The organism is Bordetella muralis (genome assembly GCF_054781015.1).
The window spans coordinates 743,767-794,178 of the sequence record NZ_BAAGVF010000003.1; the positions used below are offsets into that span (position 1 = coordinate 743,767).

The window sequence follows — 50,412 nt, forward strand, 5'->3', positions numbered from 1 at the left end:
TGGCGTTGTGGATTTTTGCGTTGAACTCGTAATAGCCGGGCAGATCCTCCCGCTCATAACAAGCCAGCATTTCGTAATGCAGGGCGCGTAGTTCGGCGAGCTCTTCCTTCGAGATGCGTCGCGCGGCCAATTCACCGGACGTGGCTTCGAGCATTCCCAGCATTTCAAAGGTATGCAGGACGTCGGCCTCGGTCAACCGTACGGCCACGGCCCCACGATTAGGGATCAGATCCACCAATCCCTCGGCGGCCAGCAGTTTGATCGCTTCGCGTAATGGCGTACGCGATACGCGCAACTGTTCGCACAGCTCACGTTCATTCAGCTTGGCACCCGGGGCAATGCGGCCCTCGATCAGCAGGGTGCGCAACCGGGTGATAACTTGATCGTGGAGTGCCTGGCGAGAGATTTCGAGAACTTCGGCCATAGGGTGGTCCGGACGGCGGTCCAGCTGAATTGCGTCGATTGTCGAATTATAAATACAAAAATTCTGGGGATTTTAGAACGGTATAGGGTAAACCATGACGCAAAAATGTATTTTGAATGCAAAAATGCATGAAAGCGGCTAGTCTCTGCCGACGTTCTTGCTATTCACCACCTTGATCATTCGGAGGGGCGCCCCATGATCCCACTCGATTTCCATCCTACAGGCCGTCATTTTTTGCAGATCCCCGGCCCCAGTCCGGTGCCGGATCGTATCCTGCGCGCGATGAGCTTGCCGACAATTGACCATCGTGGTCCGGAATTCGGGGCGTTGGGCCTGAAGGTGCTCAACGGCATCAAAGATGTCTTCAAGACCAAGCACCCCGTCATCATCTATCCCGCCTCGGGCACGGGGGCCTGGGAGGCGGCGTTGTCCAATACCCTGAGTCCCGGCGATCAGGTCTTGATGTATGAGACCGGCCATTTTGCGACGTTGTGGAACCGGGTGGCGACGCGCTTAGGCTTGTCTGTTGAGTATTTGACCTGGCAGGGCGATGATGCCGAACTGCCGAACGCGGCGGGGTGGCGGCACGGTGTGCAGGCTGATCTGATCGAAGAACGCTTGCGCCAGGACACGCAGCACCAGATCAAGGCTGTCTGTGTCGTGCACAACGAGACCTCCACTGGCGTGACCTCGGATATTCCTGCCGTGCGTCGCGCGATTGATGCGGCCAAACATCCTGCGTTGTTGATGGTTGACTCTATCTCAGGCCTGGGCTGTGCGGAATTTCGTCATGATGAGTGGGGCGTGGATATCACCGTCAGCGGCTCGCAAAAAGGCCTGATGCTGCCGCCAGGAATCAGCTTTAACGCCATCTCTCCACGCGCCTTGCAGGCCGCACAACAAGCGAAACTGCCGCGCTCGTTCTTTGCGTGGGACGAGATCATTGACATGAACGCTACTGGCTATTGGCCCTATACGCCCAATACGAATCTGCTGTATGGCTTGTCTGAGGCTCTGGATATGTTGCAGGACGAGGGGCTGGATAACGTATTTGCCCGTCACCAGCGCTGGGGCGAGGGGGTACGCGCCGCCGTCAATGCCTGGAGATTGCCGATCCAGTGTGCCGACGCAGAGGTGTATTCGCCCGTATTGACCGGCGTGATCATGCCCGAGGGCATCAACGCTGATGATGTGCGCCGATTGATTTATGAGCGCTTTGATCTGTCATTGGGAACGGGGCTGGGCAAAGTCAAGGGCCGCATGTTCCGCATGGGGCATTTGGGCGATAGTAACGACCTGACGTTGCTGGCCATGGTCGCCGGTGTGGAAATGGGGCTGAAGCTCTCCGGCGTCAAGTTGCAGCAAAGCGGCATTCATGCCGCCATGGATTATTTCGCGGCGCATCCGGTCCAGCGTAGCCTGAACCAGGCAGCCTGATCTCTGGTACCACGGGGGAACGTCAATCGAAAGGCTAATTGCGCAGCTCTCTGCGCAGGCTATGCAGGCGCAGCGCCACATGCAGTTCCAGAAAACGCCCTTCACGACGCCATCCTGTGAGCAGGTCGTCGACGATTTCCAGGCGCTGCCGTAGTGTGTTCACGTGTATCTGCAGGGCATCGGCGGTTGATTTGGCGTTTTGCGCGTGCTCTAGGTAAACCAACAGCGTGCCGGCGAGATGAGTGTTGCGACGCTCGTCGTGAGACACGAGTTTGCCAATCGTCGCATCTATGAAATCCGAGATGTCTTCAGCTTGCCGTTGTTCGAACAGCAGCGAGTACATGGATAACGTCGCCTCTGGCACCATTTCCCGCGAGCGGCCGAGCGCACTGAGGATGTTGATGCCGCGTTTAAGTGATCGAAAACGACTGGGCAGAACCTCTACGTTGGAAAGTGAATCTGAGACAACCCCTAGCGTTGTCAGGCGCTCGTCTGTCAGCAGCGTCCTTTGAAGTACGCGCTCCAGAGAGGCAAACTGATCTGCGTCACCAATGGCGACGATGAATCCATCGACGGTTTCCAACAGGATTCCACGAGCGATCTCGGTGCGTACCCGGCGTAGCGCATATTCGATGTCTCGTTCCTCGACACGTAGAACGGCCAGGCGCAGGGGGCGGGATAAATCAATGCCGAATGGCTTGGCCCTGGTTTGCAGGGCCGCGATACTTTCCTGCTGCCAACTCACCAACGCACGGATGGTGGCGGCGGATTCGTTGCTGACGACCAGTTCGCTGCGCTCTTGCGACAGCAGTACGACACCGGCCACCAGGGCGCCGCGTTCGAACGTTCGGATTTTGGTGGGGCTCATGGGCTGATCAGACGCGATTAGCATGGCCCCCAGCAGACGGTCCGCACCCATCAGTGCTGCGATGCGGACGTGGAGGCCTTTATCGCTTTCCACTGCTTGCGATCGGCCTGTCTTGCGGCATGCTGACAGGGCGAGGTGGACAGCGTCCTGCATCTTTGTATGTTGCAGCCTGTCCGCCAATTGACGGCCAACGCTCAGGACGGCCTCATGTGCGTGCGCTTGTTGGACGATTTGTTCTGCCTCGTTCAACAGCATGACGTGTCCGTCGACCAACGATGCCACCATGCTCAGAAAATCCCGCATAGTGCAGCCGCGAGCGACCAGCTTGGTCATCTGCTCCTGGGCTTGCGCTGCCACCTCGATTTCCTCGGCTTGGCGATGTAAGGAGGCGTTGGCTTCGCTGGCGCGCTGCAGCGCGACTTGAGCTTCCTGGAACAGGCGGGCGTTTTCGATAGCGATGGCCGCTTGCGCGGCCAGGGTGGAGAGCATCGCGATTTCCCACGGTGCATGGTGTCGCGGATGCCTGTCGCAGATACACAGCACGCCAATGCAATGATTGCCCACCATGAGTGGCGCACCCAGCAGGGATTGGACACCTTCGTCCCTGATTGCCAAGTCGATCCCGCGATCATGGACGAAGCCATGGTCGGTCTGGTAATCCGTGCAGTGATAGGGCGTTTTGTGCTTGAGGACGTAACCGCAGATACCATGATCGATTGGCACTCGCACGTTTTTGAATCGCTCGGAGATCGCTCCGTCTGTCGCACGAATATAAAAGTCGTTTCTTACGCGGTCGAAGTGGGTCAGATATCCAATGTCTGAGGCGAATATCTGTTTGGCACGGCGAACGATAGCCCCGAGCACGAGTTCCAGGTCGCGGATGGCGGTCAGGTCGTTGGCGCTTTCGAGCACAACGAGCAGGTTTTTCTCCCGGCGTTGCTGTTGTGCATGTTCCTCGGAGATGGCGATAGCGGCGCGGATACTGCCGACAAGTAACGCGCGCACGCTGGCATCCTGCACGGTGGACTCGACGCGGACCAGCATCTGGTAGTAGTCCGGAGTCGTGGCATTGCGCTGCAGCATGGTCAGCAGTTCGGATTGCAGCTCGCCAGGGTCCAAGAGGTTTGTCTTGGCATCAGTATGCTTTTCCGGCTCGGCGATCATCGTCTCTTGTCTTTTCGGCATGGGGTGGCGCTTTCGTTCAGTCTGCAAGACGGCTTCAGTGAAAACCCTGGATGGAGGTGCTGCACAGTCTGGGTAATGTAGTTTGATCACATAAATAAAGTCTATTTATGTTTGCATGATCCATGGAATCCTCGCCAGTTAACACGCATCATGCGGTCACTACAACATGATCAGTCACTCGGCTGAGGAGACAACAGATGAAATTGCTGGCCAGAATACTGGGCACAGGCTTGCTGGCCGCTTCGGCGGCTTCGATGGCGCAGTCGGACCGTCCTGCGGAAATCAAGCTGGGCATGAGCACCTTCATGACAGGCGCGGCCTCGGTGCTGGGGGCGCCCGCGAAAGTGGCTGCCGAGATGTGGATAGAGGAGTTCAACGCCGCAGGCGGCATTGACGGCGTCAAGCTCAAACCAACGTGGATCGACGAGGGGCAGGGCGCGGAAAAGTTTCTGTCCGAATACCGGCGTCTGGCCTCCGAGCCGGGCGAAAAGTTGATGCTCTCGGCGATCTCCAGCGGCTATTGCAACGCCTTGGCGCCTGTCGCCGAGGAAATGAAGGTCATCAATATTCTGTGGGAGTGCTCCAGCGAAAAGGTCCTGGAAGCCCAACGCTATCGTTATGTATTTCGCACGGGGCCGAACGGCACCATGGAAATGGTGGCCGCCGTCTTGCACCTGTTGCGCACCAAGCCTGATTTCAAGACCCTGGCCGTGGTCAATCAGGACTATGCCTGGGGACGGGACTCATGGGAGATATTCCGCAATACCCTGCTGGCGTTGAAGCCGGACGTCAAAATTGTGGCCGAACTCTTTCCCAAGTTCGGCGCGGCGGATTTTTCCAGCGAGGTGACACGCTTACAGGCATTGCATCCCGATGTGGTGCTGTCGACAGCGTGGGGCGGGGATCTGGACACCTTCTTGAGACAGGCCTCGCAGCGCGGGTTATTCAAGCGGTCGCAATTCATCCTGCCGTTGGCGGATTCGTCGTTGGAACGCTTGGGTAATGCTGTGCCGCCTGGCGTCATTATCGGTTTTGTCGGTGATGGTTATTTCGCTGATCCGGCGTTCGCCAACGATCCCGAAGTACGGGATTTCGTACAGGCGTTCAAACAGCGCACGGGGGCTTATCCCAATTTCGCCGTCTACCACATGATCCAGGCGCTGAAGGCCGCGACCGGAACCTACAAGAAAGCCAGCGCGGACAACGGAAGGAAGTGGCCGACGACCGAGCAATTGGTAGATACCTTGCATCAGTTTGAATATCGAGGCCTGTCGCGCCCCATTCGCATGCGCGAGGATGGGCAAGCGTTGCAGGGGCAGCTCTTGGGAGTGACCCGTCACGACAGTTCACAATCGTTTCCTATCGTAGGCGATCTGACGTTTTATCCTGCGGATATTGTCGCGCCGCCGGTGGGCCAGATATCGGCCGAATGGGTCAAGACGCTCAAGCCTGAGCTGTTGCAAAGCAAGCAGATTCAGCACGTAGGCGGGGCAAGCCAATGACGCACGATGTGATGCCGTTGCCGTTAGGTGAAGGTCCCTTGCGGGGGCTGGTGGTAATCGATGTGACAAGAGTTGTTGCGGGCCCGTATTGCACGATGATGCTCGCAGATCTGGGCGCGACGGTGATCAAGATCGAGAATCCGGCTGAACCCGATTATGTGAGGAGTTTTCCGCCGTTCGTACAGGGATCCAATGGCCAGGCCAGCGCATTTTTCGCGCAATACAACCGGCACAAATTGGGGGTGAGCCTGGATTTGAAATCTGAACAGGGACGGGCACTACTGCGGGATCTGGTCGGCAAGGCCGATCTGCTGGTGGAAAATTTTCGTCCAGGCACCATGGCAAAAATGGGGCTGGACTACGACACGCTGAAAGACACCAATCCGCGCTTGATCTATGTGTCGATCAGCGGGTTCGGTCAAACGGGTCCCAATGCACGCCGCCCTGCGTATGACAACAGCGCACAGGCGACAGGAGGCTTATGGTCCATGAATGGCGACAAGGGAAAGCCCCCGCTGCGCGTGGGTACCATCATCGGAGACCTCTCGGCGTCGTTTTATGCCGCAATCGCCGCATTGGCGGCAGTTATCGACATGAAGCAGACCGGTAAAGGGCAATGGGTGGACGTGGCTCAGCAGGATTCTGTGGTGACGTTGACCGAGCACGCCGTGGTGAACTACACCGTCGACGGCGTTATCGCAGCGCCGCTGGGCAATGATCATCCTTTCGTGCGGCCTTATGGCCAATACGCGTGCAAAGACGGTTTTGTCTTTTTCGGCGCGTATACCGACAAGTTCTGGACCGAGGCATGCCGGCTCTTTGGCGAGCCGCAGTGGCTCACCGATCCCGAAATCGATACGATGGCCAAGCGTTTCGATCCTGAAATCTATGCCAGGCGCGTTCAGCCTATCGTGCAGCGTTGGTGCGCGACGAGAACGAAGGCAGAGCTGGAGGCCTTGGCCAGTGACCTGATTCCCATGACACCCATCAAGACGATGGCCGAGGTGGTCGATGATCCCCATCTGCAGGCTCGGGACATGTTTGTGCCGGTGCAAGTAGACGGCGTCGAGGTAAAGGCCTTTGGCAGTCCGATGAAGCTGTCTCGCACTCCCGTTCATGTCCAGGGGGCGGCGCCGAATTTCGGCGAGCACAACGAGGTCGTGCTCAAAGGGTGGCTCGGTATCGACGAGACTGACTACCAGCGTTATGTGGGGGAGGGCGTTGTCTGATGAGTATCGCTTACGAAGTCAAGGATGCCATAGCCCATATTCGTTTCAATCGGCCCGAGAAACTCAACGCGCTCACTTTGGCGATGTACGAGGACCTGGGTGTTGCATTTCGCCGTGCAAACGAGGACTCGGAAGTGCGGGTCATCTTGTTGGGCGGCAATGGTGATCGTGCCTTTTGTGTCGGCGCCGATCTGGAAGAATCGATTCCCGCGTTGGCAGAGGGCCGTTTTGATATATCGGAGTGGGACGGCGCGCACATCAAGCAGCCAGGGTTCTATAAACCTGTTGTCGCGGCCATCAATGGCATGTGCATGGGTGGCGGCTTTGAAATCATGTTGGCTGCCGATATACGCGTTGCTGCGGATACGGCGGTGTTTGCGTTGCCGGAGGCGTCGCTGGGGTTCGTTCCTGCAGGCGGCACGCTAGTGCGATTGGTGCGCCAGATTCCGTTTGCGTGGGCGATGGAGCTCATGCTGACAAGCGAGCGTTTTTCCGCGTCGCGCCTCGCGGAAATGGGATTGCTCAATCGTGTGGTGCCTTTTGCTCAACTGGAATCAGTGGCGCTGAGTTATGCGCGTGCCATCGCGGAAAAAGGCCAAGTCGCTGTCTCGGTGATCAAGGAGGCAGCCTTGACGTTGGGACATTTGCCGTTGGACGAGGCGTTTCGCCGCGAGGCGATACTCGGGCAGCGCGCGTTTACGTGTGATGCGGCCAGAGAAGGACTGCAGCGGTTTATGGCTCGCAGGCCAGCTCGGTGACCAAGGTGGACACCAGCTCTGCCGCCGGCAGCTCTCGCGCCAGAGGCGCGCCCTGGCCCGCCCATTGGGCTGCAAATTCGTTGTTGCCTTGTTTTGCTGCGGCGGCATTCAGTTGCTTTGCCGCGTCATACGCATAGGGATACGCGGCGGGCCTCGGGCTGCCCGCCGTTTCGCCAAACTCGATGAATCGATTGACCATTCCGCGCGCTGGTCGTCCCGACAACACAGGCGTCAACCTCGTGGTGGCGGCACGCTCGCTTTTCAGGTTTTCGCGATAGCTGGCGTTTGCGGCAGACTCCGGGCATAGCACGAATGCCGTGCCGAGCTGCGCGGCAGCGGCTCCCAGGTTCAATACCGACTTGATGCCTTGGCCATCCATGATGCCGCCGGCCGCAATGATGGGCAATCGAATGCGTTGCACCAGCAAGCGGACGAGCACCGAGGTGCTGAGCCGTTCGTCGTTTGCCTCTGGGTCGAACATGCCGCGATGACCGCCTGCTTCGATGCCTTGGGCCACGATGGCGTCAATGCCGGCTTGTTCAATCAGTGTGGCTTCGTGCAGATTAGTCGCGCTCGCGATGGTATAGATACCCGCTTGGCGCAGCGCCTTGATATGCTCGGCTGTCGGCAGGCCAAAATGAAAGCTTACGACAGCGGGACGCTGTTGCAGCAGCATCTCAAACACCGTGTCGTCTTGCAGGAAGCTCTTGTAAATTTCCTTGAGCGCCGTGGGTGGCGCAATACCGGCCTCTGCAAACAGCGGGCTCAGATGACGCAGCCATGCATTGTCACGCGCGGCGTCATAGGCTGATGGTGCGTGGCAGAACACGTTGACGTTAAAGGGGCCGTCCGTCAATCGACGGGTGTCTTCGATCGCTAGTTGCGCCTGGTCGGCGGTGTTGGCGCCAATACCCAGCGACCCCAGGCCACCCGCGTTCGACACGGCAGCGGCCAATTGCGGGGTGGACGTGCCAGCCATCGGGGCTTGAATGATGGGATGCTTGATGCCGAGCCGGCTCAGAAATGATGCGGACGTGTTCATGCAGAGATCCTCGATGTTTTAGGCAGAATGGCGGTATAGCAGTCGGTTTAAGGACGCCGGCCCATGAGCAAGGTGCAAAGTTTTATAATTTCAGTATTGGGAATATAATACATAAATTATTCTCTAATTGGGAATTGAATGGATTCGGAATCGCTCAAGATTTTTTGTTCGGTGGCCAGTGAGCTGAGCATCACCCAGGCTGCTGTTCGCCTGGGTCGTGCGCCATCGAACGTCACCACGCGCATCCAGCAACTAGAGGCGGATGTGGGTACGAATCTGTTCGTGCGCACGGGAAAACGCATGGCGCTGTCGGCAGCGGGCGAGCGCTTTCTGGATTATGCGAAACGCTTGCTGGCGCTCGAGGACGAGGCGCGCCATGTCGTGACTGGCGGGCGAGAGGGCGGTGCTTTGCGCATCGGCAGTATGGAAAGCACCGCGGCCAGTCGTTTGCCTGCGTTGTTGGCACGCTATCACGCGTCCTATCCGACCACGCGCCTGACGTTGAGTACGGGGCCGTCGCGCACATTATTGGAACAGGTGAGAACAGGCCGATTGGACTGCGCGTTTCTGGCGTTGCCGCCGTCGTTGCAAGACGCCGCCGCATTACAGGAGACTGGCCTGCGGGCCCAGCCGGTGTGGCGCGAGGATCTCGTGCTGCTGCTGCCCGCGAGCGAATCCCGGGCGCGCAAGCCCGCCGATGTGCAAGTCCGGGCCTTGGCGGCGTTTCCGCAGGGATGCACTTATCGAGGCATGGCCGAAGAGCTGCTGGGAATGAACGGCGCGGCTGAATGGACGGTCCTGGAAATGGCCTCGTATCACGCCATGATTGCCTGCGTGGCGGCAGGCGCGTGTGTGACGTTGTTGCCGCAAAGTGTGCTGGCGCTCACGAACGCGCCGGGTACGTTAAAGACGCTGTCCGCTGGGCAGGCTGATACGGTGTTGGTGTGGCACGAGGGGTTCGAGGCGCCAGCATTTCAGCACTTGCTGCAATTGCTGGATTAGAACCCGCGATGGTTTATTTATAGGGGTTTATACCTAATTGTAAGATAAGCTGATAGCGACGTATGCTGTCCATTCAAGATGGCGGCGAACACTGATCGACGGTCAGTTCGCACGCTGCGATAACAACGAGAGACAAGCATGCTTCTGTCAGAGTCGAGTGACCATCGGTCCCGGTCGTTGCCGCCGGATCGCGAGGTGGACGGCCAGCCGGACACGCAGCGCCCAAGCTACTACCCAGGCCTGGCCGGGAAAGTCGTCGTGTGCACGGGCGCTGCGGCCGGTATCGGGTTGGCCATGGCGCGTGCTTTTGCGCGGCACGACGCGCACCTGGTGCTGTTGGATGTGAATCCGGACACCTTGTCCGTCGCGCAGGCTTCGCTCAGGCAGCAATATCCGGACATCAATGTCGATGCGATCTGTGTGTCCGTCGTAGACAGCGAGGCGGTCGAACGCGCATTCCAGGATGTCGATGCTCGCTATGGCCGGGTCGATGTGCTGTTGAACAACGCGGGCATTTCGATGAACCGGCCCACGCTGACGTTAGCGCCTGACGATTGGCGGCGAGCGGTCGATATCAATCTGAATGGGCTGTTCTATTGCTGCCAACAGGCGGCTCAGCGTATGACTCGCGACCGCAGCGGGGTCATCCTGAATACGGCATCGATGTATGGCATCGTGGCCGCACCCGAACGCGCTGCGTATTGCGCCTCCAAGGCCGCCGTCGTAGCGCTGAGTAAATCATTGGCCTTGGAATGGGCGCCGCACGGCGTGCGAGTCAATGCGATTTGTCCGGGCTATATCCGCACCGATTTGGTCAACGATCTGGTGGCGCGCGGTGCGCTCGACGCCGACGTGCTGGCCGCCCATACGCCGATGCGGCGATTGGGTACACCGCAGGAAATTGCCGAGGCAGCCTTGTTTCTGGCGTCGGATGGCGCCGCATTTGTGACGGGCCATGCCTATGTTGCCGACGGCGGATGGACTGCCAACGGTTATCTTTGACTCAACACGACGATCACGCTTATGTCTGAACTTTGCCGCTTGACTCCTCAGTCTCCCTGGTGGGAATTGACAACGACAGATCAGGATTGGGATGAGGCTGACCCGCAATTGCTGGGTACCTTGCTGGCGCATTGTGCGCTGATAAGAGGGTTCGAGGAAACTGTACTGGATCTGGCGGCGCAGGGTCTGGTGCATGGTCCGGCCCACTCAAGTATCGGCCAAGAAGGCGGTGCGGCAGGATCCATCGTGGGCCTGAAAGCGAGTGATGGCGTCAACGGCTCGCATCGGGGGCATCATCAGTTTTTGTCGAAAGCGTTGGCGTATATCCATCCGCACGGAATCGATCCGAAAGCGGAAATCGATGCGGCCGTGCAGAGTCTGCTGCAGAAAGCGTTGGCAGAGATTCTGGGCCTGGCACAAGGGTATTGCCGTGGACGTGGCGGGTCTATGCATTTGCGTTGGGCTGAGGCCGGCGCGCTAGGCACGAATGCCATTGTGGGGGGTGGTGTGCCGATGGCTGCGGGCCAGGCCTGGGCCTATCGCCACGCCGGTACGGACGATGTCATGATTACCTACTTTGGTGATGGCGCGGTCAACATCGGTTCGGTGCTGGAGACGATGAACCTGGCAGCTGCCTGGAAACTGCCGCTGTGCTTTTTTATCGAAAACAATCGCTATGCGGTCTCGACGGCGATCGAGGACAGTACAGCGGAGACGCGATTGTCGTCACGCGGCTCGGCGTTCAATATCCCGAGTTGGAAGGTCGACGGCATGGACCCGTTGGCGGTGCATGTGGCCATGCAGCAGGCATTGGCACATATGCGCTCGGGGCAGGGGCCGACGATTGTCGAGGCAGACGTGTATCGATTCTTTCATCAGAACGGCCCCTATGCAGGCAGTGCTTTTGGTTATCGCACAAAGGAAGAAGAAGCCGCGTGGCGCCAGCGTGACCCGTTGTCGTTGCTGGCGCGCCGTATGACGGCGCGCGGACTGTTGACGGAATCGGATGTACAGGCCTTGCATGATCGCGTCAAGGCGGCCATGGATGACGCGGTACAGGCCTTGACGGTTCTAGAGGGGCAGGCCGCACGGGGCGATGAGGCGCGAAATGTCTCTGGCGCCAACGGCACTGCCACGCGTCAAGCTGGCAAGCGCCAGATACGCGCCGAGTTGTGGCCCAGTCCGGATTTTCGCGATGTGGGTATTCTGGGGGATCTCTCTGAAATGCAGGATGTGCGCTACGCTGCCGAGCCGGACATGGTAGAGGAGGCGAGCGGTTTTCCGGGCAGCGCTGATGGATCGAATCATGTCGCGGTGTCCGATCGCAAATTTATCGACGTCGTGGCCGATGTGATGGCGCGCCGCATGCAGCAGGACGCGTCAGTGGTCGTGATGGGCGAAGACGTCCATCGCCTGAAAGGAGGTACCAACGGTGCGACCCGTGGTTTGAGCCAGTTGTATCCGGATCGATGCCTGGGTACGCCCATCAGTGAAAATGCCTTTGTCGGCTTGGCCGGCGGGATGGCGCTGGACGGCCGCTATAAGCCGGTGGTCGAGTTCATGTACCCCGATTTCATGTGGGTGGCTGCCGATCAGGTCTTCAATCAGATCGGCAAGGTACGTCATATGTTTGGCGGCGATAGCGATGTGCCGCTCGTGTTGCGCACCAAGGTCGCAATGGGAACGGGATATGGTTCGCAGCATTCGATGGACCCTGCGGGTATCTTTGCTACCAGCCCGGGGTGGCGCATTGTTGCGCCGTCCACGCCGTTTGATTATGTCGGGTTGATGAATACGGCGCTGCGCTGCAAGGACCCGGTATTGGTCATCGAGCATGTCGATCTATACAACGCCACGGCCCTGGGGCCGGTCGATGATTACGACTATTGTTTGCCTGTAGGCCGAGCCTGTGTGCGTCGAAGCGGGACCGAGCTGACGGTCATCACGTATTTATCTATGGTCCAGCATGCCGCCGAGGCTTTAGACGAGACCGGCATATCAGCCGATTTGATTGATCTGCGCTGGCTGGATCGTGCCAGCCTGGATTGGGAGACGGTGGGGGAAAGTATTCGAAAGACAAACAATGTGCTCATCGTCGAGCAGGGCGCGCGCGGGACCTCGTATGGCGCGTGGCTGTCCGATGAGATCCAGCGCCGTTTTTTTGATTGGCTGGATCAGCCTGTACAGCGTGTGACAGGGGGCGAGGCCGCGCCCAGTATTTCCAAAGTGCTGGAGCGTGCCGCCGCCGCACGGACGCAAGAGGTCATCGAAGGGTTGCGTTGTGTCATGCAGCAAAAAGGAGCCGCATAATGGCCAGTGTTGTCCGTATGCCTGAAATCGCTGCAAATGCCGAGTCCGCGACGCTCTTGTCGTGGGAAGTCGATAGCGGTGCCTCCGTACGTGCAGGGGATACCTTGGCGCTGATAGAGACCGACAAGGCGACGGTAGACCTCGTGGCCGAACATGATGGAACGTTGTCGCATATCCTTGCGCCGGCGGGGCGAGATGTCGCCGTGGGGGCTGCCGTTGCGGTGTTATTGGAAAATGGTGAATCGGAGGTGCAAGCTCAGGCGCTGTTGGCTTCTCTTTCGGCCGAGGGTGTTTCGTTTGCCGCGGACGCTGCAGATTCAAAACCGCAGACTGCGCCCATGCAGGCAGCAGAGAGCGCTCAACATCGGCAGTTCGCCAGTCCTTTGGCGCGCCGCTTGGCGGCCGAGCGCGGTATTGACTTGGGCGGTGTGCAGGGTTCGGGTCCAAATGGGCGTGTGGTGAAACGTGATCTGCCACAGGCTGCATCGCAGCCTGCTGCACAGGCAGAGGGCGGCACGGCTATAGGGAACAATGTACGAAGCGGGCCAGGTGAGCACCCTGCCGCTATTCCGAATGCCGTCGTTCGTGTGCCGCATTCCAAGATGCGCAAGACCATCGCGCGGCGTTTGTCGGAAAGCAAAGCCACGGTGCCGCACTTTTATCTCGATGCAGAATGCCGCGCCGGAGCATTGCTGAGCGTGCGGGATCAAATCAATGGCTCGATAGAGGGAAAAATCTCGATCAACGATTTGATCATCAAGGCTGCGGCTTGCGCGTTGAGAGACTTGCCTGAGATGAATGTCACGTGGACAGAGGAGGACATGCTGTGTTATCGCGATGTCGATATCAGTGTCGCGGTGTCAACTGACAAAGGACTGTATACACCGGTGCTGCGACAGGTAAAAAAAATGTCTCTGACCGAAATCAGCCAGACGGTGCGTACATTGGCGCAACGGGCACGTGATGATGCGTTGTCGCCCCACGAGTATCAGGGCGGCGCGTTCAGTATCAGCAATCTAGGCATGTATGGCGTGTCTCGTTTCAGCGCCATCATCAACCCCCCTCAATCCGCTATTCTCGCAGTCGGCACAGTGCAGCGTGCCCCGGTAGTGGTGGATGATCAGCTCTGCATCGAACCTGTACTGAAATGCACGCTGTCGGTCGATCACCGTGCGATTGACGGCGCACTGGCGGCCCAATGGTTGAGCCGCTATACACGATACATCGAGCAACCCTGGGCCATGCTGGTCTGAATATCAATAAGGGGTTGCATCATGGCTATCTACGATTTTTCGGGGCGCACATTGGTGGTGACGGGAGCGGCAGGCGGTATTGGACGTGCCGTGGCGGAACGCTTCTTTCGTTCCGGCGCCAATGTGTTCCTGTTGGATCTGGATCAGGGCAGGCTGGAGGCCGTTGCCGCGAGCTTGCAGAACGGCACTGAGGCAGCCCATTCACCGGCCATTGCCACCTTTGCCGCAGATTTATCCGATGCGCAATCGGCCGCTCGGGCGGCGAGTGAGATTGAGCACACGTTTGGGGGCGTTGATTTTCTGGTGTCATGTGCGGGCATCTATCTGGCCGAGCCGTTGGCGCAGATGACAGATGAACAATGGCGGCGCACACTGGCGGTGAATCTGGATGGGGTGTTTTACCTGACCCGCAGGCTGGTGCCGTTACTGCGCGAGAACAGTGCGATTGTGAATCTGAGCTCTATGGCGGCGCATCGAGGCGCGTTCTACAACGCACACTACAGCGCCTCAAAAGGGGCGCTGTTGAGCTTTACGCGCAGCATCGCACGCGAGCTGGGGCCACGCACACGTGTCAATGCGGTTTCGCCTGGTATCATCGAAACCCCGATGACCTCGGCATTGCTGAAAACTCGCGCGGCCGAGTCTATCGATCAATCCATCGCAAAGCGCCTGGGGCAGGCCCACGAGGTCGCGTCGGTCGTGGCGTTCTTGTGCAGCGATGATGCCAGCTTTATTACTGCCGAGGTCTTGCACGTCAATGGTGGACTGTATGTCTCAGGATGATCCCGTAGTGTTGCCAGATCCTTTGCGAGAGAGCCTGATTCCTCGCCCGGCAACCTTGCCGAGCGAGGTCGCCGATCGTTTGCGCGAGGCGATTTTTCAGGGTGACATCGTCGATGAAAACCATAAGTTGCCGTCAGAGGCGGCGTTGGCATCGACCTATGGCGTGAGCCGGCCAGTGATCCGCGAGGCGATCTTCATGCTGAAATCGGATGGCCTGATCATCTCGCAACAGGGCAGGGGACAGTTCGTCAATCCGCATGGCAGCAATGTATTCCGCCTGGATACGAACATGGGCAACGGCGACGAGATCGATGCGTTGTTCGAGTTCCTGTTGTCCGTGGAGGTGTCAGCGACGCGTTTGGCTGCACAACGCCGTACGCCTGATGACTTGCAACGTATTCGCCAATGCTATGAGCGGCTCTACGATGCCACGCGAGAGCTGGCCGACGGGACAGAAGAGGACGGGCAGTTTCACAGGTCTATTGTGCTGGCCAGTCACAATCAGCATTTCATCGCTTTTGCCGGGTTTCTGGATGGGCAAGTCCGCAGGCTCATACGCACGGCGCGCAAGAACACACGTAATCTTTCACACGATTTAATGTGGCAGGTGCAGGCCGAACACGAGGCTATCTTTAACGCGATCGAGGCAGGCGATGCAGAGCAGGCCGCGCAGGCGGCCAGTACTCATCTGCAAAATGCATCGGCCCGATTGGCGTCGTATCGTTCGTAGAAACGTTTGTCTTGCGGTGGCGGCCGCGCGGGATATAAGGCCGTGAACCGATCCCGTACGGCTCGATGCAGTCACGGGCAGTGTTATGTCATCAGCCATCCACCGGCGACATCCAGTACTTGGCCTGTGACGAAACGGGCTTGATCGGATGCGAAATAGAGGCATGCATCGGCCACTTCCTGGGGGGTACCCAGGCGGCCCAACGCGGTGACCTTGACCACGGCATCGTTGATTTCCTGAGGGACCGTCTTTAACAGGGGCGTGGCGATACGCCCGGGCGCCAGCGCATTGACGGTGACCTGATATGGGCCTAGTTCGGCTGCCCAATGGCGAGTCAGGCCGATCAGTGCTGCTTTGGTCGCAGCGTAGTGTGCCGCGACGATATCGCAATACGCCCGGCCTGCGACTGACGACATATTGACGATGCGGCCGGTATTTTGCTGAACCATGTAGGGCGTGGCCAACCGCGTCATGTAGAACACGCTGTTGAGATTCACATCCACGACCTTGTCCCATTCCTGAGGGGCCATTTCCCAGACATTCAATGCACGGCCATTCGTCTTGGGAGAAATCCCGACATTGTTGACCAGAATCGTCGCCGCACCGAGTGCAGCCGTAATGGTTTCATAAGCCGCCTGGCATTGTTCAAACTGCGAAACATCTGCCTGCACAAAGTGGACGCGGTTTCCTTGTTCACGCAGCTTGTCGGCATATTCCTGCCCCGCCGCCGCATTGGCATCGATCAAGCCTACCTGGGCACCTTCGGCCAATAGCCCCTCGACGATGGCGCTGCCGATGCCGCCCACGGCGCCGGTCACGATCGCAATCTGATCGTTAAAACGCATGATGGTCAGTCCTTGATCTTTAGCATGATCTTGCCAATATGCTTGCTGCTTTCCATCAGTTCGTGCGCCTGAACGACTTGGTCCAGCGTGAACACCTGATGAATCAATGGCAGGCAACGGCCCGATTCCATCAGGGGAAAGACGCGCTCCTGCAGTGCCTGGCCGATAGCCGCTTTGTCCTCGTCGGTTCTGGGGCGCAGTGTGGAGCCGGTGAATGACAATCGCTTCAGCATGATAGGCATGGCGTCGATCTGCGCCTTGCTGCCCTCCAGAAAGGCGATCTGTACCAGGCGGCCGTTCAGCGCCAGGCTGCGCAGGTTCTTGTTGATATAGTCGCCGCCGACCATATCCAGAATGACATCGACTCCCTTGCCTTGCGTGACCTCGCTCAGCACTTTTTCAAAGTCCTGGTCGCGATATTGGATCGTGTGATCGGCGCCGGCTTTTGTGCAGGCCGCGGCCTTGTCGGCGTTGCCTACCGTGGTCCATACAGTGGACCCCAAGGCGTGCGCCAATTGGATTGCTGTCAGGCCAATGCCACTGGATCCACCGTGCACCAACAATGTCTCTCCGGGTTTTAACGCCGCGCGTTCGAATACGTTGGTCCACACCGTGAAGTAGTTTTCTGGAATCGCCGCTGCGTGCAACAAGTCCAGGCCCTTTGGGATGGGCAGGCATTGCCGTTCGTCGGTCAGGCAATATTGCGCGTAACCGCCTCCGGGCGTCAGTGCACATACGACGTCATCGACACGTCGATCGCGTACATCTGGGCCTATGGCAATGATGCGGCCAGAGATCTCCAGGCCCAGGTGAGGCGATGCGCCGGGCGGCGGAGGGTACGAGCCCGCACGTTGCAGGATATCGGGGCGATTGACGCCAGCGTATGCGACTTCGATCAAGACCTGCCGTCCCTGGGGTTCCTCCATGGGGCGGGTGGCTATTTTCATGCAATCGGGCGTGCCGCCCTTGCCGTGGTCGATATAGGTGCAGTTCAGCGCCATGACACCGGTCCTTATAGGAAAAAGATTGACGATCAGTGGCCCAGATAGGCTTTCTTCACGTGAGGATTGACCAGCAGTTCTTCGCCAGTGCCAGAAAGGACAATGGCGCCATTCTCCAGGACATAGCCGCGATCTGCCAGGCGCAGGGTGCGAAACACATTTTGTTCGACCAGCAACACGGTCATGCCATGCGAGGTGACGTTGCGGATCGTGTCGAACATCTGTTGCACCAGCAACGGCGACAGGCCGAGCGATGGCTCGTCAAACACCAGCAGTTTCGGGTCAGCCATCATGCCCCGTGCAATCGCCACCATCTGCTGTTCGCCGCCGGACAGTGAGCCGGCGTATTGACTCAGCCTCTCCTTGACGCGGGGAAAAATGGTGAGGACTTCTTCCAGCTTGCGATTCACAATCGGCCTGGCCGCACGTTTGTACGACCCCATCAGCAGGTTGTCACGCACGGTGAAATGGGGAAATAGCTGGCGGCCCTCGGGAATCATGGTGATGCCGGCATCGACAATGTCATAGGGCGTCAGATTGGTGAGGTCTCGGCCCTCGAATTCCACTTTGCCCGCCGTGCTGCCAATGACGCCGCACAGGGTTTTCAAGGTCGTGGTCTTGCCCGCGCCGTTCGCGCCGATCAGCGTGACGATTTCACCGGCATGGACTTCAAAGTCCAATCCATTCAGGACCTGAGTCTTGCCATAGCCCGAGGTCAGGTTCGATACCTTAAGCATCTTGGTACTCCTTGCCGAGATAGGCTTCGATCACAGCGGGATTCTCGACGACTTCTTTAGGGGAGCCCGTCACGAGTACGGCGCCTTCGTTCAGGACAATGATGCGATCAGACAGCGCCATCGTGGCCTGCATCATGTGCTCGATCAATAGCACTGATACGCCGGAATCGCGAATGCGCTTGATCATTTGAATGGCTTTTTCGATGTCGGTGGGATTGAGCCCTGCCATGACTTCATCCAGCAACAGTATCCGTGGCCGTGTGGCCAATGCGCGGGCGATTTCCAGGCGTTTCATGCCCCCCACGGTCAGGCTGCGGGCTTCTGTGTTCAGGTGCTTTAGCAAATCCGTCTGTTCGGCGACGGACAAGGCGATTTGTTCGGCTTGCTCGCGATCACGGGTGTTGATGAACGCGCCCAGCATGATGTTTTCCAGCACGGTCAGGCCGGTGAACGGCTTGGCAATCTGAAAGGTGCGCCCCAGGCCTTGGTGCGCAAAGGCGTCTGGCGTGTTGCACGATATCCAGTTGCCGTTCTTGTCGCGCAGCGTGACCGAGCCTTTGTCCGGCGACAAGAAACCGGATAGCAGGTTGAACACCGTGGTTTTCCCCGCGCCGTTCGGGCCTATCATGCCCAGAATCTCGCGTTCATTCAGCTGCAGCGACACATCGTTTGTCGCACATAGGCCGCCAAAACTTTTGAACAGGTTCTCTGCGCGCAGGACGGGCTCGCCGCGATGGGGCGTGTCCGTGTGTGCCAGACCATGCTGCATCGGCGGTTTCGATTTTGGGGTGCCGAGATAGGGCAGACGTGCCATCAGGCGCCCCAGCGCAGGGCCGAACGCGCCAGCCAAACCGCGCGGAATCGTCAACACTACCGCGACCAGGATCAGGCCATAGATCAATCCGTGCATGCCGCTGCCGACACTGCTGAGCCAGCCGCGGGCCAGCTCTGCAATCGGCAGCACCAGGAACGTACCGGCAATGGGGCCGCCTACGGTGCCCAGCCCTCCGATCAGTGCAAACATGGCAATCTGTATGGAGAGATCCAACGAGAACGCCGAGCTCGGATCTACAAAAGTCAGATAGGTGATGTGGAACGTACCGATCAGGCTGGTCAGCATGGCAGAGACCACAGCTGCCACGATCTTGACACGTACGGTATGGATACCGACTGCGAGGGCCGCATCCTCGCGCTCGCGAATCGCGATGAGGTAATGGCCTATGCGAGATTTGCGTATGAACCAGGATACCCAGACGACAAAGAGGAACAGCGAAAACGCAATGATGACGTAATTGATTTTTTCGCGGAAGACGATCCAGGTCCAGCCGATGTTCAACGGTAGACTGATACCGCTCGATCCACCTGTCCAGCTTTCTTCGTGGATGACGAGCAACCGCACGACCTCGAGGATCGCGATCGTCGCCAGGGCAAAGAACGGGCCTCGCAGACGCAGTGTGGGATACGCAATCACGATGGCGACCACGCCGGAAATCAGCGCGCCGGTCAACATGCCGATCCAGGGCGTAATGCCAAAGTTCTGCGTCAACAATGTGGCGGTATAGCCGCCTATGCCATAGAACACGGCATGGCCCAACGACAATTGGCCTGCATAACCACCTACGATGTTCCAGGCAACGGACAACGAAGCATAGACAAACAACAGGACAAATAGATTGGTCCAGAATGGCGTGCCCATGATGACAGGCACGAGGAACATCACCAGGAACAGGATGAGGCTGGTGTAAACCTTGGGATGACGGATATCGGGAAACACGGCGGGCTCCTTGTTATTCTGTGCCGATGCCAAACAGGCCGGTGGGACGCAGGACAAGGATCAACAAAAAGATCCCGAAATACACAACCTCTTTGAGGTCGGGCGCGATGTAATAGCCCGCCAGCGTATCGACGACACCGAGGATCATTGAGCCGACCACAGCACCATAGAGACTGCCTAATCCGCCGAGCACCACAATGACAAATGCCGTGAGGACAAAATAGGTTCCCACTGTGGGAAAAACGGGATACTGCGGCGCCAGCAGTCCGGCGGCGACCCCGACAAATGCGGTGCCCAGTCCAAAAGCGATGGCATAGACGGTATGGACGTTGACGCCCATCAGCATCGCAGCGTAGCGATGCTGTGCGACGGCGCGCAGTGCCCGGCCCAGGTAGGTGCGATGCATGAATAAATGCAGCAGCACTGCCAGAGTCAGGCCAATAATGAAGGTGATCAACTGCCCCGTCACCACGGTGTAGGGTCCGACATTCATCGTGGTGGTGCCGAGCTCTACGGGGGCACGATAGACATTGGCGCCAAAGATCACCAGGGCCAGGTTCAGCAGTATTGTCGATACGCCTACCGTGGCAAAGATCTGTATATGTTCATCGGCGTTGAGCAGCGGTTGAATAATCGCCTTTTGTGTCATTGCGCCCAGCGCAAACAGAATCACCGCAACCGGAATCAGGCCGGCATAAGGGTGCACGCCGAAATGCGTGGCGATCAGATAGACCATGTACATGCCTATCATGAGGAATTCGCCGTGCGCGAAATTCACTACTCGCACCACACCGAATATCAGCGTCAGCCCCAGACTGATGATGGTGTAGGCGCCGCCTAGCAACAGGCCATTGATGACCAGTTGAACAAAAATGTCCATTGTGCAACCTCTGTGATGAGAAGCCTCCCGGTGTCCCGCGCGGACCGGGAGGCTTTTGAGGGGCAAGGAAACGTGAGGCGGTCCCGCATTTCCTTGAGAGCCGCGGGCCGTTTCTTTTGAACGGCGCCGCGGCGGCAAATCGTTTACTTGTTAAAGATGGGCTTGCCTTGGGCGAGATTTGATGGCGCGATCGTGACGAGTTTGCCGTCCTGCCATTGCATCACGTAGAACGTGGAGGCCTTGTTCTGGCCGTCTTCGCCAAACTCAAAGCCCCAGCCATTGGCGGTTTGTCCCGCGGGTTTCTTATAGGCCAGCACAGCCTCGCGGATTTTTTCGGGATCCGTGGATTTGGCATTGCCGATGGCTTCGAAGAATGCCTTGGCGCCCACGTAGTTGGTCAGGCTGTGGCCCGATTGCGGGTCGCTTTTATAGGTGGTTTTATAGGCCTGCAGGAATTTGTCCAGCCCCGGAGCGCCTGCCGGATTGATCGAGGATTGCGGGAAATCCAGATCAAAAACGCCGTTCATATCGGCGCCCACGGCCTTTGCGGTATCCGCCAGCGAATAGCCGCCGCCTGCGCCGATGACGACTTTGGGTTTGAACCCGCCAGCACGTGCCTGGCTGAAATACAGGATCGCGTCGTTCTGATAAGCCGTTTGCAGCACGACATCAACCTTGGCGCCCTTCAGGCGCAAGATCAGTGACGACAGATCGACGGTCTTGGCCGAGTAGGGCAGGACTTCTGCCACGGTATAGCCCAGCTCCTGGGCACGTTTTTTCTCGGTGGCTGCGACGTCCGTGCCGTATGGGCCGTCTTCGTGAATGATGCCTATGCGGATGTCTTTGGGGTTCAGGCCCATCCCCGGTGCGACGATGTCATGCAAGGCATCGATCACTGCAACCCCATACAGCGCCGTGTTCGGATTGCTGCGGAACAGGTACTTGTAGCCGCGAGTCGTGATTTTGTGCGCGGTCGCGCCCAGTTCGAAGTAGGGGATGCCGGCGAGTTCGGTCACCGGTGATGCGGCATAGGAAATGCCAGATGCGTAGCTGCCGAAGACTGCCGCCACACCGGAGGAGACCAGGCGTTTGGTCTCGGATACTGCCTGGGTCGGGTCGACCGCGTCAGCCTTGAGGATTTCGATCTTTTCGCCGTTGATGCCGCCTGCGGCATTGATCTCATTGACCGCCAGCTCCAGGCCTCGATAGCTTTCCTGACCTAACAGCGCCAGGGCTCCGCTAAACGGAAACAGGGCGCCAACTTTGATATCCGCCCATGCGGTAGTGACTGAAAGCGCGCTGCATAACCCCAGTGCCAATGTGAATTTTTTGACGCCGGGCCGCCCCAAGGCAAAAACGCCCCCTTGGGGGGCAGCAAGCCGAAGGCGCGGCGTGGGGGCTTCTTTTTTGATTTTGAACATTGTCTCGCTCCATGCGTTGATGTGGGAGTGTGTGGGACTTTTTAGGGAGTCCGTTTTGGTTTTTATAATATATGATATATGAAATTATGGGCTAAAAATTGCCCTGGTTGATTCTAGTGGTCGAGGGAATGAGACGAATCGGGGATTTCCCTAAACCCTCGTAAATGCCCGATTTTGAATGAATTTTTCGCATTTTTTGGCACTTTCGGTTGCTACGGCCATAGCCGTCTGCCATGATCGGTGCTGAAGAAATTTTTCTGAGCATTAAGTCAGATAATCATATATCGTATATCTAGAATAAGGCGATGTATGTATAACAATTCGGAGACTCAGGTATGTTCGAAGAGGTCAATTACGCCGGCAAAAAGGTGCTGATCACCGCGGGCGCGGATGGGCTGGGCCTGGAGATGGCCAAAGTCTTTCACCATGCGGGCGCGACCGTGTTTATCTGCGATGTGAACGACACTCGACTGGCTGAGGCGGCGAGCCAATTACCCGGACTGCATGCGGCGCATGCGGATGTGTCCGATGAGGTCAGTGTCGAGAGGCTGTTTGCCCAGGTCCGCAATGAGTTGGGCGGACTGGATATCCTGGTCAACAATGCGGGCGTGGCTGGGCCGACGGGCTTTGTCGAGACGCTGAGCAAAGCCGATTGGGACCGCACGCTGGCGGTGAATATCACGGGGCAGTTCCTCTGCGTCCGGCAGGCGGTGCCGCTGCTAAAGCAGTCGCAAGCTGGCGTCATGATCAATCTGTCGTCGGCGGCAGGGCACTTGGGCTTTGCCGGGCGTTCTGCTTATTCTGCGTCGAAATGGGCGGTGATCGGCTTTACCAAGACGCTGGCAATCGAATTGGGCGCTTATGGCATACGCGTGAACGCCATATTGCCTGGCGCCGTCGAGGGGCCGAGAATCCGGGCAGTGATCGAGGCCAAGGCCAAAACGCTGGGGCGTCCGGTCGCAGAGATCGCCGAGCAATACGAGAGTCAGGCGGCGTTGGGCCGTATGGTGAGCGCGCGCGATATCGCCAATATGGTGTTGTTCAATGCCAGTGAGGCGGCGCGCAGCGTCAGCGGGCAGGCCATCGTGATCGATGGCTTTACGCAAAAGCTCTATTGACCGAGGATCTCTCATGCGCACTGTTGCCATTATTGGAGCCGGCCTGATAGGACAGGGCTGGGCCATTGTTTTCGCGCGCCGCGGCTGGAATGTCAGGCTGTACGACGTGCAGACCCAAGGGTTGGGCCAGGCTCGAGAATTGATTGTGCAGCAATTGGCCGAGCTGCAACGCTATGGTTTGTTGGACGATATGCAGGCAGCTGCCGACCGTGTCAGTATTGCCGAGTCGTTGCAGGCTGCATTGGCGGGCGCCGATTATGTGCAGGAAAATTCACCGGAACGGCTGGAAATCAAGCGCGCCGTCTTCACCGAACTGGACCGGTATGCCGAACCCCACGCCGTAATCGGCAGCTCGACGTCCAGCCTGCCGGCCAGTGAATATACGGAGTCGTTACCCGGCAGACATCGCTGCCTGGTAGTGCATCCCGTCAACCCGCCGTATTTGATTCCACTGGTCGAGTTGTGCGGGGCTCCGTGGACCTCGCCGCAAACGATAGAAACCGCACGGCGGATCATGCAGGAGCTGGGGCAGAAGCCCATCACGGTCCGGCACGAGATCGAAGGTTTTGTGCTGAATCGTCTGCAGGGAGCGCTATTGCACGAGGCGTTTCGGCTGGCAGCAGCAGGGGTGGCCAGCGCCGAGGACATCGATACCACGATCAAAGACGGCCTGGGCCTGCGGTGGTCGTTCATGGGGCCATTCGAGACTATAGATCTGAATGCGCCTGCGGGCCTGGCAGACTACTGCGCCCGTTATGGCGGCCTGTATCAGTCGATCGGTGCGACTCAGTCTCAACCCGTGCCGTGGGACGAGGCATTGGTGGGATCGCTGGAGCAACAGCGACGAGAGCAATTGCCGGCGAGCCAATTGCAGGAACGCCGATTTTGGCGCGATGATCAGTTGATGAAACTGATGCGTCACAAGAACCAAACTGGAGACGAGCATGGCCAGAGCTAAACCAAAGATCGTTATTACGTGCGCCGTGACGGGCGCGATTCATACGCCCAGCATGTCGCCGCACCTGCCGGTGACCGCTGACGAGATTGCCGAGGCGGCGATTGGCGCAGCCGAGGCTGGCGCAGCGGTGTTGCACTTGCATGCGCGCGATCCCCAGACCGGCAAGCCGTCCCAGGACCCGGAGCTGTTCCGGCCGTTCCTGCAGAAAATCAAGGAACGCACCAACGCCATCATCAACATCACGACGGGTGGCAGCCCGCATATGACGGTAGAGGAACGCATGCGTCCGGCGACCACGTTCAAGCCGGAGCTGGCGTCGCTGAACATGGGGTCGATGAATTTCGGGCTGTTCCCGATGCTGGACCGGTTCAAGGAATTCAAGCACGACTGGGAGCGCGAGCATCTGGAAAACAGCCGCTCGCTGATTTTTCGCAACACCTATCAGGACATCGAATCCATCCTGACGCTGGGCAATCAGAACGGCACGCGTTTTGAGTTCGAGTGCTATGACATCAGCCATTTGTATAACCTGGCGCATTTCGTCGACCGGGGTCTGGTCAAGTCGCCGCCGTTTATTCAGTCGGTGTTCGGCATTCTGGGTGGTATCGGCCCTCATCCCGAAGACCTGATGCACATGAAGCGCACGGCGGATCGCTTGTTCGGCAGCGAATACGAATGGTCCATTCTGGGAGCGGGGCGCAATCAGATTCCGCTGGCCACTATCGGTGCCGCGATGGGATCGAACGTGCGTGTGGGGCTGGAGGATTCGCTATGGATCGGGCCGGGTCAACTTGCCGAATCAAATCGTCTGCAGGTAGAACGGATCCGCACGATCGCAGAGGCCCTGAATCTCGACATTGCCACGCCTGACGAAGCGCGCGAAAAATTGGGATTGAAAGGCGCAGCCAACGTGGCGTTCTAGCGCTGGGCAGGGCGCAGAGAATGTTGTCGAAATATCCTCTGCGCTATGACTGGCGAGGATGTTGCAACGTGGGACTTGCGTAAAGTAATCGTGCAAGTAGCGGGACGTGTGTCCCGCTACAAGATCCTGCACGCTAGCGCCGCCGTAGTGCGTCAATCAGTTCTTGTTCTGTCAGCGTGCGATCGAAATTGGCAGCGTGGCGTGCGGCCAATGTCAACGCGGCGGCTTCGTGCAGCACGGCGTCGTCGATGACGTCTGCCGCGCCCAGTTCGCTCAATCGCGTTGGCAATCCCACCTGCGCATACCAAGCCTGTAAATCGTCCAGCATGGTGTCGGAACGATGTTCCAGATCCAGTTGTACCAACAGCCCCACGGCCACTTGCAGGCCGTGCAAAGCCTGGCCCACGCCTGGAATGCGTGGCAGACCGCGCGTGAGCGCATGGGCGATCGACAGACCGCCGCTTTCGAATCCGAGTCCGCTCATCAAGATCATCGCTTCGACGACTCGCTCAAACGCCGCGGTCGGACGGCCTGTGCCAGCCGCATCCAGCGCCGCCTCGCCATCGGCCAGCAGCGTGCGCATGCAGCCCTCGGCAATCAGTTGCGCCGTCAGCGTGGACGCCGCGCTGAACATGTTCTGTCCTTGATTGCGGAAACACTGCTCGGCCTCGAATTTTTTCGAGATGGCATCGCCCATGCCGGCGCGGAAGAACAGGGCAGGGGCGGTGCTGATGACCTCGGTGTCCACCAGCACAATCGTGGGATTGAACAGCATGTGTTCGACTGCCAGCAGATTGTGATGCGCGTCGTACACGACGTAGTTCTTGCTGGTGGGGGCGTCGTTAGAGGCGACGGTGGGCACAGTGATCAAATGCTGGTGCTGGGCTTTGGCCACGGCCTTGCCCGCGTCCAGCGCCTTTCCCCCGCCCACCGCGATCACCATATCCACGGACTGCGCCTGCGCTCGGGCTCGCAACGAGGCGATCGTGTCCGGCGTCATTTCGCCCTCTACGATGAGGGGAATCAACTCCACGCCTGCCGGCTTGCAGAGATCGGTCAATCGCTCATGCAGTACGCCATAAACATAGCTGTCGATGACCAATGCGGCGCGCCGCCCGAACAACACAGCCGTTTCGCCGAGCGTGCGCAATGCGCCGGGCCCCTGGAAATAGCGGCCCGGACCTCCGAAAACCTTCAGCATGGTGTCTCCCTATTTGCGTGGTGTCGCGCTGAGAAATTGTTGTTCTTTCTCTTTCTCGACCAGCCAGTCGATCATGATCTGTCCGCCCCATACCAGGTCGGCCTGGATCGCTGTGCGGGCAGCTTCGGGATCGCGGGCGATCAAGGCGGTCAGCACGGCCTCGTGACGGTGTTCGTCGGTCGAATAGTCCAAGCCGGCGGTCTTGATATGAAAGACCTTCAGAATGGGGCCCGTGATCACCCAGAACGACTCCACGGTGGCGCGCAGGATGGGTTTGTTGCTGGCCTCGAGGATCGAGAAATGGAATTTGCGATTCAGGGCGCTGGCGCGTTTAGGGTCGGTCGAAGTGCAGGAAATGAATTCCTTTTGCAGCGCGATCAGGTTGTCCAGTTGTTTGCGAGTGATGTTTTTTGCTGCTTCGGCCGCTCCCATGCCCTCGAGGTGAAAACGGATCTGCTGGATTTCCCGCAGCTTTTCCGAGTTCACATAGGGCACGTAGACCGCCGTCGCGGCCTGCATTTCCAGGCCTTGTTCGCTGATCAGACGAAAGATGGCCTCGCGTACAGGCGTAATAGAGACCCCCATTTCCGCGGCCAGTTCGCCGATGATCAGGCGTTCGCCAGGCTCGTATTGCCCATTGATCAGGGCGTTACGGATCTCGTTGTAGACCTTGACGGAGAGGTTTTCTTTTTTGACCGGTTTCAGGCTCGACATGACGTGAAAGCACTTGCAAGTGACGGGACGGGTGAATTCTAGCTTGCCATAGCGCATTATCCGAATTTGGGTATATTATATATCATATATCCTAAAGGGAAAGAGGAGACAGGTATGTCATTGGATGAGCAGAGCCCAGCGGCGCAGCCGCCCACAGCAGAGCAAATTGCGCTGTTGCGTGAAAAGGCGCGCTATATACGCCTGGAAACGATCCGATTGATCGAGATCGCAAAAGTCGGTCACTACAGTTCAGTGTTTTCCTGCGCCGAGATATTTGCCGCGCTGTACTACGACGTGATGCGCCTGCGCGCGGGCGAGCCCGATTGGCCGGATCGCGATCGATTCCTGATGGGCAAGGGACATGCGGCCGTGGGTCTGTTCCCCGTGCTGGCGGATCATGGATTCATCTCGCGCGAATTGCTGGATGGCTATACGCGGCTGGGCAGCCCGTTGGGAGACCATCCGGACATGACCAAGGTGCCGGGCATTGATTTCAGCTCGGGCTCGATCGGACATGCGCTGTCCAACGGCATTGGGATGGCCTTGGGGGGCCGCATGAACCAGCGCTCCTATCACGTATTTGTCATGCTCGGTGATGGCGAGATGCAAGAGGGCCAGGTATGGGAGGCAGCATTGTTCGCCGGCCACAACAAGCTCTCGCGCTTGATCGCCATCATTGACCGCAACGGCTATCAACTGGACGGCAAGGTCGATGATGTTGTAGGGGTCGAGTCGTTGCGCGATAAATGGACCGCGTTTGGATGGGAGGTGCACGAGGTCGATGGCCATGACCTGAATGCCTTGACGCACACCCTGCGCAAGCTCAAGGCCGATGGCGCACGTCAAAAGCCTGCGTGCCTGATTGCCCGGACGGTCAAGGGGCGAGGCGTGTCGTTCATGGAAACCGAGCCCGGTTGGCACTTGGGCTATCTGGCGCCCGCCGATGCACAGATCGCCATCGACGAAATCCAATCGCAGGAGATCTGAACATGCCGCACACCTTGAGTCCAGAGTCTTGGCAGTATCGCGCCCTGAATGCGATGAATCCCGGACTGAGCTATCTGTCCAACGCCCTCATTGACTTGGCCCGCGAAGGCCATCCGGTCGTGGCGGGATCCGCCGACTTGCAGTATTCGAATGGCCTGAATCGTTTTGCCGCCGCATATCCGGATCGCTACGTGCAGTTTGGCATTTCCGAACAAAACATGGTGTCGGCCGCGGCCGGTCTGGCGACAACGGGGATGATGCCGTTTGTAGCGACATTCGCATCGTTTCTGGGATTGCTTTGCTGCGAACAAATTCGCATGGATGTCGCGTACACGAAACTGCCCGTGCGGCTGATCGGCCATCATACGGGGATCAGCCTGGGATTCTACGGAACGTCGCATCACGCCACAGAGGACATTTCGACCATGCGCGCGATCGCCGGACTGACGGTGGTGTCGCCAGCAGATGGCGCGCAATTAGCGTCGGCCATCAAGGCCTCGGTTCATTGGCCGGAGCCGATTTATTTCCGGATCGGCCGTGGCCGAGATCCCGAGGTGTATCCGGATGGCGTTCCGTTCGAATTCGGCCGTGCCATTGAGCATAGCTTGGGCCGTGATTTGAACATCATTGCCTGCGGTATTACCGTCAGCGCGGCTTTGCAGGCTGCGCAGGCGTTGCAGGGCCAAGGCTATTCCGTGGGAGTGATAGATATGCCCACGATCAAGCCGCTGGACCGTGATGCGGTACTCAAAGCCGCAAGCGCATCATCGTGCTTGATGACGGTAGAGGAACACAATGTATTGGGCGGGCTCGGATCGGCCGTCGCAGAAGTCCTGGCCGATATCGGGAGCGCGACGCGTCTGCGCCGGCACGGTATCTATGATGAATACAGCTTGATTGCGCCGCCGACCACCTTGTATGCCCATTACAAGCTGGACGCTGAGGGGATAGTAGCCGTGGCGTTGGATCAATTACGGTCTTGATGTTTCGATCTTGGTTACGCCATGCGTTGTATCGCTGTATGGCGTGCGCCGACATTGATAAGTGCACAAAGGAATGACAACGTGAAAGAAATCACCGGTACGACTCGTCTGTACGGCATTTTGGCCGATCCCATTCATCACGTGAAAACACCTCAGCGATTGAATGAGTATTTTGCGCAGCTTGGTCATGATGGCGTGTGTGTGCCGTTTCATGTGACGCCAGACACCTTGGCGACTGTGGTTGCGGGCTTGCGGCAATTGCGCAATCTGGGCGGGTTCATTGTCACCGTGCCACATAAAACTGCCATTTTGCAGCTGGCGGACTCGGCCTCCGATGCGACGGCATTGATAGGCGCGGCCAATGTGGTGCGCCGCGAGCCTGATGGACGATTGGTGGCGGACATGCTCGATGGCGAGGGCTTTGTGCGCGGTGTGCTGACAGCCGGTCATGAGCTGCAAGGCAAGACCGCCTATATGGCCGGGGCAGGGGGCGCGGCAAACGCGATTGCTTTTGCGTTGGTCAAGGCGGGCGTGGCCAGCCTGACGATCGCGAACCGCACGAGTGCCAAGGCGCTCGATCTGAAGCAGCGTATTTTGACGCTGTATCCCGATGCGCAGATTCAGGTGGGCACACCGGACCCGTCAGGTCATCAGATCGTGGTCAACGCCACGTCATTGGGGTTGGCCGATGGCGATGCCTTGCCGCTGGATGTCAGCCGCTTGACGCCGGACCAACTGGTGTGCGAGATCATCATGCAGCCCAAGGACACGGCTTTGCTGCAGGCCGCACAGGCGCGGGGATGCCGTGTTCATTATGGAGCCCCCATGTTGGCGTGTCAGATTCCGCTGATGGCTCAGGCGCTGGGCGTGCCGGGGGCCGGGCAGTGATGCATCAGTACGACTTCATCATCGCAGGCGGCGGGACGGCCGGCTGTATCCTGGCCAATCGATTGACGGCCGACGGCAAGTATCGCGTGCTGATGCTGGAGGCTGGCACGGACGCTCGCAGCATGTGGATCTCGATTCCTGCCGGCTTTAGCAAACTGCTGGTGAATCCGGTATTCAACTGGCGATTCCAGACCGAGCCAGAGGACAACGTACTAGGTCGAACCATCTCTGTGCCGCGAGGCAAGGGCATCGGTGGCTCTACCCTGATCAACGGCATGATCTATGTGCGTGGCCAACCGCACGATTATGACGCCTGGCGCGATGACGGCGCCGAGGGATGGGGCGCGGCGGATGTCGCGCCATACTTTCAAAAAATCGAGAACTATGCGTTGGGCGGCCCGAATCGGGGTACATCCGGACCCATGCATATTGAACAGGTATCCGAGCGCTATCCTATCGCCGATGCCTTTCTGGCGGCTGCGCAAGAGGATGGCCAGCCCATTAATGCCGACTACAACAGTACCGATCAAGAGGGCTTTGGCTATTATCAGGTCGTGCAGCATCGCGGCCGTCGCTGGAGCGTGGTCGACGGCTATCTGAAACCCGCATCAGGCCGCAAGAACCTGACAGTGATCAGCGGTGCGCACGTGTTGCGCCTGCTGTTTGAGGGGCAGCGCTGTGCGGGCGTGGTTTACCAGAAAGATGGCCAGCAACACACTGTGCGTTCGAACCGTGAGACGCTGCTGTGCATGGGGGCGATTCAGACACCGCAGGTGCTGGAGCTGTCTGGCGTAGGTGACCCCGAGAGATTGCGAAAGCTGGGCATCGACGTGGTGCATGCGCAACCTCGCGTTGGAGAGAACTACATCGATCATTTCGCCACGCGAATGAACTGGCGTGTACGTGGCACGGTGACACTGAACGAAATGTCCAGAGGGTGGCGCCTGGCCAATCAGGTCCTGCGGTATTACGCGTCGCATAAAGGCATACTGACGCTGGGTACCGGCCTGGTGCATGGCTTTGTAAAGTCTGCACCGGATCTGCCGGCCCCCGACGTGCAGTACTTCTTTGTGCACGCCAGTTATGCGAACGCGGCGGAGCGCATTCTGGATCGTCATCCCGGCATGACGATAGGTGTGGCACAACTGAGGCCCCAGTCCGTGGGCAGCATCCATATCAAAAGTGCTGATCCATTCGCGGCGCCCGCAATACGCCCCAATTTTTTGAATGCCGAAGAGGATCGCGCGAGCTTGGTGCGAGGGATGCAGGTGGCGCGGCGCATTGTGGCGCAGCCTAGTATGCAGCCATATATCGAACAGGAAACCAGCCCGGGGGCGGCGGTGCAGACGGACGATGAATGGCTGGATTTTGCGCGCCGGAACGGACAAACCATTTATCACCCGATAGGCACATGCCGCATGGGGACAGACGCCACCGCGGTGACGGATCCCCGTTTGCGGGTACGCGGAATAGCGGGCCTGCGCGTAGTGGATGCGTCAGTCATGCCGCGCATGGTGTCCGGTAATACGCAGGCCGCTGTGATGATGGTGGCGGAGAAAGCGGCGGATCTTATTCTGGAGGATGTCCGGGCACGATAATTCCTAATGCGAGAGGGATTGCGCGGCCGTCGCTCCCTGCTTGTCATGCGTCGCGTATTTCTCGATCATCGTCGCGCTGGCGCGGTTCAGTCCTGTGACGGTCATGTCGATACCGTTGCGGCGGAATTTATGAACGATGCGATCCAATGCCTCGATCGCGGTGATGTCCCAGAAATGGGCATGCGACAGGTCCAGGCGTACGGATGAAATCGTTTCTTTGAAATCAAATTCCGATACCAGTGCTTCGGACGAGGCAAAGAAGACTTGGCCGCGTACTCGGTAGTGGCGCTCCCCCGTTTGCGGATCTACGGTGGAGTCCACCGTCAGAATCCGGCGAGCTTTTTCGGTGAAGAAGATCGCACTCAGCAGTACGCCCAGGCCTACGCCAATGGCGAGGTTATCTGTCGATACTACTGCAGCGACCGTCGCCAACATGACCACCGACGAGGTCTTGGGATTGGTTTTCAAGCGGGTAATGGAGCGCCAGTCAAACGTGCTGATCGACACCATGATCATCACGGCAACCAAGGCGGCCATCGGAATCTGTTGGACCCAGGGGCCCAGGAATACAACGAGCACCAGCAGGAAAGCGCCCGCGACAAAGGTGGACAGACGGCCGCGGCCACCCGATTTCAGGTTGATGACGGTCTGGCCGATCATGGCGCAACCGGGCATCCCGCCTAAAAATCCCGCGACGATGTTGGCGCAGCCCTGGCCGCGGCATTCGCGGTTTTTGCTGCTGGGCGTATCGGTGAAATCATCGACGATGCTGGCCGTCATGAGTGATTCGAGCAGACCGACCAGAGCGATACTGACCGAATAGGGAAAGATGATGCCCAAGGTATCCAGCGAGAACGGGACCTCGGGAAAGGCAAAAATTGGCAGCTCGTCCGGGAATGCCCCCATGTCGCCGACGGTGGGCACATCCAGATGCAGCGTCATGGAGATCGCTGTCAAGACGATGATGCAGATGAGCGGCGACGGCACGGCCTTGGTCAGGCGCGGCAAGAGATAAATGATGGCCAGGCCGCCTGCGACCATGGCATAAACGTAGGGCGGCACGTTGTGCAGCTGGGGCAACTGAGCCAGAAAGATCAGAATGGCCAGCGCATTGACAAAGCCGGTGATGACGGAGCGTGACACGAAGCGCATCAACGATCCCAGTCCCAGAAAGCCTGCGCCGATTTGCAGCAGTCCGGCCAGGATGCCCGCGGCCAGGACGTATTCCACGCCGTGATTCTTGACCAGGGATCCAATCAACAGCGCCACAGCGCCGGTCGCCGCAGAGATCATCCCTGGCCGACCACCCGCGATCGCGGAGACGACGGCAATGCTGAACGCGGCATAAAGGCCGACTTTAGGCTCAACGCCTGCAATGATGGAAAAGGCGAGAGCCTCGGGGATAAGCGCCAGCGCGACCACAATGCCGGCCAGGATGTCGCCTCGAATGTTGGAGAACCATTCGTCGCGTAGAGAATGCGTGTGCATGAAAGGGCCTAAAGAGAAAATATGGAGCAGGCCGGCAGGAAGGCGTGATGGGACGTGAGTTGCGCAAACGAAGTGATTTCGTCACAGAGGGCGGCAAACGGCCCTGAAACACATCAGATGCTGAGGGAGAATCACGGCGGCGCCAATATAGGCGCACGCAAACCACGAACGTCCTGTCCGGTCAGGGAGATGACAGAAAAGGGTTCGTGGCGCAGTTACATGGGTAGAAGGGGCTGGCGGGTTGGATCGCACGCGGCGCGGTGAGCGCCAGCGTTTTCAAGTGGGCCGAATTTTAGGCGATTGTTTGCAATGCGTCCAATTCAGTCTGGCGAGCAGAGGTATTCCGTCAGTCGAGACAGCATCAAATCGCAGGCCGCGATTTGCGAAATTTCCACGTATTCGTCGGCTTTATGTGCGACTTCGATACTGCCGGGGCCACAGACCAAGACGGGTGTCTGATCCCATTGTTGGCGAAACAGGCCGCCTTCGGTGCCAAAGGCAACCTTGGTGCGCGCGGTGTCTGGAGGCAGCAGGGACGTGAGCAAGCGGACTGCCGATGAGTCTTCGTCAGTGGCGAGGCCTGGATAGGCGTTGATCAGTCGAACATCCGGCGGGGCGGCGTCGGGATGCGAGTTATTGGCCGTCATCCGTGCTCGCGTGACTTCCAGAATGTGGGACAGGATTTGCGCGGGGTCGTCTTCTGACACGTTGCGGATTTCGAAATCGAGTTCGCATTCTTCAGGAACAATATTCAGCGCACGTCCTCCGCGTATCGTGCCAACGTGCACGGTCGAGTAGGGAATGGCATAGCCGTCTTCTTGAGGGCCTGACTCGGCAAGTTCCTGCTGGACTTCGCGCAACGCGGTAATGAGATCGGTTGCGGTATGAATGGCATTGACAAATCGCGGCGCCAAGCCGGAGTGGCCAGCTTGGCCGCAACACATTGCACGATAGGCGGCTTTGCCCTTATGACCTGTACCGATTTTCATGAGTGTCGGTTCGCCGACGATGCACAGCGAGGGAGCGGGCAGTTTGCCTTCCAGTGCGCGCAAGAGATGGCGTACGCCTACGCAGCCGATTTCCTCATCAAAGGACAGCGCCAGCAATAGTGGGCGTTTCAAGGGTTGACGCGCCGCATTGATCATGGCGACGACGGCACAGGCGACAAAGCCTTTCATGTCCGAACTGCCCCGCCCATAAATGCGGCCATCACGTTCGGTAGCCTCGAAGGGCGGAAAAGTCCACGGCTGCCCCTTTGCCGGGACGACGTCGGTATGGCCTGACAGCAGGACCCCGGCGGTATCCTGTGGCCCGACACTGGCGAATAAATTGCAGCGCGAGGCGTCTTGTGGATCCGATACCAGAGTTGATGCGATGCCGGCCTCGCTCAATAACGCCTGTACGCGTGCCATCAGATCAGCATTCGGGGTCAAGGATACTGAGGGAAAGGCAATCAGTTCGCGCAGCAAGTCAAGGCTGCTCAAGGACGAAGTGTTGTTCATAGAAGGGCGCGTAAAGGATGATGGGGCGTGAACAGTACCGTGATGATAGATCAGGTTTTTTGGCTTTCGGTCCTGTTGGATAAATGGGGGTCAAAGAAACTCGCCGCGCTCATCCCGGGAATGTATTGATCGGAGATATAGGCGCGGCAGCGTTGCATGAAGGCTTGTGTCAGGCGGGATGGCTTCATCGGCTTGTAGGTGGCGAGACCGAGCAACATCGGTCGTTGTTCGCCGACCAGGCGCAGGCGTACGAGCCGTTTTCCATCCAGAGATTGTGTGGATTTGGGGCGCACGTTGAACAAGGCGTAGCCGATGCCATTGGCGACCATGGATCGGACGACGTCCTCCGAGCGGGAGCGTGCGACGATATTGGGCTCGACGCCGGCCTTGGCATAGAGCGACGTGAAATACTCCTTGCTCATGGGCAGGTCCAGCAGCACCATGGGTTGCGGGGCCAATTCCTCAAGCGTGACCGCCAGTTGCTGTGCCAGCGGATGCAATTCGCTAACCAGCACGTGCGGTGGCAGACGTGCCAGGGTTTCAAAGCCGATTTCGTCGCCCAGTTGCAGGTCATAGGTCAGGGCGACGTCGATTTCCAGCGTGTGCAGCTTTTGAATCAGGTCTTGCTGATTGCCTTCGGCCATATGTAATTCGACCGTGTCAAAGGCGCGCGAAAAGCCAAAAATGACTTCAGGCGCGACCATGGCCGCCAGCGACTGAAAACACCCCACGCGGAGTACGCCGCGCAGAGTATCGCTGGAATCCGACGCGATTTCGTAAAGGCGAGAGGCGCGCTCCAGCAGGTCTTCGCATTCCTGCATCACTTGAGTGCCTACTGTGGTCAGCGCCAGGCCCTTGGACGGATGCCGTACAAATAACTGCGTGCCTAATTCGGTTTCTATGTGCGCAATAGCGGCCGAAATAGAGGGAGGCGAAATATGAATCTGGGCGGAGGCCGCAGCAATGCTGCCGTGTTTGGCAGTGGCTACAAAGTACTCCATCTGGCGCAGAGAAATGCGATTGAGCATGATAGCAACGGAATGGAATCGAGTTGAGTGAATACCAAGCGGTATCCGCGCTGTGGCTGAGATGTCATCAGCGTTGGCGCCGGACCCCGCCGGCTGCGATATCGCAGTGTATCCACTCCGTCCGGTCCGAGGTGATAGCGAGCCTCATGTGCGACAGGCGCTGCAGGCTATCCGCACGATCAGAGATCGCCGGGCACGCCAAAGCTCGGCGCCGCACGAGGATCGTGCGCTCGTGTGATGTAGTCTTGTACCTGCGGTTCATAGACTTTCCACGTCGCGTATAGCGCCTGGACGGGGTCTGCTTCTACCCAATCCAGGCGCAGGTCTACCATGGGCCAATCCAGTTCACCATAGACCAGAAGGCCCGCGGAATGGACCGGACCCTCTTCTCCGCCTGCCTCCTGCCCGGCCAGCATGGCCTGCATCAGCCGTTCGGCCAACGAGCCTGGCGCGCTTTCGAAGGCGGAAAGCATGGCAACTGGTACTTCCAGCGACGCTAACATGTTGCCCGCGCAAGCAGCGTGTTCGCCTGCCGCGCTGGACAAGGTGCCCAAGGCGCTTTCGCCTGTAAAAATAGCCGGTGGGTGGGTCGCGTCGATGGCCATTAATTGACGGTAAGCGATGAAAGGGCGTTGTTGCAGCGCTTTGAGAGCGAGCTCGGGCGTTTTCCCCGCGGCCATCAAGTCCAGGGCGAGAGGCCCCAGGCTCGGATCAGTAATGTTCTGACTGACTGCGGCACCCACCCCGGATCGGGCACGGATACAGCGTGACGCGACCGCAGGGGAGGAGGAGGCGACGGCCGCGCCGAATTGGCCCGTGGCAGGACACCGCGCAATGATCGAGAAAGTCATAATCGGAGCCTGGATCGAGGTTAATCGGGGATGACGGCGGTGGCGTCGATTTCTACCAGCCATTCCGGACGGGCCAGGGCAGAGACAACAATCCCCGTGGAAACCGGGAACACACCTTTGAGCCAGCGTCCAACGACTCGGTACACCGATTCGCGATAGCGAGGGTCAATGAGATAGATGGTGATTTTGCAGATGTGCTCGAGTTCGCCGCCGGCTTCCTTGAGCAGCATGGCGATGTTTGCCATCGCCTGTTCCGCCTGGCCGGCGGCATCACCGATGCATACGCTTTCCGAGGTCTCCAGGTTTTGCCCGATCTGACCGCGTAGAAAGACCGTACTGCCACGTGCGACAACGGCCTGGCAGAGGTCGTTATCCAGATTCTGTTCGGGATAGGTTGCCTTGGTATTAAAGGTGCGGATACGGGTGTGTTTCATAGTGGTCCACGATGAGTGAATGCGTGCCATGCGCGTTGTCGGGCGGGGGTGCCGCTCAGGCGAGGGTCTTCATAGTCAGCCTCAGCGAGGATCACGCCAATTTGTTTTTTCCGGTGGGCGGTCTCGGAATTTCCGACCATGGACGCGACGGGCGCGAGTGGGACAGCGGCGTCAGGAAAGTCGAGTCATTCCTAAGGAAAAGGCGAATTGGCCGGGTGGGTGGTGCCTTTCATACTTGCTTGCAGCTGAAGGGAACCAGCCCGATCACAAGAGGAATTTAATGACTCAACAACACGCAATGCCGCGATTTCGCTATGACGGTGCGGGAAATATGGCCCGTATCGGATTGATCTACATCGCATCCAGTGTGGTCATGGAAGAAGAAATGTGGGCCATGTCTGCACCTGGGGTTTCCACTCATACTGCCCGGATCAAGTTGCCGAAAGTCACGGTGCAGGGCATCGAGGAAATGATGAACGCACCGGAGTTGGAGCAGGCCGCCCGTCTGGCCGGTGCGGCGCCTATCGACGTGCTGCTATTCGGTGGAACCAGCGCCTCTTTCTTGCACGGAACGGCTTATGACCATTCGTTGATCGAGAAGCTGCGCCAATGGGTACCGGGGGTTCACGTCACAACAGCCTCTACCGCTACGTTGGCAGCGTTGAAAAAGGTCAAGGCTGGCAAAGTGGCGCTTGCCACCCCGTATCTACCGGAGATTCACGAACGCGCCATCCGCTTTCTCTCGGAGAACGGTCATGAGGTAGTGAAAAGTGCCTATCTGGGGATTTCCGATGATCACGCGCTGGCCGAAGTGCCGCTGGAAAAGGTGTATGAACATGTGCTGTCGGTTGATCATCCTGACGCCAGCGCCATTTTCGTCTCGTGCACCAATTTCAGAACCGTGGGCGCCATCGAGGCGCTGGAGCAGCGCCTGGGCAAACCCGTGATTTCCGCGATCCAGGCGTCATTCTGGCATTGCCTGGCGTTGACAGGCGCGGCAGGCGCAAACCCCGGTTATGGCGAATTATTTGTCGGCAACATCGCGCCAGAGAGCAAGTAGTGAAGTCTGTCACTCATTCTGCTTGACGGTTTGTTGATCATTCCAAGTAAATAACGCAAGGGGAATTCAAGATGGGTAAGGGTCAGATTTTCGTGTCAATGGGAGCAGTCGTCGCGACGTTGCTGGCAGGGGCGATGTCGCCTGCCTCGGCGGAAAAGCTGGTGCTGGGTAACGAGGGCAGCTATCCGCCTTTCAGTATGGTCGCGGCTTCGGGTCAACTCACAGGGTTCGAGCCCGATCTCGCGCGGGAAATGTGTAAACGCATGAACGTAGAGTGTGAAATCGTCGTGATGGATTTCAAGGGGCTGATTCCCGCGCTGTTGCAGAGCAAGCTGGATGCGGTCGCGACACAGACCAAGCCGCTGCCCGAGCGAAAGGCCAAAGTCCTGTTCGGCAGGCCCGTGTTGTTCAATCCGGATTCCTATGTGATACCTGCGGACAAGGATTACACGTTTACGAAAGAGGGTTTGAAAGGCGTGCGTATCGGGCTGCAACGCGGGTCTGCGCAGGCCAAGTATGTGGCGGAGACGTTCGGCGATGCGGTACAGGTGGTGTTTTACGACAATCCTGACCAAATACGCCTGGATCTCGCCAGCGGGCGCCTGGATATGAGCCTGGGGCCCAAGATCAGTTGGACGAACGAGTTCTTGTCTAAACCTGCAGGAAAGAACTGGAAATTTGCCGGCGGGGATCTATGGACAGGGGGCGGTGAGGCTGGTTCCAGTTGGATCGCCCGCAAGGATAGTCAGGCCTTGCTCGACAGGATGAACCAATCCATCGACAGCATTATCCGCGATTGCACCTTCACGAAGTTGCGCAAGCAATACATGGAGGTCGAACTGTTGCCAGAAGAGGCCGCCTGCCGGTAGACGGCCGACGGGCACAGACCATCATGCGCTGGCGCGCATGATGGTCCTGGCAGGTTGTCGGGCTCGAACGAGCTCAATGTCTCTATGTTCACAAGGATATTCCCATGCCTCTGATGGGGTTTGTGCAACAAATGGGTATCGGGGCGCTGATGACGATTCAGGTTGCGGTGTGCGCCTATCTGCTGGCGCTCGCCATCGGCGTGCTGTTTGCGCTGGTCACGCTCAAGCCCAATAGCTTGATGCGGATCGTCTGGGTGCCTTATGCCTCGGTTTTCACGGGCGTTCCTTCGTTGCTGATCGCCTTTCTTTTCTTTTATGCCGGGTCCGGCATGCTCAATAGCCTGGGTGCGCTGGGCGGGATGGACCTGCAGATCGAAATTACGCCCTTTATGGCGGCCGTTACCGCATTGGGCATGGTATACGGCGCCTATTTGACGGATCTGATCCGCAGCGCCATTCAGAATGTGCCACGCGGGCAGTTTGAGGCCTCAGATGTATTGCTGGTGCCGCGACGCGTGACGTGGGTCAAAATCATTTTGCCGCAGGTACTGCGCCTGGCACTGCCGGGTATGACCAATATGTGGATTGTGGTGCTAAAGGATACCGCGCTGATTTCGCTGATCGGCCTCAAAGAGATCATGGCCTATGCGAAGTTGGCCTCGGGAGTAACCAAAGAGCCCTTTGTCTATTATCTGCTGGCGTCCGTCTTTTTCCTGGGCATGACATGGTTGACTTATTTTGTGGCCAGGCGAATAGAGAATTGGACCGAGTGTGGTTTCCGGCCCATGGCGGCCAAAGGACGCGCTCATGCACTTTGACGTCGAAATCGCGTGGGCCAGCCTGCCTGCCTTGTTCAAAGGTTTGGGAACGACATTGACTGTGTTGATCCCGGTGTTGATCCTGGGGCTGTTGTTTGCCTTGCCCGTCGCTTTGGCGCGTCTGCAATCGGGACCGAGATCGACCTTTGCCGCCATGTATATCGGGTTCTTTCGGGGTGTGCCGAGTCTGGTCTTGCTCTATCTGATCTATAGCGGGCTGCCGCAACTGACGATCGTTCGCGATACGTTTTTATGGTCTTTGTTTTCCAATGCCTATGTCTGCGCGTGGTTGGGCCTGGCGCTGACTCATTCGGGATTCATGGCGGAGATTATCCGTGGAGGATTGGCCGCGATCCCGGCTGGGACCATCGAGGCAGCAGCCACGCTGGGGTTGACGCCCAGGCAGATCTTGTTTCGCCTGCGCCTGCCGATGGCGGCGCGCTACGTACTCAAGGCTTATCAGAATGAACTGCTCATCATGGTCAAGAGCACTGCAGCGGTGAGTGCGATTACTTTGGTGGATCTGACATCTGCAGCCAATACCGTGTTCGACTACACCTACGATCCGTTTACCCCGTTGATGACGGCGGCAGCGATCTATTGGTGTGTCATCAACACGCTGCGTTTTGGTTTTGCCACGGCGGATCGAAAGCTCAACCGCCATCTGGTCAAGACCTGAGCCCGGAAAGGGGCCGCCGTACCGTCACCTCCGTTATCCTGGCGGCGCCCTTGCGTTGATCAATGAGGACATTCCCTCGCTACTTCTGTCTAGGCACACTGACATGCAAGCTGCAATGAATACATCGCTGCGGGTTGGGGCTATTAATCCGAACGTCCCAGACGCACCAACCGACGCGCAGGCTGCGATCTCCATCAGAGAACTGAATAAGTTTTATGGCTCGTTCCAGGCGCTGCGCCAGATCAATCTGGAGATTGCCAATGGCGAGATTGTCGTTCTGTGCGGGCCGTCTGGCTCGGGAAAATCTACGCTCATTCGTTGTGTCAATCACCTGGAACCCCATGATTCAGGCCAGATTCACGTCAATGGCGCGAGACTGACACCGCGAGCCGCGGACATCGAGCAGGTCCGCCGTCAGTTGGGTATGGTGTTTCAGAGTTTTAATCTCTTTCCGCACATGACGGTGCTGGAGAATTGTACGTTTGCGCTGCGGTTGGCGTTGAAGATGCCGACGAAGGAGGCGGAGTCGGTCGCCTGCGGATACCTGGAAAAGGTCAACGTGCTCGAACAGGCGGACAAGTATCCGATGCAATTGTCCGGCGGGCAGCAGCAACGCGTCGCCATCGCGAGGGCGCTTTGCCTGAAGCCCCGCATCATGCTTTTTGATGAGCCAACTTCCGCGTTGGACCCGGAATCTGTAGGGTCGGTTTTGCGCATTATGGAAGATCTGGCGGCGACCGGTATCACCATGGTCTGCGTGACGCACGAGATGGGCTTCGCGCGGCGCGTGGCGGATCGCTGCGTGTTCATGGAACGCGGTGAAATCGTGGAGGAAGCCGATTCGGATTGCTTTTTCAATACCCCCAAAAGCGAGCGGCTGAAATACTTTCTCGAGCAGGTGTTGTGAACGAGGCGAACGCCCTGGGCCGTCAGGAAAGGTGAGCCATTCCAAAGGAAAAGGCGAATTGGCCCACTCGGAGCTCTCTCGCATCATTATGGCTGCTCCATTCGGAACTTGGACGCATCTAAACAATACAAGGGGTATGAAATGATTCGAAAACTTTTGACGGTTGGGATGTTATCCAGCGTGATGCTCGCGGGCGCCGCACAGGCCGAGGAGGCGTTGGTGATCAGCACTTGGGGTGGCAGCTTTCGAGACCTGATTGACGAGAACATCGGCAAGGAGTTCACACGGCGGACGGGAGTGCCTGTCAAATACATCACCGGTGGAACAATAGATCGATTGAATAAGGCCAAGCTGGCCAGCACGCCCGAGAGTGACCTGACGTTTACGACTTCGCATATCGGTTGGCTGTACGTCAATGGCGGGCTGTTTGAGCAGCTGGACACGAGCAAACTGTCCAATTATTCGCATGTGGTCGATCGTGCCAAAATCAGCCCTTATCACCTCGGGAGTTGGGCATACGTATACACCATTGGTTATCGTCCCGACCTGGTGCCACCGAGCATCACCTTCAATAGCTGGAATGATCTTTGGAACCCCGAACTCAAGGGCAAGATCGCTTCGCCCGATTTCGACCCCAGTCACATTATCGATATTGCGGCAATTCTGTCCGGCGGCGATGCCGGTACCTGGGAAAAGGGCCAGGACAAGCTCAAGGCGTTAAAGCCCAACTTCAAGGCGTTCTACACCAATGACGCCAATAGTCAGCAGTTGATCTCCACGGGGGAGACGCCCGTGCAGATCCTGTTGTCCATGAACGCCTATCACATGATAGGGCAGGGCGTTCCCATCAAAGTGGTCATGCCCAAAGAGGGGGCTGTGCTGGGCGTCGATACCATGGGCATCATGAAGGGATCAAAAAAGATCGATTTGGCGTACAAATTCATGGATATCGCGCTGTCGCCGGAGGTGCAGTCCAAGATCGTCGCCTATAAAAAAGCCAGTCCTGTGGTCGATAACGCCAAGGTTTCATCCGAGGACGCAGCATTGCCGGGCGTATTCACGACGAAGGAGCAGTGGGATACCCAGGCGATTGTGATTGACGACAAATTGCGTGCCGAGAAAACGGCCGAATGGCGCAAGTGGTTCACTGAGAACATCATGAACTGAAGGCGTCAACGCTTCATTCAGATGATGTCCTGGGTGCATGCGCTGTCAGGGCATCTGCGTTTCGACATAGAGCAAAGTAGACGGAAGATCATCGAGTTATGGATACACGTTCCGGGCTGAGGGCATGGTTAGTGTCTCCGGCAGTTGTCGTTGCATTCTGCATCTGCGTGGCGTTGGTGACTGTCTTTCAGTACAGTTTGCGCGCGTATGTGCCGGGTTCGCTGGATGTCGGAGGGCTGACACTGGCCAATTTCACCGGGTTGAACAAACCCATTTACTTGGGTGCGTTCTGGAATACGCTGCTGCTGAGCATCGAGACGACTTTTTTTTCGCTACTGGTGGCGTATCCATTGGCCTATGCGATGGTGAGGGTGCGCAATCGTGCGTTGAAGTCCTTTATCCTGATCGTCTCCGTCACGCCCCTGTTTTTAGGTGAGATCGTCCGCACGTATTCATGGATCATTGTGCTGGGAAACAATGGTTTTATTAATACGGTGCTGCGAAAGCTAGGGGTGATCGAGTGGCCGCTGGAGCTTATGTTTACGCACTTGGGAGTACTGGTCGCGCTGGTGCATGTGACCATCCCGATTGTGGTGCTGATGCTGGCCACTGCGATCTCTCATATTGACCGGGATTACGAAAAGGCCGCACAGAGTTTGGGAGCTGGTCCGATCCGGACATTCTTGACTGTGACTTTGCCGCTGTCGATGCCCGGCATCCTGGCCAGTGTAACAACAGCATTTGCATGGACGTTCAGCGCATTTGCTACGCCGCAAATGATAGGTGGAGGTCGCGTGCCGACGGTTTCGACACTGGTGTATCAACTTGGTTTCTCGTCGATGAATTTTCCGTTGGCAGCCAGTTTGAGCGTCTCGGGATTAGCGTTGACGGCGGTGGCGCTGTGGTTACTCGGTCGAGTGACGCGGCGGCTCAAGGTCATTGGAGGCCATGGATCATGAAAATTCGAAGTTCTGTGCCGCTGCCGCTGCGGATAGCCGGACCAGTGCTGGTAGGTTTGATCCTCGCCTTCGTTTTATTGCCGGTTGTCGTCGTGACGATGGCGTCTTTTAATGACAAGGCGCTGCTGACGTTTCCACCGCAAACGTGGTCCTGGCGTTGGTTTGTCCGGGTATTTACCTATGCGGACTTTCAACAGGGCTTTCGCTCCAGCCTGATTGTCATGATCTGGTCTTCGAGCATTGCGCTGGTGATCGGAACGGCATTGGCCATTGCAGTCAAGCGTATGGCGTTTCCAGGGAAAGAAACCTTGCAAGCCATCCTGCTTTCCCCCCTGGTTATCCCTCACTTCACGCTCGGCCTGGGCCTGCTGATTTTGGTGGCCCAGTTCAAGGTGGATCGCGGGTATGCGCTGGTGATCTTATGCCACGTAATGCTGGTGTTGCCCTTTGTGCTGCGCAGCGTCTACGTCTCGATGGAAAATCTGGATGAGCGCCTGGAGCAGGCTGCCGCCAGCCTGGGAGCCTCGCCAGTCAAGGTCCTGTTGACGGTGACGATCCCCTTATTGGCGCCCGGGCTGTTTGGCGGTTGGTTGTTTGCCGCCATTATGTCTTTCAGTGAATTCACGGCCTCGCTTTTTGTCACGACGCAGACAACGCAAACGCTCCCCGTGGCGATGTACAACTATGTGCGCGAGTTTGCGGACCCGACCTTGGCCGCATTGTCGGTCGTCTACATTGCGGTGACCGCGAGTCTGTTGGCATTTGCCAATTATTTTCTGGGTTTAGGCCGGGTGCTGAATATCGAGAACAATCACTAAGGCGCTTCTGCAGAAAAAGGTAGCGAGACTTTCGCTACCTTAGTAACCGCGTGAGGGGTCGATCTGATTGTTGGGGGGCTCGTGCCGCGACACCCTGAGGATGTTTTCAGCGATCTGTGCAGCGGCGGATGAGGGGATGGCGACCGATGCAAGGTGCGGCGTGATCAAGACATTGTCCATTTTCCACAGTGGATGGTGAGAGGGCAGCGGTTCACGGTCAAAGACATCCAGCGTGGCGGCGCCAAGATGGCCGCTTTTTAGCAGGTCTGTCATGGCACTCTGATCGATCAAAGCGCCTCGAGCGACGTTGATCAGAGCGGCGCCCCGGGGTAGCTTAGCGAGTCTTTCACCGCTGAGCAGACCGCGTGTCTGTGGTGTCAGGGGCAGCATGACGACCAGAATATCGGCCTGGGAAAGAACGGTGTCGAGCGTTTCAATGCCAGCAAAGCACTGGATACCGGCGAGCTGCCGCGGCTGTCTCGACCAACCTAATACGGTCAACCCTTGACGCTGCAGCTCATTGGCCGCATAGGCTCCCAGCTCACCGAGCCCTAGCACGGCGACGCGAATGTCTTCGGGAGATCTGGGGTGACGATAGGCCCATTCGCTGCGTCGCTGGGCTTGTTCAAAGTGAGGAATATCCCTGGCATAGCGTAACGTGGCAAATAGCACATAGCCTGCCATCATGCGTGCCATGTGGGGGTCGGTGAGGCGCGTAATGGGCACGCCGGCAGGTAGATCACGACGGCCGACGAGGGAATCTACGCCCGCGCCCAGATTGACAATCAAGCGCAGGTTGCTCATCTTGTCAAAGAAGCCTTCTGGCGGCTTCCACGCCAACGAGAAATGAATGCCGGCTGGGTCAGTGATTTCGTTCGCCTGTAGGATACGAAGCGTAGGAAGTTGTGCTTGCAGGGCACTTTTCCAAATGGTGAAATCGTCGAACTCGCTGTAGAAAACAAGATCCCCCGATGGCACGGTCTCGGGGGAGAGGGGAGTGGGCAGGGACATGATTTCTGCGGCCTTCAGGTTGGGCGTTGAATCAATTGCGCCATGGCTTCAAGGGCGAGCTCGTAGCCTGCGCCACCGAGGCCGGCAATGACGCCATCGGCGGCTTTGGAAATATAGGAGTGATGACGAAAACTCTCGCGCCGCCATATGTTGCTCATGTGGACTTCAATGATCCGGCCCGGAAACGATAACAGCGCATCCAGTATGGGTACCGAGGAATAGGTCAGTCCCGCCGCATTGATAACAATGCCTTGTGCCGTGCCGCGGGCCTCTTGGATCCAGTCTACCAATTGCCCTTCATAATTGGACTGTACGAATTTCAACCTCATCTGCAGCGCAGCGGCTTTACTTTCGCAACGCTGTTGCAGAACGGGAAAGCTCTCTGAGCCATAAACCTGATTCGCGTCCAGGCCGTACAGATTGGCATTGGGGCCGTTGAGGAACCAAACGGTAATTCCCGCGCCCTCGGGCGAAGAAGAGGGAATGGTGGTAGACGTGTTCATAGCTATTCCAGGAGGTCTCGGCATGCACAGGCCATGGCGATCGTTGTTTTCATGAGCGGTGGGTAGCGAAGGTCAGCTTTCACGAGGTACGGTGGCGAGCATGGCAGGCAATTTCTGAAACGCTTCGTTCCAAGATGCCGCTTGTGGATGATCGGCACGCCAATCGATCTCGGGAAACCGGAAATCCAGATAGCCGAGCGCGCATCCCAGTGTGACTTCGCCGATGGTGGGGGCATCTACTGGGAGTGTCGGCGCCTGTGCTTCGATGTCTTTGAGACAGGCGGCGACCTTGGTCAGTTGGGCCTCGCGCCACGCTGGCCATTGTTTTTCAATAGGGCGTGCCGTCAATTCGTAGCGCGCCAGCAGTGCGGCATCCAACAGGCCGTTACCGAGCTCCTGGCGCATGAGGGCTTGCCATTGTTTCGAACTGTCGACCGGATAGAGACGCGTATCGCCCGTCAGACTAGCCAAGTATTTGCAGATAACGCGGCTGTCGTATAGTGCCTGGCCATTGTCCAGAATCAAGGTCGGAACCTTGGCCAAGGGATTGTGTGTGGCGATGCGGGCATCGCGCTTTATGGGGTTGGCGGCACTGTCGAGCAATTGAATTTGCTCGATCTGATCCGTCAGGTGCGCGCAGACCATTACCTTGCGCACAAAAGGGGATGTGGGGGCATATAGGAGTTGCATCATGAGAGGAGAGCTCCAATCTGGCAGTGGTCTTGTCAGGGGCGGTGCTTGGGCCAATAGCGATACGGAACGGGACTATGGGACCAAGACGAGCTTGCCAAATACATCACCGCTCTCGAGCAGCTCATGCGAGCGGGCGGCTTCGGCCAACGGCAAGCGGGTGTGTATGCGTGGGCGGATTCGGTTATCGGCGATCAAAGGCAGCACTCGTTCGGTGATGGCTTTGGCCATGCGGGCTTTCTCGTCGCCGCTCTGGGGGCGCATGGTCGACGAATGCAGGCTTAATTGCTTTTGCATCAATGTGAGCAATTCGATTTGTACCGAGGAACCTTGCAGAAACGACAGGCTCACGTGGTGTCCACCAAAAGCCAAGGCTTGTAGATTGCGGCGCACATAATCGCCGCCCACGACGTCGAGTACCACGTCGACGCCACGCCCTTGCGTATGATCCAGGCAGGCTGCGACAAAGTCTGTATCGCGATAGCAAATGACGTGATCTGCCCCGATCTCGTGCAGAGCAGAGGTACGGTCGCGACGGCCCACCGTCGCAATGACTTTGGCGCCAGCGGCGCGGGCCATGCTGATGGCCAGGGTGCCGATGCCGCCGGCAGCGCCGTGGATCAGTACGGTCTGGCCCATGGTCAATTGACCGAGTTCGAACAGGTTGTGCCAGACGGTAAATAGGCCCTCCGGCAGTGCGCCGGCAGAGATGTCGTCCTGGTCGTCGGGAACGGGCAGCGAGTGGTCGACGCGCGCAACGCACCACGGCGCGTACCCACCACCTGGCAGCAGGCTCATCAGCCGTTTACCGAGCAGGTGCTGCGGGACGCCAGGCCCGCAGGCGATGACTTCGCCGCAGGCTTCCAGGCCCAAGATGTCGGTGACGCCTGCGGCGGGCTTGGACAAACCCTGGCGCTGCATGATGTCGGGTCGATTGACCCCTGCTGCGAGCACACGCAGCAGGACTTCGCCAGGGGCCGGCGTTGGCACGGGCCGTTCTGCCAGGGTGAGAACGCTGGCGTCTCCCGGCTCGCGGGCGACAACGGCATGCATGGTGGTGGGGGGATTTTTCATCGCTTATCGCCCTGCTTGAAAAACACTGATGCCGTCGCTCGGCAGCGCGAGTCCGGCCACTGCGCCGATGGGCCACTGATGCATTGCGTCCAGGCCGGCGCTACGCACCATGACACGTTGACGACCCGCGACAGGCAGATCCACGTCGAAGTACGAGTCGATGTGATCTCCTTGGAAAACGTGGTTGACCACCGTGCCGCTGAGGACGGAGTCCGAGTGCAGGCTCTCTAGGCGGATCTGTTCGGGCCTGACATAAATATCCAGGCGTCCCCCTTCGTGCGACCCGCCGACCAGGCGTTCCCGGCACACGCGCAGCAGCTTCGCGCCCAGGCGCAGTTGCAGGCCGTCAGCGTCTGAGCCATGGTAGTAAGCCGGCAGGATGTTGACATCCCCCAGGAACGAGGCCACGAACGGATCCTGGGGATGGCGATAGAGCGTATCAGGCGCAGCGATCTGCCGGATGACGCCGTTGGACATGACGGCGATGCGATCCGACATGCTCAATGCCTCGCCTTGGTCGTGTGTCACAAAGACGGTCGTGACGCCTAGTTTGCGTTGGATTTCACGGATCTCTACTTGCATGGCGCCGCGCAGGCTTTTGTCCAAGGCGGAAAAAGGCTCGTCGAGCAGCAACACCCTGGGATGAATGACCAGCGCGCGTGCGAGCGCGACACGCTGTTGCTGGCCTCCTGATAGCTCGCGTGGCTTGCGCTGACCCAGGCCATCCAGTTTGACCAGGGCCATGACCTCTTGTACGCGCTGGGTGATTTCCGCTGACGGAACGCGGCGCATGCGCAGGCCATAACCGATGTTGCGCTCTACGGTCATATGCGGAAAGAGGGCATAGTTCTGAAAGACGATGCCGATTTCCCGGTTGTGCGGCGGTTGATCAGTAATGACTTTGCCATCAATGAGGATCTCGCCATTATCGACGGGTGCAAAGCCGGCAATGATATTGAGCAACGTTGTTTTGCCGCAGCCGGAGGGCCCGAGCAACGTCAGGAATTCGCCATGCCGGATCTTGAGCGAGATGTCATGCAGAACGGTCTGTTCGCGATATTTTTTCACCACGCCCTCTAGGCTGACAGCAATGGGCGACTCCTGGGATAAGGGACTGTTCTGCATGGGGCAATCTGGCTCTCAAGGAAACGTTGCTTCGCCCCTGGCGGCCTCTTTCCTCTCGCGGATGAGATCTGCCGCCCGGGCGCTCAATGATCACTGGTTGTGTTGCAGAATACGGGAAAAGCCCGGCGGTAATGCTTTGGGGATACTGATGCGGTTCATCGGAAAAACGAAACGCCCCCAGGCCCGGTGATATTTGTCTGACGCCATTTGGCTATGACGCAGCTGTGCCGCAAATGGTGCATGCGCATTGGCGCGAGGGGTGTTTGCTTTTTCCTAAGCCCAGCGTCCGAAAAACGAAGTTATCAAAACGCGGAAGTTTGATCACACTGCGTTCCACCCGTGATCGAGTCTTTTTGTGCGACTTGAGTCATTGCCCGCGTTTTTCGTGTTGGGTTCGAGAGAGAGCTCTCGGTTCTATTTAGGAAATAAACAAATGTCAGTTGAAAAAATCAATACGCTGGTGATTGGAGCCGGTCAGGCTGGCGTCGCGATGAGCGAGCATCTCGGTTTATTGGGTATCCCTCACATTGTGCTGGAGCGCAAGCGTATTGCTGAGCGCTGGCGTTCAGAACGCTGGGATTCGTTGGTGGCCAACGGACCGGCCTGGCACGATCGTTTTCCGAGCTTGAAGTTTGACGATGTTGGCCCCGAGGTGTTTCCGCCCAAGGAGCGTATGGCGCAGTATTTCGAAGACTACGCAAAAATGATCAAGGCACCGATTCGCACGGGCGTGGAGGTGAAACACGTCAAGCGTAATGATGGTCGTCCAGGGTTTACGGTAACTACGACGGATGGCGTGATCGATGCGATGCATGTGGTCGTTGCGACAGGGCCGTTTCAGGTGCCGAGCTACCCCAAAATCCTCCCTGACGATACGGGTATCCAGCAACTTCATTCTTCGGCGTACAAGAACCCGGGGCAATTGGAGGACGGCGCGGTCTTGGTGGTTGGCGCAGGCGCTTCGGGGTCTCAAATCGCGGAAGAGCTGCGTCAGGCAGGTAAAAGGGTTTATCTGTCGGTCGGCGAACACTATCGCCCGCCGCGGTCTTATCGTCAGCGTGACTATGTATGGTGGCTGGCTGCGCTGGGGATGTGGGATGAGGTGAAAACCAAGCCCAAACGGGCCCACGTGGCCTTTGCGGTCAGTGGCTATGAGGGCGGGAAGACCGTTGATTTCCGTCGGCTGGCGCAGATGGGTATCACTCTGGTCGGTATTACCAAAGGGTATGAAAATGGCGTCATGAGCTTTGAAGAAGGCCTGGGGCGAAACATTGCACAAGGCGACGAGGACTATTTTGAAGTGTTGCGGGAGGCAGATGCGTTTATTGAACGCAATGGTCTGGATCTGCCGCCGGAGCCTGAGGCCTGGAAATTGCTCGAAGACCCGGAGTGTCTGAAGAACCCGTTGCTTGAGTTGAACTTGGCTGAGGCGGGTGTCAAGACAGTGCTTTGGGCGACGGGGTTCAAGTTTGATTTCAGCTGGTTGGAGGTCGATGCTTTCAATGACAAGGGTGAGCCTTTGCATAAGCGTGGCATCTCGGCAGAAACGGGTATTTACTTTTTGGGGTTGCCGAATCTCACCAACCGGTCTTCGTCGTTTATCTGGGGGGTTTGGCACGATGCTAAGTTCATCGCCGATCATATTTCGGTGCGTATGGAGTATTTGGCGTACGCAAAAGAGTAGGGGGCAGAGATTTGGTTGAGGTTGGTGTGCTTGTGGACGTCGAGCCGAGGCAATCGGTCCGGGCATGCGGCGGGGTGGCGTGGCGCCAGTTTGGAAAATCTGCTTGGCTAGAGTTGCTGCATGCGACGATGATGCGTAGCTCAGCTCTAGGTATAACAAAATCGTAGCTCGAGAGATCTTCTGTTCATCCCCG

47 protein-coding genes (1 of these 47 only partly in view) are annotated in these 50,412 nt (G+C 58.0%); 26 read left to right on the plus strand and 21 right to left on the minus strand.

The window, feature by feature from the left end; translation table 11 throughout:
* On the minus strand, window positions 1-424 hold the 5' portion of the coding sequence (locus ACYVIT_RS08450; RefSeq protein ID WP_415806613.1) for a GntR family transcriptional regulator. 290 nt of this gene lie to the left of the window's left edge; only the first 424 of its 714 coding nucleotides appear in the window; its start codon is at window positions 422-424; the stop codon falls past the left edge of the window.
* 195 nt (window positions 425-619) lie between these two features.
* On the opposite strand from ACYVIT_RS08450, the gene ACYVIT_RS08455 reads away from it, so the two are divergent.
* A complete protein-coding gene (locus ACYVIT_RS08455) occupies window positions 620-1,861 on the plus strand; it encodes a pyridoxal-phosphate-dependent aminotransferase family protein (protein ID WP_415806614.1) in 1,242 nt (413 codons plus the stop codon).
* Between the two features lie 34 nt (window positions 1,862-1,895).
* Here the strand turns inward: ACYVIT_RS08455 and ACYVIT_RS08460 are convergent, their stop codons facing one another.
* The gene (locus ACYVIT_RS08460; protein WP_415806615.1) at window positions 1,896-3,914 is read right to left on the minus strand and encodes a helix-turn-helix domain-containing protein; all 2,019 of its coding nucleotides are present in this window, start codon (window positions 3,912-3,914) and stop codon (window positions 1,896-1,898) included.
* Window positions 3,915-4,111: 197 nt separating this feature from the next.
* Here ACYVIT_RS08460 and ACYVIT_RS08465 point away from each other — a divergent pair, with 197 nt between their 5' ends.
* Genes ACYVIT_RS08465 through ACYVIT_RS08475 form a run of 3 tightly spaced genes read left to right on the plus strand, consistent with a single transcriptional unit; the run spans window position 4,112 to window position 7,403 of the window.
* Window positions 4,112-5,416 (plus strand): ABC transporter substrate-binding protein, encoded by a 1,305-nt coding sequence (locus ACYVIT_RS08465; RefSeq protein ID WP_415806616.1) that lies wholly within the window; start codon window positions 4,112-4,114, stop codon window positions 5,414-5,416.
* Window positions 5,413-6,645 (plus strand): CaiB/BaiF CoA transferase family protein, encoded by a 1,233-nt coding sequence (locus tag ACYVIT_RS08470; protein WP_415806617.1) that lies wholly within the window; start codon window positions 5,413-5,415, stop codon window positions 6,643-6,645. The genes ACYVIT_RS08465 and ACYVIT_RS08470 overlap by 4 nt, the downstream gene beginning before the upstream one ends.
* Window positions 6,645-7,403: an enoyl-CoA hydratase/isomerase family protein gene (locus tag ACYVIT_RS08475; protein WP_415806618.1), complete on the plus strand. Its 759-nt coding sequence runs from the start codon at window positions 6,645-6,647 to the stop codon at window positions 7,401-7,403. The genes ACYVIT_RS08470 and ACYVIT_RS08475 overlap by 1 nt, the downstream gene beginning before the upstream one ends.
* Here the strand turns inward: ACYVIT_RS08475 and ACYVIT_RS08480 are convergent.
* Window positions 7,378-8,445, minus strand: coding sequence for an NAD(P)H-dependent flavin oxidoreductase (locus tag ACYVIT_RS08480; RefSeq protein WP_415806619.1), 1,068 nt, complete (start codon window positions 8,443-8,445; stop codon window positions 7,378-7,380). The two genes, ACYVIT_RS08475 and ACYVIT_RS08480, sit on opposite strands and share 26 nt — an antisense overlap.
* Before the next feature lie 138 nt (window positions 8,446-8,583).
* On the opposite strand from ACYVIT_RS08480, the gene ACYVIT_RS08485 reads away from it, so the two are divergent.
* The 6 genes from ACYVIT_RS08485 to ACYVIT_RS08510 all read left to right on the plus strand — a co-directional run bounded on the left by ACYVIT_RS08485 (window position 8,584) and on the right by ACYVIT_RS08510 (window position 15,525).
* A complete protein-coding gene (locus ACYVIT_RS08485) occupies window positions 8,584-9,447 on the plus strand; it encodes a LysR substrate-binding domain-containing protein (protein ID WP_415806620.1) in 864 nt (287 codons plus the stop codon).
* A gap of 138 nt (window positions 9,448-9,585) precedes the next feature.
* A complete protein-coding gene (locus ACYVIT_RS08490; protein WP_415806621.1) occupies window positions 9,586-10,449 on the plus strand; it encodes an SDR family NAD(P)-dependent oxidoreductase in 864 nt (287 codons plus the stop codon).
* Window positions 10,450-10,470: 21 nt separating this feature from the next.
* On the plus strand, window positions 10,471-12,759 hold the full coding sequence (locus ACYVIT_RS08495; protein WP_415806622.1) for an alpha-ketoacid dehydrogenase subunit alpha/beta: 2,289 nt from the start codon (window positions 10,471-10,473) through the stop codon (window positions 12,757-12,759).
* A complete protein-coding gene (locus ACYVIT_RS08500; RefSeq protein WP_415806623.1) occupies window positions 12,759-14,012 on the plus strand; it encodes a 2-oxo acid dehydrogenase subunit E2 in 1,254 nt (417 codons plus the stop codon). The genes ACYVIT_RS08495 and ACYVIT_RS08500 overlap by 1 nt, the downstream gene beginning before the upstream one ends.
* Window positions 14,013-14,033: 21 nt before the next feature.
* A complete protein-coding gene (locus ACYVIT_RS08505; protein WP_415806624.1) occupies window positions 14,034-14,795 on the plus strand; it encodes an SDR family NAD(P)-dependent oxidoreductase in 762 nt (253 codons plus the stop codon).
* Entirely contained in the window at window positions 14,782-15,525 is a 744-nt protein-coding gene (locus ACYVIT_RS08510; RefSeq protein WP_415806625.1) for a FadR/GntR family transcriptional regulator, read from the plus strand. Before ACYVIT_RS08505 ends, ACYVIT_RS08510 begins: the two co-directional genes overlap by 14 nt.
* A gap of 83 nt (window positions 15,526-15,608) precedes the next feature.
* Here ACYVIT_RS08510 and ACYVIT_RS08515 read toward each other — a convergent pair whose 3' ends face one another.
* From ACYVIT_RS08515 to ACYVIT_RS08540, 6 genes are all read right to left on the minus strand, one after another.
* Window positions 15,609-16,370, minus strand: coding sequence for an SDR family oxidoreductase (locus ACYVIT_RS08515; RefSeq protein WP_415806626.1), 762 nt, complete (start codon window positions 16,368-16,370; stop codon window positions 15,609-15,611).
* A gap of 5 nt (window positions 16,371-16,375) precedes the next feature.
* Window positions 16,376-17,371, minus strand: a complete 996-nt coding sequence (locus ACYVIT_RS08520) for an NAD(P)H-quinone oxidoreductase (protein ID WP_415806627.1) — start codon at window positions 17,369-17,371, stop codon at window positions 16,376-16,378.
* Between the two features lie 32 nt (window positions 17,372-17,403).
* Window positions 17,404-18,108 (minus strand): ABC transporter ATP-binding protein, encoded by a 705-nt coding sequence (locus ACYVIT_RS08525; RefSeq protein ID WP_415806628.1) that lies wholly within the window; start codon window positions 18,106-18,108, stop codon window positions 17,404-17,406.
* Window positions 18,101-19,882 carry a branched-chain amino acid ABC transporter ATP-binding protein/permease gene (locus ACYVIT_RS08530; protein WP_415806629.1) on the minus strand — a complete coding sequence of 594 codons (1,782 nt, stop codon included), beginning with the start codon at window positions 19,880-19,882 and terminating at the stop codon, window positions 18,101-18,103. The genes ACYVIT_RS08525 and ACYVIT_RS08530 overlap by 8 nt, the downstream gene beginning before the upstream one ends.
* Window positions 19,883-19,895: 13 nt before the next feature.
* Window positions 19,896-20,762 (minus strand): branched-chain amino acid ABC transporter permease, encoded by an 867-nt coding sequence (locus ACYVIT_RS08535; protein WP_415806630.1) that lies wholly within the window; start codon window positions 20,760-20,762, stop codon window positions 19,896-19,898.
* 143 nt (window positions 20,763-20,905) lie between these two features.
* Complete coding sequence (locus ACYVIT_RS08540) at window positions 20,906-22,183, minus strand: ABC transporter substrate-binding protein (protein WP_415806631.1); 1,278 nt, start codon at window positions 22,181-22,183, stop codon at window positions 20,906-20,908.
* A gap of 335 nt (window positions 22,184-22,518) precedes the next feature.
* On the opposite strand from ACYVIT_RS08540, the gene ACYVIT_RS08545 reads away from it, so the two are divergent.
* Genes ACYVIT_RS08545 through ACYVIT_RS08555 form a run of 3 tightly spaced genes read left to right on the plus strand, consistent with a single transcriptional unit; the run spans window position 22,519 to window position 25,181 of the window.
* Entirely contained in the window at window positions 22,519-23,301 is a 783-nt protein-coding gene (locus ACYVIT_RS08545; RefSeq protein ID WP_415806632.1) for an SDR family oxidoreductase, read from the plus strand.
* Between the two features lie 13 nt (window positions 23,302-23,314).
* Window positions 23,315-24,259 (plus strand): 3-hydroxyacyl-CoA dehydrogenase, encoded by a 945-nt coding sequence (locus ACYVIT_RS08550; protein ID WP_415806633.1) that lies wholly within the window; start codon window positions 23,315-23,317, stop codon window positions 24,257-24,259.
* Window positions 24,246-25,181, plus strand: a complete 936-nt coding sequence (locus ACYVIT_RS08555) for a beta-keto acid cleavage family enzyme (RefSeq protein WP_415806634.1) — start codon at window positions 24,246-24,248, stop codon at window positions 25,179-25,181. The genes ACYVIT_RS08550 and ACYVIT_RS08555 overlap by 14 nt, the downstream gene beginning before the upstream one ends.
* 133 nt (window positions 25,182-25,314) lie before the next feature.
* Here the strand turns inward: ACYVIT_RS08555 and ACYVIT_RS08560 are convergent, their stop codons facing one another.
* Both ACYVIT_RS08560 and ACYVIT_RS08565 read right to left on the minus strand, forming a co-directional pair.
* Window positions 25,315-26,382: a glycerol dehydrogenase gene (locus tag ACYVIT_RS08560; protein WP_415806635.1), complete on the minus strand. Its 1,068-nt coding sequence runs from the start codon at window positions 26,380-26,382 to the stop codon at window positions 25,315-25,317.
* A 9-nt stretch (window positions 26,383-26,391) separates the two neighbouring features.
* Window positions 26,392-27,096, minus strand: a complete 705-nt coding sequence (locus tag ACYVIT_RS08565) for a GntR family transcriptional regulator (RefSeq protein WP_094820772.1) — start codon at window positions 27,094-27,096, stop codon at window positions 26,392-26,394.
* Between the two features lie 114 nt (window positions 27,097-27,210).
* Here ACYVIT_RS08565 and ACYVIT_RS08570 point away from each other — a divergent pair, with 114 nt between their 5' ends.
* From ACYVIT_RS08570 to ACYVIT_RS08585, 4 genes are all read left to right on the plus strand, one after another.
* Entirely contained in the window at window positions 27,211-28,083 is an 873-nt protein-coding gene (locus tag ACYVIT_RS08570; protein WP_415806636.1) for a transketolase, read from the plus strand.
* Between the two features lie 2 nt (window positions 28,084-28,085).
* Complete coding sequence (locus ACYVIT_RS08575) at window positions 28,086-29,066, plus strand: transketolase family protein (protein WP_415806637.1); 981 nt, start codon at window positions 28,086-28,088, stop codon at window positions 29,064-29,066.
* A gap of 81 nt (window positions 29,067-29,147) precedes the next feature.
* Window positions 29,148-29,954, plus strand: coding sequence for a shikimate dehydrogenase family protein (locus ACYVIT_RS08580; RefSeq protein ID WP_415806638.1), 807 nt, complete (start codon window positions 29,148-29,150; stop codon window positions 29,952-29,954).
* Window positions 29,954-31,552: a GMC family oxidoreductase gene (locus ACYVIT_RS08585; RefSeq protein ID WP_415806674.1), complete on the plus strand. Its 1,599-nt coding sequence runs from the start codon at window positions 29,954-29,956 to the stop codon at window positions 31,550-31,552. The genes ACYVIT_RS08580 and ACYVIT_RS08585 overlap by 1 nt, the downstream gene beginning before the upstream one ends.
* 3 nt (window positions 31,553-31,555) lie before the next feature.
* Here the strand turns inward: ACYVIT_RS08585 and ACYVIT_RS08590 are convergent, their stop codons facing one another.
* The 5 genes from ACYVIT_RS08590 to ACYVIT_RS08610 all read right to left on the minus strand — a co-directional run bounded on the left by ACYVIT_RS08590 (window position 31,556) and on the right by ACYVIT_RS08610 (window position 36,855).
* On the minus strand, window positions 31,556-33,040 hold the full coding sequence (locus ACYVIT_RS08590) for a SulP family inorganic anion transporter (RefSeq protein WP_415806639.1): 1,485 nt from the start codon (window positions 33,038-33,040) through the stop codon (window positions 31,556-31,558).
* A gap of 320 nt (window positions 33,041-33,360) precedes the next feature.
* Complete coding sequence (argE, locus tag ACYVIT_RS08595; protein ID WP_415806641.1) at window positions 33,361-34,542, minus strand: acetylornithine deacetylase; 1,182 nt, start codon at window positions 34,540-34,542, stop codon at window positions 33,361-33,363.
* Between the two features lie 50 nt (window positions 34,543-34,592).
* Window positions 34,593-35,570: a LysR substrate-binding domain-containing protein gene (locus tag ACYVIT_RS08600; protein ID WP_415806642.1), complete on the minus strand. Its 978-nt coding sequence runs from the start codon at window positions 35,568-35,570 to the stop codon at window positions 34,593-34,595.
* 179 nt (window positions 35,571-35,749) lie between these two features.
* On the minus strand, window positions 35,750-36,421 hold the full coding sequence (locus tag ACYVIT_RS08605) for a DUF1028 domain-containing protein (protein ID WP_415806643.1): 672 nt from the start codon (window positions 36,419-36,421) through the stop codon (window positions 35,750-35,752).
* A 20-nt stretch (window positions 36,422-36,441) separates the two neighbouring features.
* Complete coding sequence (locus ACYVIT_RS08610; RefSeq protein WP_415806644.1) at window positions 36,442-36,855, minus strand: RidA family protein; 414 nt, start codon at window positions 36,853-36,855, stop codon at window positions 36,442-36,444.
* A gap of 280 nt (window positions 36,856-37,135) precedes the next feature.
* Here ACYVIT_RS08610 and ACYVIT_RS08615 point away from each other — a divergent pair, with 280 nt between their 5' ends.
* The 8 genes from ACYVIT_RS08615 (at window position 37,136) to ACYVIT_RS08650 (ending at window position 44,132) form a co-directional block, all read left to right on the plus strand.
* On the plus strand, window positions 37,136-37,915 hold the full coding sequence (locus tag ACYVIT_RS08615; RefSeq protein ID WP_415806645.1) for a maleate cis-trans isomerase family protein: 780 nt from the start codon (window positions 37,136-37,138) through the stop codon (window positions 37,913-37,915).
* Window positions 37,916-37,986: 71 nt separating this feature from the next.
* Entirely contained in the window at window positions 37,987-38,784 is a 798-nt protein-coding gene (locus ACYVIT_RS08620; RefSeq protein ID WP_415806646.1) for a transporter substrate-binding domain-containing protein, read from the plus strand.
* Between the two features lie 104 nt (window positions 38,785-38,888).
* The gene (locus ACYVIT_RS08625; protein WP_415806647.1) at window positions 38,889-39,602 is read left to right on the plus strand and encodes an ABC transporter permease; all 714 of its coding nucleotides are present in this window, start codon (window positions 38,889-38,891) and stop codon (window positions 39,600-39,602) included.
* Window positions 39,592-40,281, plus strand: coding sequence for an ABC transporter permease (locus ACYVIT_RS08630; protein WP_415806648.1), 690 nt, complete (start codon window positions 39,592-39,594; stop codon window positions 40,279-40,281). The genes ACYVIT_RS08625 and ACYVIT_RS08630 overlap by 11 nt, the downstream gene beginning before the upstream one ends.
* A 115-nt stretch (window positions 40,282-40,396) precedes the next feature.
* The gene (locus tag ACYVIT_RS08635) at window positions 40,397-41,188 is read left to right on the plus strand and encodes an amino acid ABC transporter ATP-binding protein (RefSeq protein WP_415806649.1); all 792 of its coding nucleotides are present in this window, start codon (window positions 40,397-40,399) and stop codon (window positions 41,186-41,188) included.
* A 141-nt stretch (window positions 41,189-41,329) separates the two neighbouring features.
* On the plus strand, window positions 41,330-42,355 hold the full coding sequence (locus tag ACYVIT_RS08640) for an ABC transporter substrate-binding protein (RefSeq protein ID WP_415806650.1): 1,026 nt from the start codon (window positions 41,330-41,332) through the stop codon (window positions 42,353-42,355).
* A gap of 98 nt (window positions 42,356-42,453) precedes the next feature.
* On the plus strand, window positions 42,454-43,314 hold the full coding sequence (locus ACYVIT_RS08645) for an ABC transporter permease (RefSeq protein WP_415806651.1): 861 nt from the start codon (window positions 42,454-42,456) through the stop codon (window positions 43,312-43,314).
* Entirely contained in the window at window positions 43,311-44,132 is an 822-nt protein-coding gene (locus tag ACYVIT_RS08650; RefSeq protein WP_415806652.1) for an ABC transporter permease, read from the plus strand. The genes ACYVIT_RS08645 and ACYVIT_RS08650 overlap by 4 nt, the downstream gene beginning before the upstream one ends.
* Before the next feature lie 39 nt (window positions 44,133-44,171).
* Here the strand turns inward: ACYVIT_RS08650 and ACYVIT_RS08655 are convergent, their stop codons facing one another.
* The 5 genes from ACYVIT_RS08655 to ACYVIT_RS08675 all read right to left on the minus strand — a co-directional run bounded on the left by ACYVIT_RS08655 (window position 44,172) and on the right by ACYVIT_RS08675 (window position 48,535).
* Window positions 44,172-45,143: a 2-hydroxyacid dehydrogenase gene (locus tag ACYVIT_RS08655; RefSeq protein ID WP_415806653.1), complete on the minus strand. Its 972-nt coding sequence runs from the start codon at window positions 45,141-45,143 to the stop codon at window positions 44,172-44,174.
* Between the two features lie 14 nt (window positions 45,144-45,157).
* The gene (locus tag ACYVIT_RS08660; protein WP_415806654.1) at window positions 45,158-45,646 is read right to left on the minus strand and encodes a type II 3-dehydroquinate dehydratase; all 489 of its coding nucleotides are present in this window, start codon (window positions 45,644-45,646) and stop codon (window positions 45,158-45,160) included.
* Between the two features lie 72 nt (window positions 45,647-45,718).
* Window positions 45,719-46,336: a glutathione S-transferase gene (locus tag ACYVIT_RS08665; protein ID WP_415806675.1), complete on the minus strand. Its 618-nt coding sequence runs from the start codon at window positions 46,334-46,336 to the stop codon at window positions 45,719-45,721.
* Between the two features lie 75 nt (window positions 46,337-46,411).
* Entirely contained in the window at window positions 46,412-47,410 is a 999-nt protein-coding gene (locus tag ACYVIT_RS08670) for an NAD(P)H-quinone oxidoreductase (protein ID WP_415806655.1), read from the minus strand.
* A 3-nt stretch (window positions 47,411-47,413) separates the two neighbouring features.
* A complete protein-coding gene (locus ACYVIT_RS08675; protein WP_415806656.1) occupies window positions 47,414-48,535 on the minus strand; it encodes an ABC transporter ATP-binding protein in 1,122 nt (373 codons plus the stop codon).
* Window positions 48,536-48,968: 433 nt separating this feature from the next.
* Between ACYVIT_RS08675 and ACYVIT_RS08680 the strand changes: the two genes are divergently transcribed.
* On the plus strand, window positions 48,969-50,219 hold the full coding sequence (locus tag ACYVIT_RS08680; RefSeq protein WP_415806658.1) for a flavin-containing monooxygenase: 1,251 nt from the start codon (window positions 48,969-48,971) through the stop codon (window positions 50,217-50,219).
* Window positions 50,220-50,412: the final 193 nt, after the last annotated feature.

What these genes read in the sequence shown, in the direction of transcription:
- ACYVIT_RS08455 (WP_415806614.1), top strand. Translation starts at nt 620, where the DNA reads ATGATCCCACTCGATTTCCATCCTACAGGCCGTCATTTTTTGCAGATC.
- ACYVIT_RS08460 (WP_415806615.1), bottom strand. Translation starts at nt 3,914, where the DNA reads ATGCCGAAAAGACAAGAGACGATGATCGCCGAGCCGGAAAAGCATACT.
- ACYVIT_RS08465 (WP_415806616.1), top strand. Translation starts at nt 4,112, where the DNA reads ATGAAATTGCTGGCCAGAATACTGGGCACAGGCTTGCTGGCCGCTTCG.
- ACYVIT_RS08470 (WP_415806617.1), top strand. Translation starts at nt 5,413, where the DNA reads ATGACGCACGATGTGATGCCGTTGCCGTTAGGTGAAGGTCCCTTGCGG.
- ACYVIT_RS08475 (WP_415806618.1), top strand. Translation starts at nt 6,645, where the DNA reads ATGAGTATCGCTTACGAAGTCAAGGATGCCATAGCCCATATTCGTTTC.
- ACYVIT_RS08480 (WP_415806619.1), bottom strand. Translation starts at nt 8,445, where the DNA reads ATGAACACGTCCGCATCATTTCTGAGCCGGCTCGGCATCAAGCATCCC.
- ACYVIT_RS08485 (WP_415806620.1), top strand. Translation starts at nt 8,584, where the DNA reads ATGGATTCGGAATCGCTCAAGATTTTTTGTTCGGTGGCCAGTGAGCTG.
- ACYVIT_RS08490 (WP_415806621.1), top strand. Translation starts at nt 9,586, where the DNA reads ATGCTTCTGTCAGAGTCGAGTGACCATCGGTCCCGGTCGTTGCCGCCG.
- ACYVIT_RS08495 (WP_415806622.1), top strand. Translation starts at nt 10,471, where the DNA reads ATGTCTGAACTTTGCCGCTTGACTCCTCAGTCTCCCTGGTGGGAATTG.
- ACYVIT_RS08500 (WP_415806623.1), top strand. Translation starts at nt 12,759, where the DNA reads ATGGCCAGTGTTGTCCGTATGCCTGAAATCGCTGCAAATGCCGAGTCC.
- ACYVIT_RS08505 (WP_415806624.1), top strand. Translation starts at nt 14,034, where the DNA reads ATGGCTATCTACGATTTTTCGGGGCGCACATTGGTGGTGACGGGAGCG.
- ACYVIT_RS08510 (WP_415806625.1), top strand. Translation starts at nt 14,782, where the DNA reads ATGTCTCAGGATGATCCCGTAGTGTTGCCAGATCCTTTGCGAGAGAGC.
- ACYVIT_RS08515 (WP_415806626.1), bottom strand. Translation starts at nt 16,370, where the DNA reads ATGCGTTTTAACGATCAGATTGCGATCGTGACCGGCGCCGTGGGCGGC.
- ACYVIT_RS08520 (WP_415806627.1), bottom strand. Translation starts at nt 17,371, where the DNA reads ATGGCGCTGAACTGCACCTATATCGACCACGGCAAGGGCGGCACGCCC.
- ACYVIT_RS08525 (WP_415806628.1), bottom strand. Translation starts at nt 18,108, where the DNA reads ATGCTTAAGGTATCGAACCTGACCTCGGGCTATGGCAAGACTCAGGTC.
- ACYVIT_RS08535 (WP_415806630.1), bottom strand. Translation starts at nt 20,762, where the DNA reads ATGGACATTTTTGTTCAACTGGTCATCAATGGCCTGTTGCTAGGCGGC.
- ACYVIT_RS08540 (WP_415806631.1), bottom strand. Translation starts at nt 22,183, where the DNA reads ATGTTCAAAATCAAAAAAGAAGCCCCCACGCCGCGCCTTCGGCTTGCT.
- ACYVIT_RS08545 (WP_415806632.1), top strand. Translation starts at nt 22,519, where the DNA reads ATGTTCGAAGAGGTCAATTACGCCGGCAAAAAGGTGCTGATCACCGCG.
- ACYVIT_RS08550 (WP_415806633.1), top strand. Translation starts at nt 23,315, where the DNA reads ATGCGCACTGTTGCCATTATTGGAGCCGGCCTGATAGGACAGGGCTGG.
- ACYVIT_RS08555 (WP_415806634.1), top strand. Translation starts at nt 24,246, where the DNA reads ATGGCCAGAGCTAAACCAAAGATCGTTATTACGTGCGCCGTGACGGGC.
- ACYVIT_RS08560 (WP_415806635.1), bottom strand. Translation starts at nt 26,382, where the DNA reads ATGCTGAAGGTTTTCGGAGGTCCGGGCCGCTATTTCCAGGGGCCCGGC.
- ACYVIT_RS08565 (WP_094820772.1), bottom strand. Translation starts at nt 27,096, where the DNA reads ATGTCGAGCCTGAAACCGGTCAAAAAAGAAAACCTCTCCGTCAAGGTC.
- ACYVIT_RS08570 (WP_415806636.1), top strand. Translation starts at nt 27,211, where the DNA reads ATGTCATTGGATGAGCAGAGCCCAGCGGCGCAGCCGCCCACAGCAGAG.
- ACYVIT_RS08575 (WP_415806637.1), top strand. Translation starts at nt 28,086, where the DNA reads ATGCCGCACACCTTGAGTCCAGAGTCTTGGCAGTATCGCGCCCTGAAT.
- ACYVIT_RS08585 (WP_415806674.1), top strand. Translation starts at nt 29,954, where the DNA reads ATGCATCAGTACGACTTCATCATCGCAGGCGGCGGGACGGCCGGCTGT.
- ACYVIT_RS08590 (WP_415806639.1), bottom strand. Translation starts at nt 33,040, where the DNA reads ATGCACACGCATTCTCTACGCGACGAATGGTTCTCCAACATTCGAGGC.
- argE (WP_415806641.1), bottom strand. Translation starts at nt 34,542, where the DNA reads ATGAACAACACTTCGTCCTTGAGCAGCCTTGACTTGCTGCGCGAACTG.
- ACYVIT_RS08600 (WP_415806642.1), bottom strand. Translation starts at nt 35,570, where the DNA reads ATGCTCAATCGCATTTCTCTGCGCCAGATGGAGTACTTTGTAGCCACT.
- ACYVIT_RS08605 (WP_415806643.1), bottom strand. Translation starts at nt 36,421, where the DNA reads ATGACTTTCTCGATCATTGCGCGGTGTCCTGCCACGGGCCAATTCGGC.
- ACYVIT_RS08610 (WP_415806644.1), bottom strand. Translation starts at nt 36,855, where the DNA reads ATGAAACACACCCGTATCCGCACCTTTAATACCAAGGCAACCTATCCC.
- ACYVIT_RS08615 (WP_415806645.1), top strand. Translation starts at nt 37,136, where the DNA reads ATGACTCAACAACACGCAATGCCGCGATTTCGCTATGACGGTGCGGGA.
- ACYVIT_RS08620 (WP_415806646.1), top strand. Translation starts at nt 37,987, where the DNA reads ATGGGTAAGGGTCAGATTTTCGTGTCAATGGGAGCAGTCGTCGCGACG.
- ACYVIT_RS08625 (WP_415806647.1), top strand. Translation starts at nt 38,889, where the DNA reads ATGCCTCTGATGGGGTTTGTGCAACAAATGGGTATCGGGGCGCTGATG.
- ACYVIT_RS08630 (WP_415806648.1), top strand. Translation starts at nt 39,592, where the DNA reads ATGCACTTTGACGTCGAAATCGCGTGGGCCAGCCTGCCTGCCTTGTTC.
- ACYVIT_RS08635 (WP_415806649.1), top strand. Translation starts at nt 40,397, where the DNA reads ATGAATACATCGCTGCGGGTTGGGGCTATTAATCCGAACGTCCCAGAC.
- ACYVIT_RS08640 (WP_415806650.1), top strand. Translation starts at nt 41,330, where the DNA reads ATGATTCGAAAACTTTTGACGGTTGGGATGTTATCCAGCGTGATGCTC.
- ACYVIT_RS08645 (WP_415806651.1), top strand. Translation starts at nt 42,454, where the DNA reads ATGGATACACGTTCCGGGCTGAGGGCATGGTTAGTGTCTCCGGCAGTT.
- ACYVIT_RS08650 (WP_415806652.1), top strand. Translation starts at nt 43,311, where the DNA reads ATGAAAATTCGAAGTTCTGTGCCGCTGCCGCTGCGGATAGCCGGACCA.
- ACYVIT_RS08655 (WP_415806653.1), bottom strand. Translation starts at nt 45,143, where the DNA reads ATGTCCCTGCCCACTCCCCTCTCCCCCGAGACCGTGCCATCGGGGGAT.
- ACYVIT_RS08660 (WP_415806654.1), bottom strand. Translation starts at nt 45,646, where the DNA reads ATGAACACGTCTACCACCATTCCCTCTTCTTCGCCCGAGGGCGCGGGA.
- ACYVIT_RS08665 (WP_415806675.1), bottom strand. Translation starts at nt 46,336, where the DNA reads ATGCAACTCCTATATGCCCCCACATCCCCTTTTGTGCGCAAGGTAATG.
- ACYVIT_RS08670 (WP_415806655.1), bottom strand. Translation starts at nt 47,410, where the DNA reads ATGAAAAATCCCCCCACCACCATGCATGCCGTTGTCGCCCGCGAGCCG.
- ACYVIT_RS08675 (WP_415806656.1), bottom strand. Translation starts at nt 48,535, where the DNA reads ATGCAGAACAGTCCCTTATCCCAGGAGTCGCCCATTGCTGTCAGCCTA.
- ACYVIT_RS08680 (WP_415806658.1), top strand. Translation starts at nt 48,969, where the DNA reads ATGTCAGTTGAAAAAATCAATACGCTGGTGATTGGAGCCGGTCAGGCT.